The sequence below is a fragment of the Fulvimarina uroteuthidis genome (assembly GCF_034321785.1).
Classification (GTDB): Bacteria; Pseudomonadota; Alphaproteobacteria; order Rhizobiales; family Rhizobiaceae; genus Fulvimarina; species Fulvimarina uroteuthidis.
On sequence record NZ_JAXLPB010000001.1, the window covers coordinates 741,462 to 797,313 of the forward strand.

Annotated in this window: 53 protein-coding genes (1 of these 53 running past the window's edge); 30 read left to right on the top strand and 23 right to left on the bottom strand. The window is 65.8% G+C overall.

What is annotated here, in order from left to right:
* Positions 1 to 250: 250 nt before the first annotated feature.
* Both U0C82_RS03340 and U0C82_RS03345 read right to left on the bottom strand, forming a co-directional pair.
* Positions 251 to 1,387, bottom strand: a complete 1,137-nt coding sequence (locus U0C82_RS03340; RefSeq protein WP_322185630.1) for a ribonuclease T2 family protein — start codon at positions 1,385 to 1,387, stop codon at positions 251 to 253.
* A 193-nt stretch (positions 1,388 to 1,580) separates the two neighbouring features.
* Positions 1,581 to 2,378, bottom strand: coding sequence for an SDR family NAD(P)-dependent oxidoreductase (locus tag U0C82_RS03345; RefSeq protein WP_322185631.1), 798 nt, complete (start codon positions 2,376 to 2,378; stop codon positions 1,581 to 1,583).
* A gap of 118 nt (positions 2,379 to 2,496) precedes the next feature.
* Between U0C82_RS03345 and U0C82_RS03350 the strand changes: the two genes are divergently transcribed.
* The 4 genes from U0C82_RS03350 to U0C82_RS03365 all read left to right on the top strand — a co-directional run bounded on the left by U0C82_RS03350 (position 2,497) and on the right by U0C82_RS03365 (position 7,440).
* Positions 2,497 to 3,246: a 16S rRNA (uracil(1498)-N(3))-methyltransferase gene (locus U0C82_RS03350; RefSeq protein ID WP_322185632.1), complete on the top strand. Its 750-nt coding sequence runs from the start codon at positions 2,497 to 2,499 to the stop codon at positions 3,244 to 3,246.
* A gap of 125 nt (positions 3,247 to 3,371) precedes the next feature.
* A complete protein-coding gene (locus U0C82_RS03355) occupies positions 3,372 to 4,745 on the top strand; it encodes a glutamate--cysteine ligase (protein ID WP_322185633.1) in 1,374 nt (457 codons plus the stop codon).
* Positions 4,746 to 4,998: 253 nt separating this feature from the next.
* Entirely contained in the window at positions 4,999 to 5,979 is a 981-nt protein-coding gene (locus U0C82_RS03360; RefSeq protein WP_322185634.1) for a hypothetical protein, read from the top strand.
* Between the two features lie 144 nt (positions 5,980 to 6,123).
* Positions 6,124 to 7,440, top strand: coding sequence for a hemolysin family protein (locus U0C82_RS03365; protein ID WP_322185635.1), 1,317 nt, complete (start codon positions 6,124 to 6,126; stop codon positions 7,438 to 7,440).
* 147 nt (positions 7,441 to 7,587) lie between these two features.
* On the opposite strand, the gene U0C82_RS03370 is transcribed toward U0C82_RS03365, so the two are convergent.
* Entirely contained in the window at positions 7,588 to 7,863 is a 276-nt protein-coding gene (locus tag U0C82_RS03370; RefSeq protein ID WP_322185636.1) for a DUF1127 domain-containing protein, read from the bottom strand.
* A gap of 176 nt (positions 7,864 to 8,039) precedes the next feature.
* On the opposite strand from U0C82_RS03370, the gene U0C82_RS03375 reads away from it, so the two are divergent.
* Both U0C82_RS03375 and xseA read left to right on the top strand, forming a co-directional pair.
* On the top strand, positions 8,040 to 8,999 hold the full coding sequence (locus tag U0C82_RS03375) for a LysR family transcriptional regulator (protein ID WP_322185637.1): 960 nt from the start codon (positions 8,040 to 8,042) through the stop codon (positions 8,997 to 8,999).
* A 139-nt stretch (positions 9,000 to 9,138) separates the two neighbouring features.
* Positions 9,139 to 10,737, top strand: a complete 1,599-nt coding sequence (xseA, locus tag U0C82_RS03380) for an exodeoxyribonuclease VII large subunit (RefSeq protein WP_322185638.1) — start codon at positions 9,139 to 9,141, stop codon at positions 10,735 to 10,737.
* On the opposite strand, the gene miaA is transcribed toward xseA, so the two are convergent.
* Positions 10,723 to 11,580, bottom strand: a complete 858-nt coding sequence (gene miaA, locus U0C82_RS03385; RefSeq protein ID WP_322185639.1) for a tRNA (adenosine(37)-N6)-dimethylallyltransferase MiaA — start codon at positions 11,578 to 11,580, stop codon at positions 10,723 to 10,725. The genes xseA and miaA overlap by 15 nt on opposite strands.
* 84 nt (positions 11,581 to 11,664) lie before the next feature.
* Between miaA and serB the strand changes: the two genes are divergently transcribed.
* On the top strand, positions 11,665 to 12,555 hold the full coding sequence (serB, locus tag U0C82_RS03390; protein WP_322185640.1) for a phosphoserine phosphatase SerB: 891 nt from the start codon (positions 11,665 to 11,667) through the stop codon (positions 12,553 to 12,555).
* Here the strand turns inward: serB and U0C82_RS03395 are convergent.
* From U0C82_RS03395 to U0C82_RS03410, 4 genes are all read right to left on the bottom strand, one after another.
* Complete coding sequence (locus U0C82_RS03395; RefSeq protein WP_416186619.1) at positions 12,552 to 13,001, bottom strand: molybdenum cofactor biosynthesis protein MoaE; 450 nt, start codon at positions 12,999 to 13,001, stop codon at positions 12,552 to 12,554. The genes serB and U0C82_RS03395 overlap by 4 nt on opposite strands.
* A gap of 139 nt (positions 13,002 to 13,140) precedes the next feature.
* Positions 13,141 to 13,392 (bottom strand): molybdopterin converting factor subunit 1, encoded by a 252-nt coding sequence (moaD, locus tag U0C82_RS03400; protein ID WP_322185641.1) that lies wholly within the window; start codon positions 13,390 to 13,392, stop codon positions 13,141 to 13,143.
* A 46-nt stretch (positions 13,393 to 13,438) separates the two neighbouring features.
* Positions 13,439 to 13,840 (bottom strand): (R)-mandelonitrile lyase, encoded by a 402-nt coding sequence (locus U0C82_RS03405; RefSeq protein WP_322185642.1) that lies wholly within the window; start codon positions 13,838 to 13,840, stop codon positions 13,439 to 13,441.
* Between the two features lie 72 nt (positions 13,841 to 13,912).
* Positions 13,913 to 15,739, bottom strand: a complete 1,827-nt coding sequence (locus U0C82_RS03410; protein ID WP_322185643.1) for an aminopeptidase P family protein — start codon at positions 15,737 to 15,739, stop codon at positions 13,913 to 13,915.
* A 359-nt stretch (positions 15,740 to 16,098) separates the two neighbouring features.
* On the opposite strand from U0C82_RS03410, the gene U0C82_RS03415 reads away from it, so the two are divergent.
* Positions 16,099 to 16,302 carry a hypothetical protein gene (locus U0C82_RS03415; protein WP_322185644.1) on the top strand — a complete coding sequence of 68 codons (204 nt, stop codon included), beginning with the start codon at positions 16,099 to 16,101 and terminating at the stop codon, positions 16,300 to 16,302.
* A gap of 170 nt (positions 16,303 to 16,472) precedes the next feature.
* Here the strand turns inward: U0C82_RS03415 and U0C82_RS03420 are convergent, their stop codons facing one another.
* From U0C82_RS03420 to U0C82_RS03435, 4 genes are all read right to left on the bottom strand, one after another.
* Positions 16,473 to 17,342 carry a 50S ribosomal protein L11 methyltransferase gene (locus U0C82_RS03420; RefSeq protein ID WP_322185645.1) on the bottom strand — a complete coding sequence of 290 codons (870 nt, stop codon included), beginning with the start codon at positions 17,340 to 17,342 and terminating at the stop codon, positions 16,473 to 16,475.
* Positions 17,343 to 17,346: 4 nt separating this feature from the next.
* Positions 17,347 to 19,230, bottom strand: a complete 1,884-nt coding sequence (locus U0C82_RS03425) for a cation:proton antiporter (RefSeq protein ID WP_322185646.1) — start codon at positions 19,228 to 19,230, stop codon at positions 17,347 to 17,349.
* A gap of 166 nt (positions 19,231 to 19,396) precedes the next feature.
* Entirely contained in the window at positions 19,397 to 19,990 is a 594-nt protein-coding gene (locus U0C82_RS03430) for an SCO family protein (RefSeq protein WP_322185647.1), read from the bottom strand.
* A gap of 43 nt (positions 19,991 to 20,033) precedes the next feature.
* Positions 20,034 to 20,207: a hypothetical protein gene (locus tag U0C82_RS03435; RefSeq protein WP_322185648.1), complete on the bottom strand. Its 174-nt coding sequence runs from the start codon at positions 20,205 to 20,207 to the stop codon at positions 20,034 to 20,036.
* A gap of 89 nt (positions 20,208 to 20,296) precedes the next feature.
* On the opposite strand from U0C82_RS03435, the gene U0C82_RS03440 reads away from it, so the two are divergent.
* The gene (locus tag U0C82_RS03440) at positions 20,297 to 20,983 is read left to right on the top strand and encodes a DapH/DapD/GlmU-related protein (protein ID WP_322185649.1); all 687 of its coding nucleotides are present in this window, start codon (positions 20,297 to 20,299) and stop codon (positions 20,981 to 20,983) included.
* Here the strand turns inward: U0C82_RS03440 and U0C82_RS03445 are convergent.
* Positions 20,953 to 22,161, bottom strand: a complete 1,209-nt coding sequence (locus U0C82_RS03445; RefSeq protein ID WP_322185650.1) for an MFS transporter — start codon at positions 22,159 to 22,161, stop codon at positions 20,953 to 20,955. The genes U0C82_RS03440 and U0C82_RS03445 overlap by 31 nt on opposite strands.
* Before the next feature lie 191 nt (positions 22,162 to 22,352).
* Between U0C82_RS03445 and U0C82_RS03450 the strand changes: the two genes are divergently transcribed.
* The 7 genes from U0C82_RS03450 to U0C82_RS03480 all read left to right on the top strand — a co-directional run bounded on the left by U0C82_RS03450 (position 22,353) and on the right by U0C82_RS03480 (position 27,941).
* Positions 22,353 to 22,793, top strand: a complete 441-nt coding sequence (locus U0C82_RS03450; protein WP_322185651.1) for a GNAT family N-acetyltransferase — start codon at positions 22,353 to 22,355, stop codon at positions 22,791 to 22,793.
* A 94-nt stretch (positions 22,794 to 22,887) separates the two neighbouring features.
* Positions 22,888 to 23,700, top strand: coding sequence for a PhzF family phenazine biosynthesis protein (locus tag U0C82_RS03455; RefSeq protein WP_322185652.1), 813 nt, complete (start codon positions 22,888 to 22,890; stop codon positions 23,698 to 23,700).
* A 95-nt stretch (positions 23,701 to 23,795) separates the two neighbouring features.
* Positions 23,796 to 24,539, top strand: a complete 744-nt coding sequence (locus U0C82_RS03460; RefSeq protein WP_322185653.1) for a TSUP family transporter — start codon at positions 23,796 to 23,798, stop codon at positions 24,537 to 24,539.
* 112 nt (positions 24,540 to 24,651) lie between these two features.
* Positions 24,652 to 26,139 carry a cobyric acid synthase gene (locus U0C82_RS03465; protein WP_322185654.1) on the top strand — a complete coding sequence of 496 codons (1,488 nt, stop codon included), beginning with the start codon at positions 24,652 to 24,654 and terminating at the stop codon, positions 26,137 to 26,139.
* A gap of 184 nt (positions 26,140 to 26,323) precedes the next feature.
* Entirely contained in the window at positions 26,324 to 27,103 is a 780-nt protein-coding gene (locus U0C82_RS03470; RefSeq protein ID WP_322185655.1) for a heme ABC transporter permease, read from the top strand.
* A complete protein-coding gene (gene ccmD / locus U0C82_RS03475; RefSeq protein WP_322185656.1) occupies positions 27,100 to 27,294 on the top strand; it encodes a heme exporter protein CcmD in 195 nt (64 codons plus the stop codon). Before U0C82_RS03470 ends, ccmD begins: the two co-directional genes overlap by 4 nt.
* Positions 27,291 to 27,941 (top strand): DsbE family thiol:disulfide interchange protein, encoded by a 651-nt coding sequence (locus U0C82_RS03480; RefSeq protein WP_322185657.1) that lies wholly within the window; start codon positions 27,291 to 27,293, stop codon positions 27,939 to 27,941. Before ccmD ends, U0C82_RS03480 begins: the two co-directional genes overlap by 4 nt.
* Positions 27,942 to 27,975: 34 nt before the next feature.
* Here U0C82_RS03480 and purD read toward each other — a convergent pair whose 3' ends face one another.
* Complete coding sequence (purD, locus tag U0C82_RS03485) at positions 27,976 to 29,247, bottom strand: phosphoribosylamine--glycine ligase (RefSeq protein ID WP_322185970.1); 1,272 nt, start codon at positions 29,245 to 29,247, stop codon at positions 27,976 to 27,978.
* 180 nt (positions 29,248 to 29,427) lie between these two features.
* Here purD and ubiA point away from each other — a divergent pair, with 180 nt between their 5' ends.
* Positions 29,428 to 30,411 (top strand): 4-hydroxybenzoate octaprenyltransferase, encoded by a 984-nt coding sequence (gene ubiA / locus U0C82_RS03490; protein WP_322185658.1) that lies wholly within the window; start codon positions 29,428 to 29,430, stop codon positions 30,409 to 30,411.
* Positions 30,412 to 30,462: 51 nt separating this feature from the next.
* Here the strand turns inward: ubiA and U0C82_RS03495 are convergent, their stop codons facing one another.
* The 3 genes from U0C82_RS03495 to U0C82_RS03505 form a co-directional block, all read right to left on the bottom strand.
* Complete coding sequence (locus U0C82_RS03495) at positions 30,463 to 30,657, bottom strand: hypothetical protein (protein WP_322185659.1); 195 nt, start codon at positions 30,655 to 30,657, stop codon at positions 30,463 to 30,465.
* A 366-nt stretch (positions 30,658 to 31,023) separates the two neighbouring features.
* Positions 31,024 to 31,347 carry a DUF167 domain-containing protein gene (locus U0C82_RS03500; RefSeq protein ID WP_322185660.1) on the bottom strand — a complete coding sequence of 108 codons (324 nt, stop codon included), beginning with the start codon at positions 31,345 to 31,347 and terminating at the stop codon, positions 31,024 to 31,026.
* Positions 31,348 to 31,356: 9 nt separating this feature from the next.
* Entirely contained in the window at positions 31,357 to 31,659 is a 303-nt protein-coding gene (locus U0C82_RS03505) for a YggT family protein (protein WP_322185661.1), read from the bottom strand.
* A gap of 308 nt (positions 31,660 to 31,967) precedes the next feature.
* Between U0C82_RS03505 and rpsT the strand changes: the two genes are divergently transcribed.
* From rpsT to U0C82_RS03520, 3 genes are all read left to right on the top strand, one after another.
* Entirely contained in the window at positions 31,968 to 32,237 is a 270-nt protein-coding gene (gene rpsT, locus U0C82_RS03510) for a 30S ribosomal protein S20 (RefSeq protein WP_322185662.1), read from the top strand.
* Between the two features lie 268 nt (positions 32,238 to 32,505).
* Positions 32,506 to 33,351 (top strand): 3-mercaptopyruvate sulfurtransferase, encoded by an 846-nt coding sequence (gene sseA / locus U0C82_RS03515; RefSeq protein WP_322185663.1) that lies wholly within the window; start codon positions 32,506 to 32,508, stop codon positions 33,349 to 33,351.
* Positions 33,348 to 33,911 (top strand): GNAT family N-acetyltransferase, encoded by a 564-nt coding sequence (locus U0C82_RS03520; protein ID WP_322185664.1) that lies wholly within the window; start codon positions 33,348 to 33,350, stop codon positions 33,909 to 33,911. The genes sseA and U0C82_RS03520 overlap by 4 nt, the downstream gene beginning before the upstream one ends.
* An 86-nt stretch (positions 33,912 to 33,997) precedes the next feature.
* On the opposite strand, the gene ilvA is transcribed toward U0C82_RS03520, so the two are convergent.
* The 3 genes from ilvA to U0C82_RS03535 form a co-directional block, all read right to left on the bottom strand.
* Complete coding sequence (gene ilvA, locus U0C82_RS03525) at positions 33,998 to 35,257, bottom strand: threonine ammonia-lyase IlvA (RefSeq protein ID WP_322185665.1); 1,260 nt, start codon at positions 35,255 to 35,257, stop codon at positions 33,998 to 34,000.
* 536 nt (positions 35,258 to 35,793) lie between these two features.
* Positions 35,794 to 37,743 (bottom strand): molecular chaperone DnaK, encoded by a 1,950-nt coding sequence (dnaK, locus tag U0C82_RS03530; RefSeq protein ID WP_322185666.1) that lies wholly within the window; start codon positions 37,741 to 37,743, stop codon positions 35,794 to 35,796.
* Positions 37,744 to 37,971: 228 nt separating this feature from the next.
* Positions 37,972 to 39,423 (bottom strand): hypothetical protein, encoded by a 1,452-nt coding sequence (locus tag U0C82_RS03535; RefSeq protein WP_322185667.1) that lies wholly within the window; start codon positions 39,421 to 39,423, stop codon positions 37,972 to 37,974.
* A gap of 356 nt (positions 39,424 to 39,779) precedes the next feature.
* Between U0C82_RS03535 and U0C82_RS03540 the strand changes: the two genes are divergently transcribed.
* From U0C82_RS03540 to U0C82_RS03565, 6 genes are all read left to right on the top strand, one after another.
* Entirely contained in the window at positions 39,780 to 41,645 is a 1,866-nt protein-coding gene (locus U0C82_RS03540; protein ID WP_322185668.1) for a glycoside hydrolase family 15 protein, read from the top strand.
* Complete coding sequence (locus U0C82_RS03545; protein ID WP_322185669.1) at positions 41,632 to 42,447, top strand: SDR family oxidoreductase; 816 nt, start codon at positions 41,632 to 41,634, stop codon at positions 42,445 to 42,447. The genes U0C82_RS03540 and U0C82_RS03545 overlap by 14 nt, the downstream gene beginning before the upstream one ends.
* A 75-nt stretch (positions 42,448 to 42,522) precedes the next feature.
* Positions 42,523 to 43,317: an SDR family NAD(P)-dependent oxidoreductase gene (locus tag U0C82_RS03550; RefSeq protein ID WP_322185670.1), complete on the top strand. Its 795-nt coding sequence runs from the start codon at positions 42,523 to 42,525 to the stop codon at positions 43,315 to 43,317.
* Positions 43,318 to 43,352: 35 nt separating this feature from the next.
* Positions 43,353 to 44,537: a pyridoxal phosphate-dependent aminotransferase gene (locus U0C82_RS03555; protein ID WP_322185971.1), complete on the top strand. Its 1,185-nt coding sequence runs from the start codon at positions 43,353 to 43,355 to the stop codon at positions 44,535 to 44,537.
* A 194-nt stretch (positions 44,538 to 44,731) separates the two neighbouring features.
* On the top strand, positions 44,732 to 46,558 hold the full coding sequence (gene glmS, locus U0C82_RS03560; RefSeq protein ID WP_322185671.1) for a glutamine--fructose-6-phosphate transaminase (isomerizing): 1,827 nt from the start codon (positions 44,732 to 44,734) through the stop codon (positions 46,556 to 46,558).
* A gap of 279 nt (positions 46,559 to 46,837) precedes the next feature.
* Positions 46,838 to 48,007 carry a nucleotide sugar dehydrogenase gene (locus U0C82_RS03565; RefSeq protein WP_322185672.1) on the top strand — a complete coding sequence of 390 codons (1,170 nt, stop codon included), beginning with the start codon at positions 46,838 to 46,840 and terminating at the stop codon, positions 48,005 to 48,007.
* A gap of 197 nt (positions 48,008 to 48,204) precedes the next feature.
* Here U0C82_RS03565 and U0C82_RS03570 read toward each other — a convergent pair whose 3' ends face one another.
* The gene (locus U0C82_RS03570) at positions 48,205 to 49,038 is read right to left on the bottom strand and encodes a class I SAM-dependent methyltransferase (protein WP_322185673.1); all 834 of its coding nucleotides are present in this window, start codon (positions 49,036 to 49,038) and stop codon (positions 48,205 to 48,207) included.
* Positions 49,039 to 49,202: 164 nt separating this feature from the next.
* On the opposite strand from U0C82_RS03570, the gene gloB reads away from it, so the two are divergent.
* Positions 49,203 to 49,967 (top strand): hydroxyacylglutathione hydrolase, encoded by a 765-nt coding sequence (gloB, locus tag U0C82_RS03575; RefSeq protein WP_322185674.1) that lies wholly within the window; start codon positions 49,203 to 49,205, stop codon positions 49,965 to 49,967.
* Between the two features lie 91 nt (positions 49,968 to 50,058).
* Positions 50,059 to 50,511 (top strand): cupin domain-containing protein, encoded by a 453-nt coding sequence (locus tag U0C82_RS03580; protein ID WP_322185675.1) that lies wholly within the window; start codon positions 50,059 to 50,061, stop codon positions 50,509 to 50,511.
* 84 nt (positions 50,512 to 50,595) lie between these two features.
* On the opposite strand, the gene U0C82_RS03585 is transcribed toward U0C82_RS03580, so the two are convergent.
* Entirely contained in the window at positions 50,596 to 51,441 is an 846-nt protein-coding gene (locus tag U0C82_RS03585; RefSeq protein WP_322185676.1) for a quinoprotein dehydrogenase-associated SoxYZ-like carrier, read from the bottom strand.
* Between the two features lie 195 nt (positions 51,442 to 51,636).
* Positions 51,637 to 52,566, bottom strand: a complete 930-nt coding sequence (locus U0C82_RS03590) for a quinoprotein relay system zinc metallohydrolase 2 (protein ID WP_322185677.1) — start codon at positions 52,564 to 52,566, stop codon at positions 51,637 to 51,639.
* Positions 52,567 to 53,319: 753 nt separating this feature from the next.
* Here U0C82_RS03590 and U0C82_RS03595 point away from each other — a divergent pair.
* The gene (locus U0C82_RS03595; protein ID WP_322185678.1) at positions 53,320 to 55,221 is read left to right on the top strand and encodes a methanol/ethanol family PQQ-dependent dehydrogenase; all 1,902 of its coding nucleotides are present in this window, start codon (positions 53,320 to 53,322) and stop codon (positions 55,219 to 55,221) included.
* Between the two features lie 207 nt (positions 55,222 to 55,428).
* Positions 55,429 to 55,852 carry the 5' portion of a cytochrome c family protein gene (locus tag U0C82_RS03600; RefSeq protein ID WP_322185679.1) on the top strand. The gene runs 389 nt beyond the window's last position, so 424 of the gene's 813 nt are visible here — the first part of the coding sequence; the start codon lies at positions 55,429 to 55,431; its stop codon lies off the right edge, out of view.

A 55,852-nucleotide genomic window follows, 5' to 3' on the forward strand; every position in this document is an offset into this window, starting at 1 on the left:
ATCGAGCCATGCATCTATCGCATGGCTGATTCCGCAAAAACGGGCTACCACTGCACTGCAGCATCGATTATTTTGTAATCAGTCGGGTCGAGACGGTTACCTCCTCCCAATCTTATCGCACCGACTGTTTCCTCCCAAGGTTTCTCACGAAACCACCTAATTCAAAGCCGGGTCTTCGAACCCGGTTTTTTTTTGCCCATTGTCCGGCGGGTCGGCGCGCGAAGACGGTCGAACGCGGCTTGCCCGGGGTTCACTGGTCTCCACTTCGATCGACGACGCCGACGGGACAGCCGCGCGGAGCCGTCGACGCCGACAGAATCAGCGCGCCGAGATCGGTCGAGGGCGTGATCTCTCCCTTCAGATTGATCCGCAATTCGTTCACGATCCGGCGACCGTCGTCATCGTTGCAATCCACGAGAACCCGCTCGCCCGCACCCGGCCCGAACGCGTCGTCGAAGGCGCTTCGTATGGCGTCATTGGTGAGTTCCCGGCCACGACTGCTCCGGAACAGCCTGCCGACGGGCGAGGCATCGAGCTGTTCGACGAGCCGCAGCGAATCCGCGAAATATTCGTCCGCATCCGCGCCATAGCAGGTACCGTGCTTGATCCATTCATGGCTGTGGAGGTCGGCCGCCATGCCCGGCATGGCCCGTTGGAGCGCCCGCGCGGTCGCCGCGCCGATCTCGGGCTCCGGAAGATCCTCCCACCGGCCCGTTCTGTCCGTCTCGATGTCGCGGCGCGAAACACCGCAATAGGCATTGTCGCGCGGCTGCGGCCAGAGCCCGTGCAGCTTGAGCCCGTCGTCGAGGCCGCCGCCGCGGCAGTCGAGGCTTCGCGGACGCACCTCGCAGAACGCCGCATGCCAGCTTGCGGCAAGGACATAGGTGCCCGCCGGCGAGCGCGTCCTCGGAACGGCGTCGCGCCGAGGCGGCTTCGCCCCGCCGGAGGAAGACGCCAAGGCGTTCGCCAGCGCGTCGGCTCCGCGGGACGCGGGTGGCGCGGCACCACCGTCCGGCGTGGGCCTTGCCCCCGCCGCGGCGGCGCTTGCAAGTCCGCCGCAATCCATGGCGACCCACCGCTCCTGCGGACGCGCGCCCGGCACCCGCAACCGGTAATGGGTCGGGTTCGTGCCGTTGACGGCGATGATGGCGTAGGCCGACCCCGGCTTCGTCGAGAGATTGCCGGGATTGGTCCCGTTGCGGAACGACTGGAACAGCGGGCAGACAGCGCGCGCCACGAACCGCTCGTCCGGCACGTCCCGCCCGTCCGCGACCGAAGCGGACGGCGTGGCAAGCAGGAGAAAGCCGGCCAGAAGCGGGGCAATTCGAAACGGGAGCGGCAAGGGCAGCCTCCAGGGACGCAGGATGATCGCGGTTCGCGTGTCCACCGTTTTAGGGGCGCTCGCCAAGGCATTCAACGCGCCGCCACCCGCGCTGCGGCAGATGCTGCGACGGCTCGGGACACGAGACTGCCGAACACGAGATGGGCGGGCACGAAACGGGCGAACATGAAACGCGCGGACACGAAATGGGCGGCGCTCACCAGAACGCCGCCCCTTTTCGGTCGGATCGGTTTTCCGATCAGTTCTGGACGGCCTGCACCGAGCCGCCGTCGACGCGCATGTTCGCACCGTTGATGAAGGAGCCGCGCTCGGAGACGATCAGCGCGATCGCGGCCGCGACCTCGTCCACCCGGCCACGGCGCTTCAGGGCGATGCCGGGACGCTCTTCCTCAAGGAAGCTCTTCACCGCTTCGTCCACCGAGACGCCGCGCTCCTTCGCGCGCTTCTCCATCATGCCGTCGGTCATATCGGTCTCGATGAAGGCGGGCGATACGGTGTTGCAGAGAATGCCGTGCTCGGCTTCCTTGTAGGACAGATTCTTGACGAAGGCTGCGAGCGCGGCCTTGGCGGTGTTGTAGGTCGCCTCGTCCCAATAGGGCTGCACGGCGTTCTCGGACGTGATGCAGACGAAGCGGCCCCAGCCGTTCTCGCGCATCTTCGGGAAGGTGGCGCGGGCCACCTTGACCGCCGACATGAAATCGATCTCCCAGGCTTCCCGATAGTCTTCGTCCTCCATCTCGAGCGGATGGCCCTTGGCGCCGGTGATGCCGGCGGTGTGGACGACGATGTCGATCTTGCCGAACTTGGCGTAGGCTTCCTTCACCATCGCGTCGATCGCGCCCTGATCGGTGCAATCGGCCTTGAGGCAGATCGTTTCGGTGGGAAGGCTCTTTGCCTCTTGTTCGAGTTCGTCGATCGCGAGATCCGACAGGACCAGCTTCACGCCCTCGCCGGCGAGGATCCTGGCCGTCTCGAAGCCCATGCCGCCGGTTGCGCCGGTGATGAGCGCGACGCGATCGCGAATTTGTAAGTCCATCGGAGCCGTTCCTTCGTTTTGTCGATTGCAAATGCCCGATCGTCGGGCGATTGCGGTGACAACGGAACGGCCGGCTCTTAAGTTGCGGCGCAACAGGTCACGAACGGTGCGGCAAATCATGCCCGACTACGATTTCAAGAGCCCGCGGCTCTTCACGCAGGACCGCCTCGATGCCGGCGCCGTTCTGACGGCCGGCGAGGCGCAAACCAACTATCTCCTGAACGTGCTGCGCAAGGACGGGGGCGACGAGGTCCTTCTCTTCAACGGCGTCGACGGCGAATGGCGCGCGACCCTGCGAAAGGCCTCGAAGAAGAAGCTCGAATTCGTAGCCGGCGAGCGGATTCGCGAGCAAACGCCGCCCTGCGATCTCGTCTATTGTTTCGCACCGCTCAAGGTCGGGCGCCTCGACTATATGGTGCAGAAGGCTGTGGAGATGGGCGCCGGCGTTCTCCAGCCGGTGCTGACCGATCACACCCAGACGCACCGGTTGCGCACCGACAAGATGCGCGCCAACGCGGTGGAGGCCGCTGAGCAGTGCGGCATTCTGACGATCCCCGAATGCCGCGAGCCGTTGAAGTTCGGCGCGTTCCTGTCCGGCTGGAATGCGGACACGCCCCTCGTCTTCTGCGACGAGCGGATGGAGCAGGGCACGCCGGTGGCGGCGCTGGAAGCCCTCGGCCCGGGACAGAAGGGCCTGCTCATCGGCCCGGAAGGCGGCTTTTCGCCGAGCGAACGGGCGGCGCTGCAGGAGGCTCCGTTCGCCACCGCGATCTCGCTCGGCCCCCGCATCCTGCGCGCCGATACGGCAGCGGTCGCGGCGCTGGCCCTTCTGCAAGCCGTCGTGGGCGACTGGAAACAGGAGTTTTAATTTCTTAGTCCTATGAACGGCGCGTCTCTTGACGGGCGGCTTGCAGCATTGCCTGACGGGTACAGATTTTCTCGCGGGCAGAATCGGATGCACCCGATGCTCGCCACGCATAGGAGGGGACGATCATGGCCCGCGATACGAGCGATGCAACGCCGATCCGATCGATCGACGATCTGGCGGATTATCTGAGAGACGGCGAAAAGCCCGAAGAGCGGTTCCGCATCGGCACCGAACACGAGAAGTTCGGTTATTATCTCGAGGATCTCTCGCCCGTTCCCTACGGCGGCGAGCGCGGCATCGCCAAGCTTCTCGAAAGCCTGAAGGCGCTTTCGGGCTGGGAAGCGATCATGGACGACGGCCGGATCATCGGCCTGTTCAACGACGAGGAAGGCGGCGCGATCTCGCTGGAGCCGGGCGGCCAGTTCGAACTTTCCGGCGCGCCCCTCAAGACGATCCACGAAACCTGCCGCGAATCGAACCGGCATCTGGCCGACGTCCGCTCGATCGCCAAGGAACTCGGCATCGGCTTTCTGGGCATCGGTTCCTCGCCGACATGGACGCTCGCCGAGACCCCGATCATGCCGAAGTCGCGCTACGAGATCATGCGCGCCTACATGCCCGATGTCGGCACGCGCGGGCTGGACATGATGCTGCGCACGACGACGATCCAGGTCAATCTCGACTTCCGCGACGAAGCCGACATGCGCCGCAAGATGCAGATCGGCATGAAGCTGCAGCCGGTCGCCTCGGCTCTGTTCGCCAACTCGCCCTTTACCGAGGGCAAGCCGAACGGCCTCGTCTCGTGGCGCTCGCAGGTCTGGCACGATGTCGACAACAACCGCTCGGGGCTTCTTCCCTTCGTCTTCAACGACGATTTCGGCTATCGCGACTATGTCGAATGGGCGCTCGACGTGCCGATGTATTTCGTCTCGCGCGGCGGCCACTACCATTGCACGACGGACGTCACCTTTCGCCAGTTCCTGGACGGGGCGCTCAAGGGCCGGTTCGAGGACGCCGAGCCGAATATGGGCGACTGGACGAACCATCTCTCGACGCTGTTTCCCGACGTGCGCCTGAAGCGCTTCATCGAGATGCGCGGGGCCGACGGCGGTCCGTGGCGGCGCATCTGCGCGCTTCCCGCCTTCTGGGTCGGCCTCCTCTATTCCGACGCCGCGATCGACAAGGTGGACGCACTGACCCGAGACTTCACGTTCGCCGAAGTCGCCGACATGCGCCAGCGCGTTCCGGAGGAAGGGTTCCGCACGCCGTTCCGCGACGGAACCGTTCTCGACATTGCGCGCGAATGCCTGAAGATTTCCCGCGAGGGCCTGATCCAACGGGCGAACGTCAACGACGAAGGCAATGACGAGAGCTTCTTCCTCGCGCCGCTGGAAGAGGTCGTGGCGCGCGGCACCACGTCGGCCGAAGAGCTGGTGCGGCTCTACGAGGACCAGTGGGACCGTTCGATGGAGCGTGTCTTCAAGAATCTGGCCTATTGACCGGAACGATCGCCCGACAAAAGACCGTCTGCAACGCAACGCAGGAACGTCCGCGCGACGCCGCATCGCCCGGACGCTTCGCGACACGGCGCCCGGGGCGCTGCCCTCACCCTCCCCGCGCCGGCCGCAGGGGCCGGCCCGCCGTCGTTTTGCCGTGGCGGGGGCTTGCCTTGGGACCGGTTCGGCCCTCTTTGTCATAATGACGACGATATGACCGGATGGCTTGGTTGGCGCCGCGCGGGAGAGCGAGACAATGACCGATTTTTTCGACTGGCTGACGACATCGGATTCCGGTCTTGCGGCCGATCGCCTGGCGAACGCCTACAATCTCAGCCCCAGCGAATTGCGTGACACGACGCAGGCGCTCGCCCCCGCCTTCTCGCTCGCCCTGATGCGCGCCATGTCCAACCCGATGACGGCGTCGAACCTGTCGCAGCAGTTCGCGCCCTTCTTCGGCTCCAGCGAGGCGACATCGCGCAAGGCGGCCGAGAAGGAGCAGGTTCGGGCGATGACCGAAAGCCTGTTCGGGTCCAAGGCGCTCGTCGACGCGATTTCCCGTCAGGTCTCCTCCGTCACCGGCACGGCGCCCGATACGGTGGAGCCACTGATGCGCAATCTCACCCTGATGGCCATGCAGACGATGATGCAGATGGTCGGCGCAAGCTTTGCGCGAAGCATGCGCGACGGCGACTTCACCCAGCAGGACGTGCCGGCGAACGTTGCCGATCTCATGCGCCGCAGTGCCAACGCGCTGGAAGCGTTTTCCCGCTCGCCCGACGAGGGGCGCGCCCGCAACACCGACCTGTTCGGCATGAACAACATCTTCTCCGATGCCTTCCGCGGGCCGCTTCCATGGCTGCCGCCCATGCCGGTCATGTCCCCCAAGAACGCGATCAAGCCGAAGGATGAGGAGCGCAGCAAGGCACCATCCTCGACGACGGGCAGCGATCTGCCGCCGACGCCGTTCTTCGCGATCTTCGAGGGCTTTTCGCGCGGGCTGCAGAAGGCTGCGGAGAGCGGCGGCGAACAGGGCGCGTCCGAGGGGGCGACGACGGCCGCGACGGACGGAAAACCGGCCCCGATCAAGGCAGATGCCCCGCCGCTTTCGCCCGATCCATCCAGCTTCGGCCGCCTCATGGAGGCGAGCGCCGACATGCAGGCCGATTATCTGAAGCGGATCACGGCGCTCTTCGATGCCAATCCACGAAAGGACGAGGAAAACGGAAAAAGCTGATCCGGCACATATCCATGCGCCCTGCTGCAACGAACCTGACATGCGCGGCGTTGTCTTGAGCCTCGATCCCTTGCGCCCTTCCTGTCTCCTTCGACTTCGCCAGACCGTCCACCCGCCCAGCCATTTCCTCCCAGGTCGCTTGCCTTGTTGATTTTCAATGCCCTGATCGTCTTCGGACTGATCCTTCTCAACGGCTTCTTCGCCATGTCGGAGCTGGCGGTCGTCTCATCCAAGCGGTCGCGACTCGAGCAGCGGGCCAAGAAGCGCAAGAGCGGCGCGAACGCGGCCCTGAAGCTGGCGGAAAATCCGACCACGTTCCTGTCGACGGTCCAGATCGGCATCACCCTCGTCGGAATCTTCGCCGGTGCCTATGGCGGATCGGTCTTTGCCGAACCGCTGGCCGAGATCCTCCGCCAGGTGCCCATCCTGCGCGCGATCGCCTACGATCTCGCTTTCGTCCTCGTCGTCGTGGTCATCACTTATCTGTCGCTGATTTTCGGCGAACTCGCGCCCAAGCGCATGGCGCTGGCAAGGCCCGAAGCCGTCGCCTCCTTCGTCGCGCCGTTCATGCGCATGATGTCCAAGATCGGCAAACCGGTCGTCTGGCTCCTCGAATTCTCCACCCGCGTCGTCACCGCGCCCTTCGTCAACGATGACGACCGGGAGGACGAGGTGACCGAGGAGGATGTCCGCTCGATGATCAAGGAGGGTACCCAGCTCGGCGTCTTCAAGGAGAAGGAGCGCGAGATGCTGGAGGGCGTGATCCGGATCGCCGACCGCAACGTGCGCTCCATCATGATCCCCCGCCGCGAGGTCGATTGGCTGAGCATCCACGACACCGAGGACGAGACGTTCGAGGAGATCCTGAGGGCCGGCCATTCCCGCTTCCCGGTTCTCGACAATGACGAGGATACGATCGTCGGCATCGTCCAGACCAAGGACCTGTTCGCGCTGCAGCGGCGCGAGGGAGGCTTCGACCTTGCGGTCGCGATGCGAAAGCCGCTCTACGTCAACGAGGCGATGCCGATTCTCAAGCTTCTCGAGGCGTTCCGGGATGCCAACCTGCACATCGCCGTGGTGCTCAACGAATATGGCTCCTTCGAGGGGATCGCGACGCCGCAGGATATTCTGACCGCGATCGCCGGCTCGCTGCCCGAGGGCCCCGAAGACGCCGTGTCGGCCTTCATGCGGCAGGACGGCTCCTGGCTCGTCGATGGCGCGATGCCTGTCCACAGCTTCGCCGCCAAGGCCAAGACGATCGAATTTCCCGAAGATCGCGACTACGAGACCGTCGCGGGTTTCGCGCTCGAACAGATCGGCCATATTCCAGGCGTCGGGGAGATCTTCGAATGGGAGGGCTATACCGTCGAGATCGTCGATCTCGACGGCCATCGCATCGACAAGCTGCTCTTCACCCAAAAGCCGGTGGAAGAGGACGGCGAGGACAGCGGCGAGGATTGATCACCCGGGCATCGCTCCGGCGGCCGCGTCGGGTCTGCCCTGTGCGACATGGCCGATACGGAGATGGCCGGACGGCATGGGTGGTCCATCCGGCCTTCCGTCATTCCGGCGGCACAGCGCTTTCTTCGATCGGAACGGCGCCGGCCCTCACCGGCCCTTCGACCGGTAGATGTTCTCGGCCGACTTCACCGCCAGAAGATAGGTCGGATCGCAGCGCCAGTCGCGATTGAGCGCGTCGTGGACGTCGTCGCGTTTCAGGCCGATATCGTTCAGGAGATAGTCGGGGAGATCGGCCAGCCGGCGGGCCGCCCGGCGATTGACGATGGTGAGCGCGATGGCGCGAACGGCCGCTGTGAACAGGCGCGCGGCATCGCCGATACGCGTGGTGAACTCACCGGTCGAGGTCTTCTGGATTATCGCCATGGCTTCATCTCCTTCTCGAAAGCCGCTGCGCCGCCGGGAAAAGAGAAGCGCCGCGACCGCGATGGCCGAGCGCTTCCAAGTTTTTTCCTGACGCAACAGGAGATAGCGGTTGCCAGTTGATCGATCCAACGAATGTTCGTAATCTCTGCCATCGATTTTCCTGATGGAGCCACCCGATGACCTCTCCCGTCGATCTGGAACAGTTGCGGACCTTCGTCGCCATCGTCGACGCGGGCAGCTTCACCAAGGCGGCGGAAGACGTCTTCAAGACCCAGTCGGCGGTCTCGATGCAGATGCGCCGGCTTGAAGACCGGCTGGGACGCAAGCTGTTCGAGCGCAACGGCCGCACGATCGAGATGACCGAGAGCGGACAGCGCCTGTTGAGCTATGCGCGCCGGATGCTGACGCTCAGCCAGGAGACCCTGTCGGCCTTCGACGAGAACGCGATGCAGGGTGCGGTCCGCATCGGCCTGCCGGACGATTACGCCGAGCGTTTCCTGCCGGAGATCCTGGCGCGGTTCGCCCGCTCCAACCCCCTCGTCGAACTGTCCATCGCCTGCGAGCCCTCGTCCAATCTGGCCGAGGCGATCTCGAAGGGCCGGCTCGACCTCGCGCTCGTCTCCGACTGCGGAACCGACGGAGCGAAGATCGACGTGATGCGTCACGAACCCCTGCATTTTGTGAGTTCGAGCGCCCACGACGTGCACCTTGGCGAGACCGTCCCGCTGGCCGTCGGCCGCATCGACTGCAAGTGGCGCCGCGACGGCATCGCCGCCCTCGAAAATTGCGGCCGCGCCTACAATGTGCTGTTCAGTTCCTGGTCGGCGCAGATTCTGATCTCGGCGGTTCTGTCCGGTCTGGCGGTGGGCGTCCTGCCCGAGTGCGCCCTGCGGCCCGGCATGCGGGTTCTGGGCGAACGGGACGGCTTTCCCCGGCTTCACCACACCGAAATCGGCGTCCTGCGATCGCCCGGCGCGTCGGGCGCGATCGTGACGGCCCTCGTCGAGCACATCCGCGAAAGCCTGGCCAATCTCGCACCGGCCAATACGCCGCGGATCAGGCCCCACCAGCTTCCCGAAACCCGGTTGATCCGCTCCCAGCGCCGCAGGCCGGGCGCGATCGCAGCCGGCTGGTAATGCCGCGCCCTTCCTTCACGGAATGCGATGCATCGCAACGCCGCGCCGTGCCCAGGGCCGCATGCGGATCGGTGGACGATGAGGCCCGATCGCGGCATCGCGCATTGCTCAACCGGGCGGCGACGGCGATACTCGCTCCATGAGCCTCATCGACAACGAACCCGTCTCCAACGTCGCCGAATTCAGCGTCTCGGAGCTGTCCAACTCCCTGAAGAAGACGGTGGAGGACGCGTTCGGCCATGTGCGCGTGCGCGGCGAGGTGTCGGGCTATCGCGGTCCGCATTCGTCCGGCCACGCCTATTTTTCGCTGAAGGACGAGAAGGCGCGAATCGATGCGGTGATCTGGCGCACCAGCTTCTCCAAGCTCGCCTTCAAGCCGCAGGAGGGCCTCGAGATCATCGCGACGGGGCGGCTGACCACCTATCCCGGCTCCTCGAAATACCAGATCGTGATCGAGGACGTGAAGCCGGCGGGCGCGGGCGCCCTGATGGCGCTTCTCGACGATCGCCGCCGCAAGTTCGAGGCCGAGGGCCTGTTCGCGCCCGAGCGCAAGAAACCCCTGCCGTTCCTCCCCGGAGTCATCGGCGTCGTCACCTCGCCCACGGGCGCGGTCATCAAGGACATTCGCCATCGCATCACCGACCGGTTTCCCGTCCACGTCCTGGTCTGGCCGGTCAAGGTCCAGGGCGAAGGATCGGGCGATGCCGTGGCTGCCGCCATCACGGGTTTCAACGCCATCGATCCCGGCGGGAAGATCCCGCGTCCCGACGTCATCATCGTGGCGCGCGGCGGCGGAAGCCTCGAAGATTTGTGGGGCTTCAACGACGAGGCCGTGGTCCGCGCGGCGGCCGATTCGCGCATTCCGCTGATTTCGGCGGTCGGCCACGAAACCGACTGGACGTTGATCGACCATGTCGCCGATCGCCGGGCCCCGACTCCGACGGGCGCGGCCGAGATCGCCGTTCCCGTTCGGGCCGAGCTCATGGCGGATCTGGCGGCCTTCCACGCGCGCCAGCAAAGCGCCATCTCGCGCCGTCTCGACCATGATCGCCGACAGGTCGCGCAGACCGCGCGCGCCCTGCCCTCGCCCGACATGCTGCTCGCCTTGCCGCGGCGGCGGCTCGACGACGCATCCTCGGGCCTTGATTCGCAATTCCTTCTCACGGTCTCGCATCAGCGCCAGACCTTCGGCGCCATGGCATCGCGGCTTTCGCTGGGCACGCTGGAAGCGGCCGTTCGCGACAAGCGTTCGGGCCTGCGCCATACGGCGCTCGAGGCCGAGCAGGCCGTTGTCGGCCGCCTGTCGCGGCTTCGCCAGCATTTCCAGGGCCTGACGGCCAATCTCCAGCCGATCGGACTGAAGGCCCGGAGCGATGCCGCCCGATTCAAGCTCGACGCCCTGTCGGAACGCTTCGACCGGACCGAGAGCCGCATCACGATGGAGCGGCGCGACAGGGTGAGCCAGGTCTGGCGCGTCGCCTCCAGCCTCGGTCCGCAGAAGGTGCTCGAACGCGGTTATGCGATCCTGCGCGGCGAGAACGACGAGCCGATCACCGATCCGGCCGCGCTGCCTGCCGGAACCGTGTTCGTGGCGGAATTTTCGGGCAAACGCCGCGTCGGCGCGCTCTCGACCGGTCCGACCTCCGGCGACGGCCTTACGCCAAAGCCGAAGCGGCGGCGCCGCAAGACCGCCGACGAAGAGGCGTCACGCGTTCAGGGCAGCCTATTCGAAGGCTGACCGGCTTTCCTCGAAAGCCGAATCCGCGTCGGCGTGGCGCGTCCAGTGCCCGTCGAACTGGTGCCGAAACCAGGTATCCTGGCGCTTGGCATATTGCCGTGTGCGGATGATCGCGCGCTCGCGGGCGCCATCGAGCGTCGCCTCGCCGGAAAGAACGGCCGACAATTCGTCGAAGCCGATCGCCTTTTCCACAAAACCCGCGCCGTCCGGTCGCCGCGCCAGATAGTCCTGGACCTCGTCCATCGCTCCGGTGGCGAGCATCGCGTCGAACCGCCGGGCGATCCGTTCGCGGAGGATCGGCCGTTCCGGGGTGAGGACGATCTTGAGCGCCCGGTCGGGATCGAGAAGGCCTTCGCCGCGCCCCCGCTGGAGCCGACTCAGCGGCGTGCCCGACGCCTCCGCGATCTCCAGCGCCCGCACGATGCGTTGCCCGTCCTTCGGCTTCAGGCGTTCCGCCATCGCCGGATCGACGCGGGCAAGTTCGGCGTGCATCGCCTCGGGGCCCGCCTCGGCCAGGAGCGCGCGCCACTTCTGCCGGACGGCGTCCGGCACGGGCGGCATCGCGTCGAGAAGGCCGAGGAGCGCCTTGAAATAAAGGCCGGTGCCGCCGCAGAAGATCGGACGGAGCCCCTGCTGGCGGCAGGACGCGAGGATCGCGCCGGCCATGCGCACATAGGACCCGGCCGACACCGGATCGCCCGCCTCGAGCACGCCGTAAAGCGCATGGGGCACGCTCATCTCGTCGGCGAGCGAGGGCCGCGCGGTCAGCGTCGGCAGGTCGCGGTAGACCTGAAGCGAATCCGCATTGATCACCATGCCCTTTGCCGAAAGGGCCAGGTCCATCGCGAGCTTCGACTTGCCGCTCGCGGTCGGCCCGGCTATCAGGACGGCCTCTGGATTGCCTCTGGTCAGGATAGCTGCTCCCTCATGTTCGTCGTCACCCTGATCGCCCCGCCGCTCTCTTCCGGTCTCGATGCGGGCCTGAAGGCCCGGATCGGCGACGTTCTCGGCCATGTGTTTCGCGAAGACAAGCTGCACGAGACCCATGCGAGCGACCTGATGCTCGACCGCGAGCCGTTGCCCGGCGCCTGGGAAGCCGCCCGCGAACTTGCCGACCGGGGCGGGATCGACGCGGTTCTCCAGCGTACGGGCGAGCGCCGCAAGTCGATCCTGATCGCCGACATGGATTCCACCATGATCGATCAGGAATGCATCGACGAGCTGGCCGCCGAGATCGGCGCGAAGGACGCGGTGTCGAAGATCACCGCGCGCGCCATGAACGGCGAGATCGAGTTCGAATCCGCACTGCGCGAGCGTGTGGCTTTGCTGCAAGGCTTGTCCGAGACGGTGATCGGGACCGTGATTTCGCAGCGGATCACGCTCTCGAAGGGCGGCGCGCAGCTGGTCGCGACCATGCGCGCGAACGGTGCCTATACCGCGCTCGTCTCGGGCGGGTTCACCGCCTTCACCGGCGTGATCGCCGAAAGGCTCGGTTTCGACGAGAACCGCGCCAACGTGCTCTTGATCGAGAACGGGATGCTGACGGGAAAGGTGGCCGAACCGATCCTTGGCTCGGATGCAAAGGTCGCGGCGCTGATCGATATTGCGGGAATGCGCGGCGTCGACATGCGCGATGCCCTCGCCGTCGGCGACGGCGCCAACGATCTCGGCATGATCGCGCTCGCCGGGGCCGGGGTCGCGCTGCACGCCAAGCCGTCCGTCGCACAGCGAGCGGAGCACCGCATTTCCCACGGCGATCTCACCGCGCTTCTCTACATGCAGGGCTACCGGGCGGACGAATTCTCGGACGTGTCCTAGCGCTTCTGCCACCGGCCTTGCGAGGCCTCGTCGGTCGCCCGCGATTCGACCCAGCCGCCGACGCTGCCATCCTTCAGATGTTCGCGCTTCCAGAACGGCGCCTTCGTCTTCATGAAATCCATGATGAAGGAGGCCGCCTCGAAAGCCGCGCCGCGATGCTTCGATGCACAGGCCACGAAGACGATCTCCTCGCCGGGCAGGATCGTGCCGAAGCGATGCGCCGCGCGCACGCCGAAGAGCGGCCAGCGCTCCAGCGCCTCCTCGGCGATCCTTGCGATCTGCTGCTGCGCCATGCCGGGATAATGTTCGAGTTCCAGCGCGGAAAGCCGGCCCTCCTCGTCACGGCAGAAGCCGGAAAAGGTCACCAAGGCCCCGGCGTCGCCCGCCCCCGACATCGCCATGGTTTCCGCGGCGATGTCGATGCGCTCGGCCGACACCGTCACCACCACGTTCGGCCGCGCCTGCGCCGTTGCGGCCGCTGGCGCCCCTTTCGTCGCCGCGTCCGGTCCGTGGCTGCGATCGTACATGGTCGCTGCCATGTCGCGGTGGATGTCGGTCGGCTGCAGCGTGTCGTCGGCCATCGGGTCAGCCCCCCGTCATCGGCGGGAACAGCGCGATCTCCTTCGCGCCCGCCAGCGTTTCGCGGTGACCGACATGCTCCTGATCGATCGCGACGCGGATGATCTCCGGCACCTGGAGCGCGCTTTCGTAGTTCTCGCCGCGCCCCTTCAACCAGATCAGGAGATCGTCCACCGTGACGACACCGGCCGGCAGGTCGACCTCCTCGTCGGACACGCCGATGCGCTCGCGTACCCAGGCAAAATAGCTCAGTTTCATGATCGTCGTGCCTTGATCGGTTGAAGGAAGGGAGACGCGCCGAGGCTCAGCCGCGTCCCTCATACTGGTCGTCGCTCACCTTTTCGAGCCATTCGACATGGTTGCCGTCCTTTCGCTCGTGGATCGCGATATGCGTCATCATGCTGTCCCGCGAAGCGCCATGCCAGTGCTTTTCGCCCGGCGCGAACATCACGACATCGCCGACGCCGACCGTTTCGATATCGCCGCATTCGCGCTGGACGAGGCCGGTGCCCTCGACGATATAAAGCGTCTGGCCGAGCGGATGAGTGTGCCAGGCGGTGCGCGCACCGGGCTGGAAGGTGACCCGAACGGCCGCGGTGCGGGCCGGATCCGGCGCCTCGAACAAGCGCTCCGCCGTCACGTCACCGGTGAAATAGTCCGATGAGGCCGTTTCCGATGTGCGTTCCGCACGCCGCCGAATATCCATCGTCCGTTTCTCCCCAGATCGATCGCACGTCTTGAACATCCGTGCCGTCGTAAATCACATGGATCAGTCCGCTCAAGAAGCGAGCGGCCGGGTCGCCTCCGCGAGCCATGCCGCCTCGTCCACGTCCAGCATGGGGGTGAGCGCCCCCCGGACCTGCGCGTGATAGGCATCGAGCCAGGTGATTTCCTCGGCCGTCATCAGGCCCGGATCGATCAGGCGCCGATCGATCGGACAGAGCGTCAGGGTCTCGAAGCCCATCATCGAAGTTTCGCCGCCTTCGATGTCGCTCTCCCGGGTTACCAGAACGAGGTTCTCGATGCGAATGCCGTACGCGCCCTCCTTGTAGTAGCCGGGTTCGTTGGACACGATCATGCCGGGCTCGAACGCCGTCATGCCGCGCCGCGACAGCGTCTGCGGCCCCTCGTGCACCGCCAGAAACGCGCCGACCCCGTGGCCCGTGCCATGGGCGTAGTCGACGCCGGCCTTCCACAGGGCGATACGGGCGAGAACGTCGAGATCGACGCCGCGCGTTCCCTTCGGAAAGCGCGCCAGCGAGATCCCGATCATGCCCTTCAGAACGCGGGTGAACATGGCGCGCATGTCGGCGACCGGCTCGCCGATCGCGATGGTGCGGGTGATGTCGGTCGTGCCGTCCCGGTACTGACCGCCCGAATCGAGAAGGAACAGTTCGCCGTCGCAAAGGGTGCGGTTCGAGGCGCGGTTCACCCGGTAATGCACGATCGCCCCATGCGGACCCGCGCCGGCAATCGTGTCGAACGAGATGTCCTGCAGCGCCTCGCCGTCGGCCTCCCCGAACCGGATGCGGCTTTGCTCCAGCGCCTCAGCCACTTCGATCTCGCTGACCGAGCCGGGCGCCTGCCGGTCCAGCCAGGCCAGGCACGCCACCATCGCGGCGCCGTCGCGCTTGTGGGCGGCGCGGCTTCCGGCGATCTCCGCTTCGTTCTTGCGGGCGCGTGGCAGGCGAACCGGATCGTCCATGGCCATGACGGTGCCGCCGGCTTCGCGGACGATCTCCTCGATCGCGGCCACGGCGAGATCCTTGTCGAGCCCGGTCTTCGCACCGGCCGCGAGCGCGCGCAGCCCTTGGGTGAAATCCTCGTAAGGCGCGATGCGCGCGACCGCCTCGAGCGCCGCCTTGACCTCGTCGCCGAGCTTTCGCGGATCGACGAACAGCACCGCCTCGCCGGTTTTCGAGACCGTGGCGAAGGACAGGACGAGCGGCGTATGCGCGACGTCGTTGCCCCGGATATTGAAGAGCCAGGAGACCGAGGCGGGGTCGGTGAGAACTGTCAGGTCGCATCCCGCCGCCTCGACCGCCCTCGCGATCTCGGCGATCTTGTCCGCGGCTTGCCGTCCGGCAAATTCGATCGGCTGCAGGCGCACCGCCGGGGCGGAGGCAGTCGGGCGGTCGGTCCAGGCGAGATCGATCGGATTGTCGGCAAGCATCACGAGTTTGCCGCCCCGGGCCTCGAGAGCATCCTTCAGGCGCTTGACGCCCGAGATCGTGACGAGCCACGGATCGATGCCGATGGTGAGCCCCTTGCCATGCTCGCTGAGATAGTCGCCAAGCGACGTCTCGACGGAGGAGACCGGATCGAACACGGCAATATCGATCTGCTCGCGCAACTGGATCGTATAACGGCCGTCCGACAGGACGGCGGCCTTGTGCGGGAGGACGACGGCCGTGCCGGCCGAGCCGGTGAAGGCGCTCAGCCATTCGAGCCGCGCCTCGCTTTCGGGAATATATTCGTTCTGATGACGATCGGCGCGCGGGATCACCATGCCGTCGATGTCGAACGCCTTCAGCCGCTCCCGAAGGTCCGCGACGCGGCTTGCACTCGTGGAGGAATCGCTGACGTCGTCGAAGTTCTGAAACATGAAACGGCCTTTCGATCGATAAAATGCTCTGTCGCCGCGTCTTTACAGCGCCGGCGCGGCGCGAAACAGGGGCACCTCACTGTCCGACCCGGAGGATCGGCCCGAAAACCGGAATCGACTTGCGGAAAGCCGATGCCCGAAACCGGAGCGTCGGCGAGAGCGCGAGGTGCCGGAGACGGGCATGAAACCGCGATCACATCCTGCTTACCCAAGTCTTAACGCGACCCCATGCTGCATTGCAGCAGACGGAAGGGAGCTATGCGTCCGGCCGCCTGCCTGAACCGGATCGATCGGACCATATTGGTTGCAGGGAGACAGACAGACGCGCCAGTCGCACGACCATAAAGGGGACTACAGACATGGCAACGAACAATTACACGGATCTGTCCATGCGCAAGGTTTCGCCCCCCAAGGGCATCTTCCGCAACGCGCTCGACAGGATGATCGAGGCACGCGAACGCCAGGCCCGGGCCTATGTTCGTCAGAACCTCTCGGTCTATGGCCGCGACTTCGACGAAATGGTCCGCAGCGCACCACACGATGTGGCCGCACCGAGGCGCTAAACCGCTTCTCGGCACCAAATCTCAAGAAAGCCCGTGCTGGACGCCAGCGCGGGCTTCTTGCTGTCCGGAGTGCGAAACCCGCGGATGCGATCCCTGAGGCCTCGCTCGGACGGCGGCGCCGATCGCCGGGTCTTCTCGAGGACGAGATCGCAATCCTTCCCGCAGCTGTCTCACCGCTCCAACAGCAGCGTCACCCATTCGCCCATCGTCAGCGTCTTGACGTGACGCAACCCTTCGGCATCGAAGGCGTCGAGGACGCCGGCGCCTTGATCGACCAGGATCCCCGACAGGATGACGCGGCCGCTCTCGCTCAGATGGGCCGCGAAGTCCGGGGCCATCTCCTTCAAGGGTCCGGCAAGGACGTTGGCGATGATCAGGTCGAACGGCCCGCGCTCGGCAATCGTCGGGGAATCGAATCCGGTCACCTCGATCACCTCGACCCGGTCCGAAACCCCGTTCGCCGAAGCGTTCTCCCGGGCGACGGCGACAGCCACCGGATCGATATCGGTGGCGAGCACGTCGATCGCGCCGAACTTCGCGGCGCCGATGGCGAGCACCGCACTGCCGGTGCCGAGGTCGAGCGTGGCACGCGGCGTCCGGCGCAGCAGCTCTTCCTCGATCATCATCAGGCATCCTGCCGTCGTGCCGTGATGGCCCGTGCCGAACGCCATCCCCGCCTCGATCTCGATGGAGATGTCGTCGGCGTCGACCTTGCCGCGATCATGGCCGCCGTGAACCAGGAAGCGCCCCGCACGCACGGGTTTCAGGCCGGCCAGCACCTCGGCCATCCAGTCCTTGTCGGGCAGCATCTCGCATCCGACCTCGCCGAGCGGAACCCCGGTCACCTCGGCGAATTCGCCGGCCCGGTCGGCGCCCCCGTCCGCGACGTCGAGATAGGCGCAGGCCTCGTAGATCTGACGCGCCTCGTCGATCTCGGTCAATCCGAGCGGCGCGCCCTCGTCCTCGAACGCCGTCTCGAGTGCCTGATACCAAAGCTCGGCCTCGGCCTTCGGCCCGTGTGCGAAATAGCGTACCTGCATGAGTTCAAGCCTTGTTCGTCACGGTTTCGATGGTCTTGCGGGCGCGCTCCTCGCGCTTGATCCTGTCGGTCGTGGTCGCTTTCTCGATCTTCTCCTTGTCGCGCGCCAGGCGCGGCGGCACGAAGGAGATGATGCGGTCGCCGACGACGGGATCGCTGACGCCCTCGACCGTGGCGAAGAGGATGGCGCCGGACGGCTTGATCCAGAGCAGCATCTGGGTCTCGGGCGGGCGCGCCTCGCGGAAATCCTCGAAGTCGAACTCCTCGGTCAGCCGGGTCGACTGGAAGACCCAGCCCTGCTCGATCATCTCGTTCAGCTCGTTATAGGTCTTGCCCGGCTGGAACAGCGGAAGCCCGCCGATGGTGAAGTTCATCGACCGGCGATCGGAGCCGCCGTTGCGACCGATCTGGAACACGTCGGACCGGCCGAGTTCGGGCGCGAAGTCGGTCGTGATCAGCGCATTGTAGGCATCGTTGTCAGTCGCCGCGATGAGCTGGTCGAAGCGGGCGAGATTGAGATTGTGATGGGCCGATTCCGACAGGATCTCCCCGTACCAAGTCTCGACCTCCGAATAGCGCGCATCGGAAATATGCGACCAGTTGCCGTCGGCGATCAACACCGGCACCTCGTCGCTCTTCAGGCGCTTGGCCAGATCGATGGTGAAGGGCGAGGCGCCGACCAGGAGAATGCCCGGACGAACCGCGTTCCGCAGCTTGAGGATCCTGGACAGCGGCCCGAGCGTGAAGCCGTGCAGGAAAATCGTCACCGCCACCACGGCGAAGGTGTAGGCGATCATCTCCTGGCCGTCGGCGACGCCCATGTTCGACAGGGTCTGACCGAACAGGCCCGCGACGGCGACCGCGACGATGCCGCGCGGCGCGATCCAGCCGACGAAGAGCCGTTCGCGCCAGTCGAGCCCGGCACCGATGGTCGATAGACCGATGGCGATCGGCCTGATGACGACGAGGATCACGATGATGAACCAGAGCGCCTCCCAATGGAGACTGAGGATCGTCTCCCGGCTGAGCGAGGCGGTCAGAGCGATGAACAGGCCCGACACGAGGAGGATCGTGATCGTCTCCTTGAAGCGGCGCAGTTCGTTGAGGGAAGAGATCTTCGCGTTCGCCATGGTGATGCCCATGACGGTGACGGTGAGCAGTCCGGCTTCCTCGAGAATGAGGTTCGTCATCGCGTTCATGCCGACGACGGCCGCGAACAGGATCGGCGCCTTCAGATATTCCGGCGAATGTCCGCGGGTGAACAGCCAGCCGAGCGCGCGGCCCGCGAGAATGCCGCCGCCGATGGCGATGGTCAGGGCGAAGACGAGATTGAAGACGAGGTTTTCAGCGTCGTGATTGCCGTGGAGGACGAGATAGGCCTCGAACGAGATCACGGCGAAGAGCGCGCCGAGGGGATCGTTGACGATCGCCTCCCAGCGCAGGATCGAAGCCGGCCGGGTCTTCAGCTTGGCGTTGCGCAGCAGCGGCATGATGACCGTCGGCCCGGTGACGACCAAGAGCGCGCCGAGCACGATGGCGGTCGGCCAGCTGAGGCCGCCGACATAGTGGGCGGCGAGAGCTGTGGGAAACCAGACGAGCGGGCCGGAGAGGAGAACGATGCGCCGGACGGCCTGCGAGGTCTCCTTGATCTCGCGGAAATTGAGCGTCAGCCCGCCTTCGAACAGGATGATCGCGACCGCTGTGGACACGAGCGGCGTGTAGAGTTCGCCGAAGTCGACACTCGGGTTCATCACGCCGAGGACCGGGCCGAACAGCAGGCCGACGGCAAGCAGCAGGACGATCGCCGGAAGCTGGAACCGCCACGCGATCCACTGCGCCGCGATGCCGGCAAACCCGATCAACGCGATTTGAAAGGCGAGATCGCTCATAGATGTCCGTTCCGAGTCATGAAGGGATGGGCAGACCGTACCGGACCGGGACGGATGCCAGGATCCGTGAACCTAGCCCAGAAACGCCGGCCGGGAAGCCCATTGTGCGACGCAGTGAAGCGCCGGCACAATCTTTCGAAGGGTTCACGCGAAGGCTCGCGGGCGTCTAGACGCCCGACAGGCGCTCGAGCTTGGCTTTCGCCGTGGCCGGATCCTCGCCGTAGCCGAGCGTGCCCTGAAGCCGGCCCTCCGCGTCGATGAGAAAGGTCGTCGCGGTATGGTTCATGTTGTAGTTCTCGCTGTCGTCCGCCTTCTCGGCGTAGACGCCCCAACCCTTCAACATGTCCGCAACCTGGTCGGGCTCGCCGGTCAGGGCCAGCGCGTCCTCGCTCAAGGCACCGACATAATCCTTGAGGATCTGCGGCGTATCGCGGGTCGGATCGACGGTGACGAAGACGATCCGGAACGGCTCGGCGCCCGAAGCCTCGATTTCCTCCTGGAAACCGGCCAGTTCGTAGAGCGTCGTCGGGCAGACCTCGGGGCAATGGGTGAAGCCGAAGAACACGGCGGACGGTCGCCCGCGCAACGCCGCTTCCGTCACCGCCTCGCCGTTCTGGTCGACGAGCCGGAACGGCGCGCCATAGGGCTCGTCGCTGGCGAACGCGCGCGGGTCCGTCCCCTGCATCGACCAGAAGATCGCGGCGGTCGCCCCAGCCAAGAGGGCGGCAGCCACCCAGAGCGCAATTCGAAATGCTTTCATGTCGTCAAAGTCCCACATCGTTCCGTTCGCGCGCCGGGCTCCGTCAGAAGCACAGCGCCCAGCCATCGGCCACTGCCTGACGGAAAATCGTCTCGCCGTAAATGATCCAGCCGAGAACCGCCCCGAACGAAATTCCGCCGACGACGACGAGGATCGCGGCCAGGAGCAGTCCCTGGCGAACGTTCGATGGAGTTGCGGTTTGCGTTGAGTTCGGCATGCGACGAGTATACCGCAAAGCGCAGCCTTCTCCACCCGCCTGCCCGCTTCCTTCGCGCCCGATCCCACCCGACCGACGAAATCGACGCAATGCCGGATTACGATCCCGAAAACGACCCGTCCCATCTCGCGCTTCGCTTTCGCGACGGCCGGCCGAAGATCCACCAGAGCGCCTCCACGAAAGGCTGCCGGATCGGCGAGCATGTGGAGATCGCCGCGCGCGTGACGCTGCGCGACGTCGCCGTCGGCGCCTTCTCCTATTTCGAGACCGGGGGAGAAGCCGCCTATGCGACGATCGGCAAGTTCTGCTCGATCGCCCCCAATGTGCGGATCAACGCGCTCGCCCACCCGCTGGACCGGGTCACCACCCACAAGATCGCCTACCGGCCCAACGAATATTTTCGCTGGCGCCCGGTCGACCACGCGTTCATCGACGCGCGCCGGGCGGCGTCTGTGACCATCGGCAACGATGTCTGGATCGGCCAGAACGCGGTGATCATGCCGGGCGTCACGGTGGGCGACGGCGCGGTGATCGGCGCGAACGCCGTCGTCACGAAGGATGTCGCGCCCTACACGATCGTCACAGGTGTCCCCGCACGCCCGCTTCGCCCGCGGTTCGACCCCGCGACCGCCGCCCGCCTTGCGGCGCTCGCCTGGTGGGACTGGCCCCGCGAAACCCTGTTCGACGCCGTGCCCGACATGGCCGAACTCACGATCGAGGCCTTTCTCGACAAGTGGGAAGCGCTTCAGCCCTCGCGCTCGACCAGCAGGAAATAGGCCAGAGCCGACGCCGGCAGTCCTGCGCCGACGAGGCAGACCGCCGTCCAGCCGAAGGTTTCGAGAAGCGGGCTCGCCAGCGCCGAGCCGATCGCGCCGCCGAGGAAGAAGGTCGTCATGTAGACCGCGTTCAGGCGGTTCCGGATCGATTCGTCGAGCTGGTAGATCTCGCGCTGTCCCAGGACGAGATTGGCCTGGACGCCGAGATCGATGACGATGCCGGCGAGCAGCAGCGGCCAGAAGGTCGTCTGACCGAACCAGGCAAGCACGAAGGCTGCGATGGCCAGACAGATCGCGACCATGGTGCCGACATGGGTGTGGCCACGATCGGCGAGGCGGCCCGCGACGGGCGCGGCGACGACCCCGAAGACCCCGGCCAGGGTGAACAGCGCGACCTCGCCCGGCGAGAAGGCGAAGGGTTCGCGGAAGAGGATCACCGGGGCCGCCGTCCAGAACATGGAAAAGGACGCGAACATCGCCGCATGGTAGAGCCCGCGCCGGCGCAGCACCGGCTCGCTCACGAAAAGATGGCCGAGGGAGCCGATGAGTTCGCGGTAGCCCTTGCCGGTCCTCGGCTGGCGGGACGGGATGATGAAGTATCCGGTCGCGAGAATCAGCGCGACGACGAGGCCCGACACCCCGAAGACCCCGCGCCAGCCGACATGTTCGGCAAGGAAGCTGGCGACGGGCCGCGCAAGCAGAATGCCGCCGAGAAGCCCGGTCATCACGTTGCCGACGATTTCGCCCCGCTTGTGGGCCGGCGCGAGGCTGGCGGCCAGCGGCACGATCATCTGCGCGCCGACGGAGGTGATTCCGACGAGGAGCGTCATGGAGAACAGCGCGAACAGCCCCGGCAGCAGGGCGAGCCCGGCGAGGCTGAAGAGGTTCAGCACCATGGTCGCGAGAATCAGCTTCCGGTTCTCGAAGATGTCGCCGAGCGGCACGAGGAGGATGAGCCCGATGGCGTAGCCGGCCTGCGCGGCGGTGACGATGAGGCTTTCCAGCGATACGGCAAGCCCGGTGTCCCGGCCGATCAGCGCGACGAGCGGCTGGGCATAATAGAGATTGGCGGCGAGCGCCCCGCAGGCGAACGCGAACAGGATGGTGAGGACGGTGCCGATGCCCTTGGGTTCGGAGGCAAGGGTCGAACCCGTTTCTGCGTCGCTGGTCGCGGTCATGACATGCACCGGTTTCAAAGGATCGTCGGGAAGCGCCGAGGGCCGGAGCGGACGATCGGCGCGCTTGAACATGGCTGCCGTGGCGTTCGGCCGGAGACACCATGTCGCGACGTAACGCCGGACGGGTTGGCGGGCAAGGCCGGCGCCGGATAGAACATGGGCGACGACAACGGCCTGATGGACCCGACCTCATGACATGCGAAATCCGCCCTCTCGCGCCCCTGGACAAGGACCAATGGCGCGCGTCGTGGACGAATTATCTCGGTTTCTACGAAACATCGGTCGAGGACGAGGTCTACGAGACGAGCTTTGCGCGCATGATGTCCGGGGAACGCGGCGAATTTCGCGGCCTCGTGGCGGTCCGGGACGGCCGGCTCGTCGGTCTTGCCCATTATCTTTTCCACCGCCACGGCTGGCGGATCGCGGACGCCTGCTATCTGCAGGATCTGTGGGTCGAACCGGACCAGCGCGGGGCGGGAATCGCGCGCGCCCTGATCGAAGCGGTCTATGCGGCCGCCGACGCGCATGGTTGCGCAAAGATCTACTGGATGACGCAGGAGACCAACGCGGTCGCACGGTGCCTCTACGACCGGATCGGCGTTCGGACGGGGTTCATCGAATACCGGCGCTGATCGCCCGGGCGAATGGGACGATCACGCAAAATGATTGGCGTTTGCCGCCGGCTTCGGGCTTGCCTTGCCGGGACCAACGATCGAGGACGATGCCATGCCGACCCTCCCCATCTATCAGGTCGACGCCTTCACGCGCACGCTCTTTGCCGGCAATCCGGCGGCCGTCGTGCCGCTGGACGACTGGCTGGCTGACGCGGTGATGCTGACCATTGCGGCGGAGAACAATCTCGCCGAGACCGCCTTCTTCGTCGCGCAAGGCGAGAACCGCTGGGGTCTTCGCTGGTTCACGCCGGAGATCGAGGTGCCGCTGTGCGGGCACGCGACGCTCGCAACCGCCTTCGTCCTTTGCGAATGCCTTGGTGTGAAAGCGGAGAGGCTGACATTCGCAACGCGCGAATCGGGCGAACTGACCGTGACCCGCGAGCGCGACGGCCGGTTCGTGATGCGCCTGCCGATCCGCAGGCCAGAGCCGGCCGGGGCCTTCGCCGACCTGTCGGACGCCCTCGGAAAAGCGCCGAGCGAGGTGCACTTTGCCGACGTCGCCGGCGATGCAAGCTATCTCGCGGTCTTCGACACGGAAGCCGATGTTCGCGCCCTCGACCCCGATCTGCGCGCGGTCGCGGCTCTCGATGCCCGCAACGTGGTGGTGACGGCGAAAGGCGGCGATGTCGATTTCGTCAGCCGCATGTTCGCGCCGGCCGCCGGCATCGACGAGGACCCGGTCACGGGCTCGGCGCACTGCATGCTGGCCCCGTTCTGGGGCGAGCGCCTGGGCAAGAGCGTGCTGAGCGCGAGACAGGTCTCGAAGCGGGGCGGCGACCTTTGGTGCGAGATCGACGGGGAGACGATCGTGGTGTCCGGCCATGGCGTCCTGTATCTCGAAGGCCGCATTCACGTTCCGGCATGAGGGACGCATGACGACGGCTTGCGCGCCGGCCCCGCCTCTGCCAACGGGGACGGCACGATCAGCGGTCCGAAAAGCCCCAGTTCAGGTTCGATCCCATGCCCGTCGATATTCTTCTCCTTCTCGTCGCGGCCGCCTTCGTCGCCGGCTATATCGATGCGGTCGCCGGCGGCGGCGGCCTCATCACCATTCCGGCGCTGCTCCTGTCGGGCATGGACCCGCTGACGGTGCTCGGCACCAACAAGGTCCAGGGCATGTTCGGCTCGGGCTCGGCCACCCTCGCCTATGCGGCCAAAGGCCATGTCGACCTGAAGAGCCAATGGCCGGCGGCACTCGCCTCGGGCGTCGGGGCCGCCGGCGGCGCGCTCCTCGCCTTCGTGGTGCCGACCCAGATTCTCGAGACCCTTCTGCCCTTCCTTCTCGTCGCGGTCGCGATCTTCTTCGCCGTCCGCCCCGGCCTCGGCGATCTCGACCGGGAACGGCGGGTGTCGCCGGCCTTCTTCGTCGGTTTCGCCGTGCCCCTGATCGGCGCCTATGACGGCCTGTTCGGACCGGGCACCGGCTCGTTCTTCATGATCGCCTTCGTGACGCTTGCCGGCTACGGCGTCCTCAAGGCAACGGCCCACACCAAGCTCCTGAACTTCTCGTCCAATATCGGATCGCTGATCGTCTTCGTCTTCGGCGGTGCGGTGATGTGGAGCGTCGGGCTGTCGATGGGCGTCGCCCAGTTCCTGGGCGCGAGGCTGGGCGCCGCGACGGCCATGCGCTTCGGCTCCAGGCTCATCCGGCCCCTCCTCGTCGTCACCTGTCTCGCGCTGGCCGCCAAGCTGCTCATCGGCTAGCGCATCGTGGGTCTGTTCAGACGCGCGATGCTCCAGCCATCTCTTTGATTTCAAACATCGGCATTCCGAAACCCCCTCCAATCCTCGGCCCGATGCTCTAGGCAGGAGCTCCATGACGAAGCGCACACCCGCCATCATGCTGCAGGGCACCGGCTCGGATGTCGGCAAGTCCGTTCTGGTGGCGGGGCTGTGCCGGCTGTTCACCCGGCGCGGACTGACCGTCCGCCCGTTCAAGCCGCAGAACATGTCGAACAATGCGGCCGTCGCGCGCATTCCCGGCACCGCCGAATTCGGCGAGATCGGGCGCGCGCAATGGGTGCAGGCGCTGGCCTGCGGGACGCCGGCGACGGTGCTGATGAACCCGGTTCTTCTCAAACCGCAATCGGAGACCGGAAGCCAGATCGTCCTCAACGGCAAGATGGCCGGAGCTGCGAAGGGCCGCGACTACCAAGCGCTCAAGGGCCGATTTCTCGGCGCCGTGCTGTCGAGCTTCGAGACCTTGGGACGGGATGCCGATCTCGTCATCGTCGAGGGCGCGGGCTCGCCCGCCGAGATCAATCTGCGCGCCAACGATATCGCGAACATGGGCTTTGCCGTGGCCGCGAAGGTGCCGGTCGTGCTCGTCGGCGATATCGATCGGGGCGGCGTCATCGCCTCCCTCGTCGGCACGCACGCGATCCTGGATCCTCGGGACCGGGCGACGATCGCCGGCTATCTGATCAACAAGTTCCGCGGCGACGTGATCCTGTTCGACGACGGGCTGCGCGCGATCGAAGGGTTCACCGGTTGGCGATGCTTCGGCGTCATTCCCCATATCGACGCGGCGAACCGGCTGCCGGCGGAGGATTCCGTCGCGCTCGAACGGCGCGGCCGGAGGAACGTGAAGACCGGCGCCATCACCATCGCCGTGCCGCGTCTTGGCCGGATCGCCAATTTCGACGATTGCGATCCGCTCGCCCACGAGGCTGGCGTCGATCTCGTGTTCGTGGCCCCGGGCGATCCGCTGCCGGCGGATGCCGATCTCGTGCTGATCCCCGGCTCGAAATCGACCATCGCCGATCTCGACGCCTTCCGCGCCAACGGGTGGGACGTCGATCTCGCCGCCCATGTGGCGAGAGGCGGCCATGTCGTCGGGCTTTGCGGCGGCTACCAGATGCTGGGGCAACGCGTTTTCGATCCGCACGGGATCGAGGGGGACAGGCGGGACTGCGAGGGCCTGAAGCTTCTCGACGTCGAGACCGTGCTCGCCAAGGACAAGACCGTGCGCGAGAACCTTGCGACCGATCTTTCCGGCGGACCGCTCGAGGGCTACGAGATCCATCTCGGCGCGACGCGCGGGCGCGATTGCGAGCGTCCGGTCTGCCTCGTCGGCGGCGTGCCGGAGGGCGCGACGAGCGCCGACGGCCGGGTGTTCGGCACCTATCTGCACGGCATCTTCGCCAATGACGGGTTTCGCCGCGACCTCCTGGCTCGCCTCGGGCTCGCCCCGACCGGCCAGAGCTACCGCGAGGGCGTCGCGGCCGCGCTCGACGAACTGGCCGATCATATCGAGCGGAGCATCGACTGCGACAGCCTGCTGGACATCGCCCGTCGCCGCTGACGCCAAACCGCCTCGGTCCCGGCCGGCGTTCCGTGTCGGCGGCGACCGGAGCCGGCGGGCCACCCGAACGAGCGAACATCGAGGTGTCACGCGCCGAGCCTCATCGCGAACAGTTCAACCCCAAACACCGTTGCCGCAGGCTTTTGGATTTGCAGGCGTTTGAGGGACGGGCTAAATATCCTGCATGAGCAACACAGCCACAGGGCGGCCCGGCCGCTTCGCCATCCTCGCCAATCCGACCCGCTTCCTGGAGCTGTCGGGGAAGATCCAGCCCTGGCTCTATGCCGTGGCCGGCCTTTCGATCCTCGCGGCCCTCGTGATGGGCTTCCTCGCGCCGGAGGATTACCAGCAGGGTGCGACCGTGCGCATCATGTTCATCCACGTGCCGTTCGCCTGGCTCTGCATGATGATCTGGAGCGTGATGGCGCTGTCGGCCCTCGGCACCCTGGTCTGGCGCCATCCGCTGGCCGATGTCTCGATCAAGGCCGCAGCGCCGATCGGCGCGGTGTTCACGGTGCTGGCGCTCCTCACCGGATCGATCTGGGGACGGCCGATGTGGGGCACATGGTGGGTGTGGGACGCAAGGCTCACCTCGGTGTTCGTCCTCCTCATCATGTATCTCGGCCTGATCGCGCTCACCCGCGCCCTGGACGAACCGGGCAAGGCCGCCAAGCCGGCCGCGATCCTCGTCCTCGTCGGCTGGATCAACATTCCGATCATCAAGTTCTCGGTCGACTGGTGGAACACGCTGCATCAGCCGGCGAGCGTGATGCGGGTCGAGGGGCCGGCCATGCCCGCCGAATTCCTGACGCCGCTGCTCATTTCGGCGATCGGTTTCACCCTCCTGTTCTTCGCGCTGCACCTCACGGCCATGCGCACCGAAATCCTGCGCCGCCGCGTCGAGGCGCTGACGAGGCTCGCGGCCCGCAAGGCCGAGCGCCAGAGCGCCGAGGTGCCCGCATGAGCGGCGACTATACCGGGTTCATTCTGGCCGCCTACGGCTTCTCCGCGCTGTTCATTCTCCTCCTGATGGTCTGGATCGTCGTCGATGCGAGGGCGCAGGCGCGCGCGCTCAAGGACCTCGAAGCGCGCGGCATCCGCCGCCGTTCGGCCCCGCAACCCGCCAACCTGCCCGAAGGGGCGCAAAGCCGATGAGCGATCCCGAGAACCGAAAGACGCCGACGCCGCGCAAGCCGTTCTCCATCAGGCGCGGCATCCTCGTGGCCCTGCCGCTCATCCTGTTCGCGGGCCTTGCGGGGCTCTTCTTCGATGCGCTCTACCAGAACCAGCTGGGCCGCGACATCACCGAGATCCCCTCCGTGCTGATCGACAAGCCCGCGCCGAAGACCGTGCTGCCGGCGCTGGACGGGGTGGCGACGGCCGACGGCCGGCCCATGCCCGGCCTCGATCTGACGACGCCGCCGACGAAACCGATGCTGGTCAACGTCTTCGCCTCCTGGTGCGGGCCCTGCCGTCAGGAGCATCCCTTCCTGATGGAATTGTCCCATGACGAGCGCCTCGACATCGTGGCGATCAACTACAAGGACCAGCCGGCCAATGCGCGCGGCTTCCTGGAATCGCTCGGCAATCCCTACGACGCCATCGGCGTCGACCAGAAGGGCTCGGCCACCATCGATTGGGGCGTCTACGGCGTTCCCGAAAGCTTCCTCGTCTCCCCGGACGGACGCATCGTCTTCAAGCAGACGGGCCCCCTGTCGGAGGAAGCCTTCCGCACGGAACTGCTCCCGGCGCTGGAGAACCTTCTCGACGGGCAAGACACACCGGATTCGCCGACGAGTTGAGCGGAGGTCCAGGACGCGCAAGCGGGAGAGCTGCCTACCCCTCCTCGCGCATGATCGCCTTGTGGCCGATGTCGGAGCGCCAGAAGCCGTTGTCCCATTCGACGCCGGCCAGGAGATCGTAGGCGTTGCGGGCGGCCGCGTGGACCGTGTCGCCGAGCGCCGTCACGTTGAGAACGCGCCCGCCCGTGGCGGTCAGGCGGTCGCCGTCCCTTGCGGTTCCGGCGTGAAAGATCATCGTCTCGTCGCCCGTCTCCGGCAGGCTCGCGATCACGGTGCCCTTCTCGTAGGCGCCGGGATAGCCGTTCGAGGCCATGACGATCGTCAGCGCCCGCGCGCTCGACCATTCGGGGGTGACGCCCGAAAGGTCGCCCTTCGCGGCCGCCAGAAGGATCGGCAGGAGATCGGACTTCAGCCGCATCATCAGGACCTGGCATTCCGGATCGCCGAAGCGGACATTGTATTCGATCAGCTGCGGCCCGGCATCCGTCAGCATCAGGCCGGCATAGAGAACGCCCTTGAACGGCGCGCCCTGATTCGCCATCCCCCGCATCGTCGGCTCGATGATCTCGCGCATGACGCGGGCGATCTGCGCCTCGCTGAGGCCGATCGCAGGGGAATAGGCACCCATGCCGCCGGTGTTCGGACCCCGGTCGCCGTCGAACGCCCGCTTGTGGTCCTGGGCGGTCCCGAACAGGAGCGCGCGGTGTCCGTCGCAGATGCAGAAGAGGCTCGCCTCCTCGCCTTCCAGGAATTCCTCGATCACGAGTTCGGCTCCGGCGCCGCCGAACTCCCCGTCGAAGCAGGCATCGATGGCGGCGTTGGCCTCGGCGCGCGTCTCGGCGATGGTCACGCCCTTGCCGGCGGCCAGGCCGTCGGCCTTGATGACGATCGGCCCCGGCCGGTCCGCGATCGCCGCCCGGGCATCCGGCGCATTGTTGAAGCGCTGGTAGCGCGCGGTCGGAATATCGTTGAGCGAACACAGATCCTTGGTGAAGCCCTTCGAGCCCTCGAGGCGCGCGGCGGACGCCGAAGGGCCGAAGACGGCGAACCCTTCGGCTTCCAGCCGATCGGCAAGCCCTGACACCAGCGGCACTTCCGGGCCGACGACGACAAGACCGATGCCCTTGTCCCGGCAGAACGCCGCCACCGCATCCTGATCGCCGGCATCAAGATCGGCGAGGCGGGCAAATTGGCCGATGCCGGGGTTTCCGGGTGCCGCGTACAGCGTTCCCAATTGCGGAGACTGCGCGAGCTTCCAGGCCAGCGCGTGCTCGCGTCCGCCCGATCCGATGAGAAGGATGTCGATCGCCATTCAATGCTCCATGGGTCGGGAGTGAACGCTCCCGGTCGTTGTCTCCGCGATACGAAGCCAGGCGCTTGCGGGTCAAGCCACAGGGGCGAGACGGGCCGTCCGGTGACGGGTTTTTCACGAAGCGGCAGAGGAAAAAGCTTGACTGGCGTCGTTCGAACACGCTTTTTCCAAGCCATGTCGAATCGCGATCAAATCCTCGCATCAGAAGCAGACCGCGTTTCGGATGCACCGTCGCAGAACTGGGTCTATCGCTATCTGCCGCAAACCCTGTGGCCCTATGCGCAGCTTGCGCGCTGGGACAGGCCGATCGGCTGGCAGCTTCTGATGTGGCCCTGCTGGTGGTCCGCCGCGATGGCGCCGCTGGCAGCCCCCACGACGGCGGTCCACACCGGGCTGCCGAGCTTCTGGCACCTGTTCCTGTTTCTCGTCGGGGCCATTGCCATGCGCGGGGCCGGCTGCACCTACAACGATCTCGTCGACGAGACCATCGACGCCTCGGTGGCGCGCACCCGCTCGCGCCCACTGCCGTCGGGCCGCGTCAGCCGGCGCGACGCCAAGCTCTTCATGGTGGCGCAGGCGCTCACCGGCTTCGTGGTTCTCATCCAGTTCAACGCCTTCGCGATTGCCCTCGGCATCGCCTCGCTCGGCACGGTGGCGATCTATCCGTTCCTGAAACGGGTGACGAACTGGCCGCAGCTCGGGCTGGGGCTCGCCTTTTCCTGGGGCGCGCTCATGGGATGGGCCTGCTTCTGGGGCAGCCTGTCGATCGCGCCGGTGCTTCTCTATGTCGGCTCGATCCTCTGGGTGATCGGCTACGACACGATCTACGCCCATCAGGACAAGGAGGACGACGCGCTGGTCGGCGTGCGTTCCACGGCCCAGCTTTTCGGGGAAAAGACACGCGAGGCGATCATCCTCCTTTACGGCGGCGCGATCGCTTTGTTCTTCCTCGCATTTCTCGCGACGGGCAGCAGCACGAGCTGGCCGGCCTATGCGGGCCTTGCCGTCGGAGCCATCCAGATGGGCTGGCAGATCCGGAACCTCGATATCGACGACCCGTCCGAATGCCTGCGGCTGTTCAAGTCGAACAGCGCCTTCGGGTGGATCATCTTCTTCGGCCTGGTCTTTTCCGCGCTCTGGTCGATCAGCGCGGCGTAAGGACCGCCGCGCGCGCCAGCAACGCAGGCGCTCGGGCACCCGCCATGGCCATCACGCTTCGGACATCTCCACCGGCGCGCACCGATAGCGCCGGAGCGACCATTTGGGCCGGCCCTTCATATGTTCGAGGGCGGCGACCTGGCCGAACATGGCGCATTGCACGAGCGTGCCCTGGAAGGACACGTTCTCGCGGTGGCATTCGCCGGGCTCGGACTTGAGGCAGAGGAAAAGGGTCATGGCGATCATGGCGAAACCTCGTTCGCGTTGATGACAATCGCCGATCGACCTCCCGCTTGGATCGACGGGTCCGGTCGCCTTCCTTCCCTGGCAGGCCGGATCCTCTCATCAGATTAAGACATCGCGCCCACCACACAATCCCAAATTTTAGGCATGCATATCATTTGTGCAATTGAATGCGGCAGCGCCGCAGAAGCGGTTGGGAAGCGTCAGGCTCGTCTGACGGTCGGATGCCGGAAAGCGCCGGAACGCGTAAGGCCCGCCGCCTTCGAGACCCGGCAAAGCGCCCCGAAAACATGGTCCGGCCCGTTCGCCCGCAGACTTGGATCTGGCACGGACCCGACGAAGGCACCCATGCCAGTTGACGCGCGGCGATCAGGACGGCGACTTACCGAGCCTGTCAGCCACGCCCGCAAGCGCCGCGTGCTCGCCCTCGATCAACACCGTCTTCGAACGGTTCGCATGCCCTGCCACGACGCTCACCGAGGTTTTCGCGACGCCGAACACCTTGGCGACGAGCTTCACGAGCGCTGCGTTCGCACGTCCCTCCTCGGGCACCGCGCGCAGCTTCAGCTGGAGCCGCAAGCGGCCCGCGCCGTCCTCCGATACGCCGCCCACGCGGTCGAGGGATGCCTTCGGCGTCACCCTCACGAACAGCTTCATTCCGCCCTCGACAGGCTGCAGAAAGGGTTCGGGCACGCCGGCGGATCAGATGCCCGCCCGCTGGACCGCCGGATAGAGATAGATGTAGATGACCTGCTGCAGGAAGAAGATGCCGAGCAGCACGACGAGCGGCGACAGATCGATTCCGCCGAGATCCGGCATCACGCGGCGCACGCGCCGGAACACCGGTTCGGTCGCCCTGTAGAGAAACTGCCCGATGGAATCGACGAATTGGTTGCCGGCATTGACGATATTGAAGGCGTAGAGCCAGGAGAGGATGGCCGAGGCGATGATGATCCACCAATAGATGTTGAGAGCGAGCATCAGGACATTGAGAACGGCGAGCATGGCGGGCGACTTTTCCTCTCGATTGATCCGAGTGTCCATGTAGCCACGACGGGCCGCCCCTGCAAACGAAAGGCAACTTGTCCGGGACAATTCGCCCGAAACGGCCGCTCCTTCGATTGCGACGGCACAGAAGCGTTCGCATGCTTGACGCATGAGCCCGTCGCGACTATACGAGCCCCAAGACCTTCAGCGCCTCCAGGGGCGCTTTTTCGTCTTTGGTCCGGGTGCGACGTCAAAATCTCATCGGTCGTATAAGACGAATTCAACGAATCTGACGACGTTCAGTTTAGACAAGAGAGAGACGCCCGATGGCCAACACTCCTTCGGCCAAGAAGGCGGCGCGCAAGATCGCCCGCCGCACCGAAATCAACACTGCCCGCCGTTCGCGCGTTCGCACGTTCCTGCGCCGCGTCGAAGAGGCCCTCGCATCCGGCGACAAGGCCGCCGCGCGTGAAGCCTTCAAGCAGGCCGAGCCCGAAATGATGCGCGCATCCTCGAAGGGCGTGTTCCACAAGAACACCGCCTCGCGCAAGATTTCCCGGCTGGCACAGCGCGTCGGCAAGCTCGCCGACGCGTAAGGCCCGGCGCCTGACATTGGCGGACGGGTTTCGCTCCGGCGTCCCGACGCCGGATGAATGCCAGACCGGATGAATGCCAGAATTGAGTGCCAGAGAAGGCTCGGGTCGAACCGGGCCTTTTGGCGTTTGCGCGGTCCGCCTTCTGCCTTTCCCGCATATCGACTGAAACCGACCCTTTGCGTCCGGATGGCGCGCAGGACGGCACGATCACGCTTTCGCGTCCTCTTGTCCCTTGCCGAACCGGGGCTGGTCTTCCAATCTTGAGTTCATGAGCCAGAACCCTTTCCTCATCTCACCCGGCGCCCTGGCCGAGATCATCGGTCGGACCGGCCTCTCCATCGTGGACGCCTCCTGGTATCTGCCGGCCCAGGGACGACACGCGAAAGCCGAGTTCGAGGCCGGCCATGTCCCCGGCGCGGTGTTCTTCGACCAGGACGACATCGTCGATCCGGGCGCATCCCTGCCGCATACGCTGCCCCCGCCGGATGTCTTCGCCGACAAGGTCGGGGCGCTCGGCCTCTGCGAGACCGACACCCTCGTCGTCTATGACGGCATGGGCCTGTTCTCGGCGCCGCGCGTCTGGTGGATGCTGCGCACCTTCGGCGCCCGGGACGTGCGCATTCTGGATGGCGGCTACCCGGCCTGGATCGAAGGCGGCCACCCGGTCGAGACCGGGCCCATGGCACCGACGCCGCGCAGCTTCACGCCCACCTTCGACAGGGAGGCGGTCGCGGGGCTGGAAGACATGCGCGAATTCGTGGCGAACGGCGAGCGAACGATCGTCGATGCCCGGCCATCGGACCGGTTTTCCGGGTCCGTCCCCGAACCCCGCCCGGGCGTACGCTCGGGCCACATGCCGGGTTCGGCCAATCTGCCGTTCCTTCAGCTTCAGGAAAACGGCCGCCTGAAGTCCGAAAGCGATTTGCGCGCGCTGATGGAGGCCGCCGGCGTGAAGCCGGATGCGCCGGCCGTGACGAGCTGCGGCTCGGGGGTGACGGCGGCCGTCATCAATCTCGCCTTCGAAACCCTCGGCAACCGCGACGTGAAGCTCTACGACGGATCGTGGAGCGAATGGGGCGCGGCATCGGATACGGACGTGGAGAGCGGACGATGATGGTTCGTGTCGAGCTTCTCACGACACGGGTCACGAGCCTGGAAATGACGCTGGAGACGTACGGGACGCGGGAGCCGGTGCCCGCGAAGGGCCAGGATATGCGGGTGTTCGAGGTGCCGCGCATCCCGTTGATGCGCTATCGCGAGCTGTACAGCGCGGTGGGCGCCGCCCACCACTGGACCTCGCGCCTCGTCTCCGACAAGTCTCTAGCCGACGAGATCCACAGCCCGCGCACGCGGATCTATCTCAGCCAGATCGAACACGAGACCGTGGGCTGGTTCGAGATCGAAATCAAGCGGAACGTCCGCCAGGCCCGGATCGTGCATTTCGGGATTCTCGGGCCCTTTCGTGGAAAAGGCCTCGCGGGCCCGCTCCTCGAAGCTGCCATCGCGGCCGGCTTCGACGAGAAGCCGGAACGCCTGACGATCGAGACGAACACGCTCGATCACCCCGCCGCCTTCGCGCTCTACCGCAAGCACGGCTTCACCTCATACGCCACGCGCGAGGTGAAGACGCCCACCTATGATTCGTTCCTGAAGGCGCAGCTGGCGGCCGACTGAGCCCCTAACGCGCCCGACACGCGGGCGACGCGAATGCAGGCGGCGGGCGAGGACCGCCGTCATGCAAGGGCTGTCCCTTCAATGCGTCAGATCAGGAGATCGGCGACGATTGGATCGTTGGTGATGTCCTGATAGCGGATGCCGCCGGCATCGAACTTGGCGAGCAGGGTGTCGAAGTTCGCGCGATCCTTCGTCTCGACACCGAGCAGGATCGAGCCGAAATCGCGCGCCGATTTCTTCAGATATTCGAAACGCGAAATATCGTCGTCCGGCCCCATCTGGTTGAGGAAGTCCTTGAGGGCGCCCGGACGCTGGGCCAGCCGCAGGATGAAATATTTCTTCAGCCCCTCGAAGCGCAGCGCCCTCTCCTTCACGTCGGGCAGCCGCTCGAAGTCGAAATTGCCGCCGGAGACGATCGCCACCACCGTCTTGCCGGCAAGCTCCGTACCGAAGCCTTTCAGCGCATCGATGGTCAGGGCGCCCGCAGGCTCCAGCACGATGCCCTCGACGTTCAGCATTTCCAGCATGGTGCCGCACAGCCGGCCCTCGGGCGCGAGATGGACGACATTGCCGTCGAAGCGCTTGAGGATGTCGAACGGGATCCGCCCGATTTCGGCGACCGACGCGCCGTCGACGAAACCGTCGATCTTCTCCATCCTGGCGAGGACACCGCCTTCGAGGCTGGTCTTGAGGCTGGGCGCACCCAGCGGCTCGACGAAGCGAAGGTCGCTCGGCGCGCCTTCGGTGCCGTGAAAATAACGCGTCATGCCCGAGGCCAGCCCGCCGCCGCCGACCGGCATCACCACGATGTCGGCCCTTTCCGGTCCGAGCTGGCTCAGGATTTCCTGGGCAACGCTCGCCTGCCCCTCGACGATATCGACATGGTCGAACGGCGGGACGAGTTCGGCGCCCTCGCGCTCGGCATGGGCCTTGGCCGCCTTGTAGGAATCGTCGAAGAAATCGCCGACCAGCTCGATCTCGATCGCCTCGCCGCCGAAGGTTCGCGTCTTGGCGATCTTCTGCTGCGGCGTCGTCACCGGCATGAAGATGCGGCCCTTCACGCCGAAATGCCGGCAGGCGAAGGCGAACCCCTGGGCATGGTTGCCGGCCGACGCGCAGCAGAACTTCGCCCCATTGCCGCCGTTCGCCATGCGCTTGCGCATGAAGTTGAAGGCACCGCGGATCTTGTAGGAGCGGACCGGCGTCAGGTCCTCGCGCTTCAGAAAGATGCGGGCATCGTACTTGGCCGACAGATGCTCGTTGAGCTGCAGCGGGGTCTCGGGAAAGAGGCCGCGAAGCGCGGTCAGGGCTTCGGCAACGCCGGCGGTGAATTCGGTATCGGTCATCACAGGGTCTTTTGCGGGCTGACGGACGGGGCGCGAGGCGCGGCGATCGGCTGGGATCGCCTTGGGCGCTGCGGTTCCGCCTGTCGCGGGACGATGGGAAAGCAAACGGGTTCGGCGGCGATGGATGCGTCGTCGCATCTCGCAAGGGGCCGGCCGGTCGTGATCGCGGGAAAGGGCTGGCGTCCTCTCAGGACGCCCGCCGCCGGGCGATGACGCCGGCGCCGATAATCGGGAGCGCGGTCCGGTCGATCGATCGTATGGTCAACATTCGTCACGCTCCCTCATTCGCATCGCGCTGATATCTCGCGCCCGTCATGGGCGATCCGGCGTCCATTGTAAAGCCGGACGGCTGACGCGCGCGTTCTAGAGCGCCGGAAGATCGCCGCAGGATCGGATCGTCTGGGTTCGGGAGGCGCGTCGTCCGGAAGCTGCCGGACGCCTGATCATGCGAGGACGGCTAACCCTTCACCCCGCATCAAAAAACCCCGGCGGTTGCCCGCCGGGGTGCTTCATTCAGATTCGAACGCTTGGAAGACTTACGCGCTCTTGCGCTTGTCGTCGTCGCTGTCGTTGACCTCTTCGTAGTCCGCATCGACGACATCGTCGTTCGAAGCGCCCTTGGCATCCTTGGCCGCATCGGCCGCGGCGGCCGCTTCGCTGGATGCGTCGTCGGACTGGGCCGCCTCGTACATCGCCTGACCGAGCTTCATCGAAGCCTGGGCGAGGGTGTCGCTCTTGGCCTTGATCGTCTCGGCGTCGGCGCCGTCCTTCTCGAGTTCGGCCTTCAGCGCGTCGATCGCCGAACGGATCTCGTCGCGATCGTCCTCGGAGACCTTGTCGCCATACTCCTCGAGGGACTTCTCGGCCGAATGCGCCAGAGCCTCGCCCTGATTCTTGGCTTCGACCGTCGCGCGACGCTTCTTGTCCTCCTCGGCATTGGCCTCGGCGTCCTTCACCATCTGCTCGATATCGGCGTCCGACAGACCACCGGAGGCCTGGATCGTGATCCGCTGCTCCTTGTTGGTGCCCTTGTCCTTGGCCGATACGTTGACGATGCCGTTGGCGTCGATGTCGAAGGTGACCTCGATCTGCGGCACGCCCCGCGGCGCCGGCGGCAGGCCCTCGAGGTTGAACCGGCCGAGCGACTTGTTGTCGACCGCCATTTCGCGCTCACCCTGGAAGACCTGGATGGTCACGGCGTTCTGGTTGTCCTCGGCCGTCGAGAAGGTCTGGGACTTCTTGGTCGGGATCGTCGTGTTGCGATCGATGAGACGGGTGAACACGCCGCCCAGCGTCTCGATGCCGAGCGACAGCGGGGTCACGTCGAGGAGCAGCACGTCCTTGACGTCGCCCTGGAGAACGCCGGCCTGGATGGCGGCGCCCATGGCCACGACCTCATCCGGGTTCACGCCCTTGTGCGGCTCCTTGCCGAAGAAGGATTTCACCGTCTCCTGCACCTTCGGCATGCGTGTCATGCCGCCGACGAGAACGACCTCGTCGATCTCGCTCGCCGACATGGACGCATCCTTGAGGGCCGCCTTCATCGGGCCGACCGTACGCTGGACGAGATCGTCGACGAGGCTTTCGAACTTCGAGCGCGACAGCTTCATGGTCATGTGCTTGGGACCGGACTGGTCCGCCGTGATGAACGGCAGGTTGATCTCAGTCTGGGACGCGGAGGACAGCTCGATCTTGGCCTTCTCGGCCGCTTCCTTCAGGCGCTGCAAGGCCAGCTTGTCGCCCTTGAGGTCGATGCCCTGGTCCTTCTTGAACTCGGACGCGAAGTAGTCGACGAGACGCATGTCGAAGTCTTCGCCGCCGAGGAAGGTGTCGCCATTGGTCGACTTCACCTCGAACACGCCGTCGCCGATCTCGAGGATCGACACGTCGAACGTGCCACCGCCCAGATCGTAGACCGCGATGGTCTTGCCCTCGGTCTTGTCGAGGCCATAGGCGAGCGCTGCCGCGGTCGGCTCGTTGATGATGCGCAGGACTTCAAGACCCGCGATCTTGCCGGCGTCCTTGGTCGCCTGGCGCTGGGCGTCGTTGAAGTAGGCGGGAACCGTGATGACGGCCTTCTCGACCTTTTCGCCGAGATAGGCCTCGGCGGTTTCCTTCATCTTCTGCAGGATCATCGCCGAGATCTGCGAGGGCGAATATTTCTCCCCGTCGGCCTGGACCCAGGCATCGCCATTGTCGCCCTTGACGATCGCGTAAGGAACGAGATTCTTGTCCTTCGCAACGGTCGGGTCCTCGTAGCGACGACCGATCAACCGCTTGACGGCGAACATCGTGTTTTCGGGGTTGGTGACCGCCTGGCGCTTGGCCGGCTGGCCCACGAGGCGTTCCCCATCGTCCGTGAACGCCACCATGGAAGGCGTCGTGCGGGCGCCTTCGGCGTTCTCGATCACCTTGGGGGTCTTGCCGTCCATGACGGAAACGCAGGAATTGGTGGTCCCGAGATCGATACCGATGACCTTCGCCATGTTCCAAATTCTCCTTCTTAAGCGAGCCGTCCAGCGACCCTCGTGCGAGGCGTTCTAGAGGACAGCCCCTGTCAATTCTTGGGATGTCAGAGGCCGTTGAAGTACGAGTGCCGCCCGGCCAGTTCGGCGTTGAGGCGTATATATGAAGCGGAATTTCGGCTCGCAAGGCGCGTCACTCGCGAAAGCGTGAGCCTTGCGAAATTAGCGCGGGGCCACCGTTTCGCGGATCTAGCCCATCGACGTCAGGCGCAGGCCGTAGACGAGAAGATCGGTGCCTTCGCCGATCGAGGGGTCGATCGCGATCTCGCCGGCCTCCCCTTCCACCGCGGTCAGGTCGATGACGAAGACGAAGGGCGCGCTGACCTGCTGAACCGTGAAGCGCTGGCGACCGCAGCGGCTTTCGCCCTCGAAGAGGCAGCGCACGGTGAAGGTCCGCTCGGCGCCGTCGATCGACCCGACGGTGAGTTCGGCCTGCACCTGACGGCCGGACAGGCGCGACATGACACCCCGGCCGACGAGAAAGCCGATCTCGCCGCCATCGTCGCCCTGCGGAGCGGAGATGCGCACGGCATCCGCGCCGTTGGGGGCCGTTTCGCTCGTCACGCGGCCGCCGTTCGGCGTCGAGATCTGGTCGATCTCGCGTCCGGAGAAGATCGAGATCCAGTTCCGGCCGTCGCCGGGATCCTCGCCGCCCGCCTCGCCCTCGGCGGCGCTACGCGGCGCCTCGTTGGACGCGGTGGAGACGAGGAAGGGCACCAGCAGATAGGCGGCGGCCGCCAGCAGAAACAGGAACAGCAGGCCGATGATCGCCGAAACGAGAAAGCCGCCGCGCTTCTTCCGCGCCTTCCGCTCGCCACTTTTCGCTCCCGGGCGCCAGTCGTCGAAGCCTTGGCGTGAACGTGGATTGTCCGCCCCCTCGCCCCCACGGTCGCCGGTGTAGAGCGGCCCGCTGGCCGTGACGACGCTGTCCGGATCGTCCGCCGCTCGCCCGGACGGCTCCTGCTGCGGCGTCACCCGGCCGAGATCGAGCCCCTGCTCGAAGGGTTCGTCGCCGGCCGCATCCACGCGCGGCGGCGGCGCGAACGCACGCGGCGCACGGTTTCGAGGCCCGTCGCCGTCCCGATCCTGCCGCCCATCCTCGGCTAAGGCCTGCGGACCGGCGCCCCAGGCAGGGGCGTCGGCCTCGCCGAGAACCGGCTCGGGCACCCGCTTGTCGCCGGCCGGTTCCCGGGTCTGGGCGTCGAGCACCGGCACGCCGACGACGGGGCCCGTTCGGGACCCGGGAAGACCCATTTCGGGCACGGCGGCCGGTGCAGCTTCGACGCCTGCCGGGCCATCCGCCGGCGAACCCGTTCCGCCGTCCTGGCGCAGGTCCGCGGGAAAATCGCCGTCATGTTGCCCGTGCAGCGATATCGGCGCGCCATCGCCCTCGGTCCCGCCCGGGGAAACGGCCCGGTCCTTGTTCGACGCGGACCCCGGACCATAATCGGCCTCGACGGCGGCGATCGCATCCTCGAACTCGCGGCGCTTGGCGACCGCCACGGCCTCGTCGTCCGTTGCCGCCAGCACGCGTTCGATCGCCCGTTCCGCTGCCGCATAGACGCCTTGACGAAAGTGCGGGCTCTCGAAATCGCCGGCTTCGAGGGCACGCCGGATACTGTTTTCGATCGCGCTCGCCAAACCCCAAACCCCTTCACCGACCAAAGACCGCTTCGATCGATGATCCCGACGGGCTCCGAGCCCTCTTCTCGCACCTGCAAGCTTAGGCAAGCTCGCCCATCGGTGCAATCACGGGCCGTCGCCTGTCCCCGGCGCCGGATGCCGGTCCGCGCGCCAATCCTCTCAATTGTGCGTGCGCGGGGGCCGTGCAAGGTCCACGCGCACGCCAGCACCCAAAAGAGGTGAACATGCCGTCGCATCGCCGTCCTGCACGGGACGCGCTTGTTTCACGCGCGATACGTCGCACATGCCCCGGCAACCGCAAGCCCTAGCTGGACGCTTCGCAGCATCCAAACCGTCGAGAACAGTGAGATATCATGCCCGCACCCGCCGCAAAGGACATCCAGCACGCCATTTCGAGACATGGCGTCATCGGCGACATGAGAACGCTGGCGCTCGTTGCCGACGACGGGACGATCACCTTTTTCTGCCATCCCGAGATCGATTCGCCCTCGGTCTTCGCCTCGATCCTCGACGATGAAAAGGGCGGCTCCTTCACGTTCGCGGCCGAAGCCAGGAGCCGTCAGGCCAACACCAAGCAGATGTATCTGCCCGACACCAACATCCTGATCACTCGCTTTCTCGACGAGGGCGGCATCGGCGAGGTTTGCGACTTCATGCCGATCGACGGCACGGGTCGCATCGTTCGGCGCGCCAAGGCGATCACCGCCAGCGTCGATTTCGCGTTCGACATGACGCCGCGTCCCGATTACGGGCGGACCAAGCCGCAGCTGACGGCGATCGAGGGCGGGTTCTCGATCGGATGGGAGGGGGCGGAGAGCCCGATTTCGGTCTACACCTCCTTTCCGGTGACCATCGCGGACGATCGCGTCACCGCCCGCATCGGCCTGGAGGAGGACGAGGATGCCTACGTCGTCCTCTGCCCGGGCCGGGCCGGGGCGCCGAAGATCGACGATGCCTATGTCAGGCGCACCTTCCGGGAAACCCGCGACTACTGGCACAAATGGGTCAATCGCGGGAACTATCCCTCGTTCTGGCGCGAACTCGTCGTGCGATCCGCTCTCACCCTCAAGCTGCTGACGTCCGCGCAGCACGGGTCGATCGCGGCCGCCGCGACGTTCGGCCTGCCGGAAGTGCCGGGCGGCGAACGCAACTGGGACTATCGCTACTGCTGGGTGCGGGACGCCGCCTTCACCCTCTACAGCCTGTCCCGCCTCGGCTATTACGACGAGGCCGAGACCTTCATCCACTTTTTGATGGAGCGGGCGGTCGAGGACGGGGCGCAGGGCCTCCAGATCATGTACGGCATGGATGGCAGATCCGAACTCGGCGAGGTCGCCCTCGATCATCTGTCCGGCTACGCCGGCTCGCGGCCCGTGCGGATCGGCAATGGCGCGTTCGACCAGCTCCAGCTCGACATCTACGGCGAGTTCATGGATGCGGTCTACATTTCCACCAAGGCGCGCGGCAAGCCGGCCTATTCGGTCTGGATCAAGCTCGCCCGCATGACCGACTGGGTTTGCGAGAACTGGCGGCGCAAGGACAAGGGCATATGGGAAAGCCGGGGCGAGCCGCAGGAATATCTGTCCTCGCGGCTGATGTGCTGGGTGGCACTCGACCGGGCGCTGCGCATGGCGCTGGAGCAGTCCCTGCCGGCCAATATCGAGGAGTGGCGCCGCGAGCGCGACACGATCCAGAAGACCCTTCTGGAGGAGTTCTGGAACCCGGAGATCGGCGCGTTCACCCAGTTCAAGGGCTCCACGACGCTCGATGCCGTCGTCCTCCTGATGCCGCTCGTCAAGTTCATCAACCCGCGCGATCCCATGTGGACGTCGACGCTGAAGGCGGTGAAGCGCGAGCTCGTCCACGACTGCCTCGTCTACCGCTACAAGAACGGCGCGGAGAACGATGACGGGCTCGACGGCGAGGAAGGCGCCTTCACGATCTGCTCCTTCTGGTATGTGGAGGCGCTGGCGCGCACGGGCTACGTCGCCGAAGCCCGGCTGCTGTTCGAAAAGCTGCACACCTATGCCAACCATCTGGGGCTCTATTCGGAGGAATTGTCGTCCGCCGGCGACCATCTGGGCAATTTCCCCCAGGCCCTGACGCATCTCTCCCTGATATCGGCCGCCATCTGGCTCGACCGGGCCCTCAACGGCGACAGTCAGGATCCGCATTATTTCGAATTCAACATGCTGGAGGATCCCGATGGCATATTTTGATCTGTTCTCCCTCAAGGGCCAGTCGGCCATCGTCACCGGTGCCTCCTCGGGCATCGGAGCGGCCGCGGCGCGAACCCTGGCCGAGGCCGGCGCACGGGTGGTGGTCAACTATCGCAGCAGCGAGGCGGACGCCCGCGCGCTGTGCGACACCATCGAGGAGCAGGGCGGCACGGCCATCGCCATCGGCGCCGACGTCTCGAAGGAAGAGGATGTGATCGGCCTCTTCGACGCGGCCGAGGACGCGCTCGGCCCCGTCGACATCGTCTTCTCCAATGCCGGGCTGCAGGCCGACGCGGCGATCGGCGAGATGAGCTTCGAGGACTGGAACAAGGCGATCTCCGTCAATCTCGGCGGCGGCTTCCTCGTCGGACGCGAAGCGATCAGGCGCTTTCGACGCAAGGGCCTGCGCGAGGAGATTTCACCGGCGCTCGGCAAGCTGATCTTCGATTCCTCCGTCCACCAGCGCATTCCCTGGGCGTTTCACGCCAATTACGCCGCCTCCAAGGGCGGCCTGAAGCTTCTGATGGAATCGCTCGCGCAGGAGACCGCGTCCGAAAAGATCCGCGTCAACGCGGTCGCGCCGGGCGCGATCGCGACCGCGATCAACGAGGCCGAACGCGACGACGAAGCCGGGCGAAACGCCATGCTCGACCTCATCCCGTACGGCCGGATCGGCGAGCCGGACGATATCGGCCGGGTGGTCGCCTGGCTGGCGTCCGACGCCTCCGACTACGTCACCGGCCAGACGATCTTCGTCGATGGCGGCATGACGCTCTATCCGGGCTTCAAGGGGAACGGTTGAGGCTTTCGCGCGAGAGGTTTAAAGCCGTCCGCCAGGGGCGTTGCCGAAGGCCGCGCCGGATGAGGAGATTGGACCATGGCTCTTGATGGACGCGTTGCGATCGTCACCGGCGGCGCGACGGGAATAGGCTACGCGATCGCCCGGCGTTTTCTGCACGATGGCGCGAAGGTCGTCATCGCCGATATCAACGAGCGGGCCGGCGCTGAGGCCGCGCGGGACCTATCGGAGTTCGGCGAAGCGCGTTTCGTGCACGCCAACGTCGCCGAGAAGCTCGACGTCCACAATCTCCTCGCCTCGGCTCTCGATGCCTTCAGCGACGTCGACATCCTCGTCAACAATGCCGGCATCGTCCACAAGGCGGGCTTCCTCGATCTCGACGTCGCCGATTTCCAGCGCGTCCTGGACATCAATCTGAAGGGCGCGTTCCTGTGCGGCCAGGCGGTCGCCCAGCACATGGTCGAGAAGATCAGGCAGGGCGGCAGCGCCGGCACCATCATCAACATGTCCTCGGTCAACGCCGAGTTCGCGCTCGCCGATCAGGTCGGCTACTCGGTGTCGAAGGGCGGGCTGAAACAGCTCACCAAGGTCATGGCGCTCGCGCTCGCGCCCTACGGCATCCGCGTCAACGCGATCGGCCCCGGCTCGATCATGACCGAGCTCCTCCACGCCGTCGCCAACGATCCCGCGGCGCGGAACACGATCCTGTCGCGCACCCCCCTCGGGCGTATCGGCGAGCCCAAGGAAATCGCATCCATCGCCGCATTCCTTGCCTCCGACGATGCGAGCTATATGACGGGTCAGACGGTCTACGCCGATGGCGGACGCCTTGCCCTCAACTACGTGGTGCCGGTCAGGAACGACGAGGACTGATCGGCCGAACGCCTTCACTCATGAAAGCCTCCCACATGCTGCAGACCATTTCCGCCTTCGACCGAATCGGCGAGGAGAACGCGTTCGCCGTGCTCGCGCGGGCAACCAGGCTTTCGAGCGAGGGCAAGGACGTCGTCAATCTCGGCATCGGGCAGCCGGACTTCCTGACCCCGCCGCATATCGTGGAAGCGGCCATCAAGGCGCTGCGGGACGGGCATCATGGCTACACGCCGGCAAACGGGCTCCTGGCCTGCCGCGAGGCCGTCGCCCGGCGCACGTTCACGGTGACCGGCGCCGAGATCTCGCCCGAAAGCGTGATGATCATGCCCGGCGGCAAGCCGACAATGTTCGCCGCGATCCTGCTGTTCGGCGAACCGGGCGCGGAGATCCTCTATCCCGATCCCGGTTTTCCGATCTATCGCTCGATGATCGAATTCACCGGCGCAACGCCCGTTCCCGTACCGATGCGCGAGGAGAACGGCTTTGCGTTCTCGGCCGAGGAAACCCTTTCCCTCCTGACCGACAGGACGCGGCTTCTCATCCTGAACTCGCCGGCGAACCCCACGGGAGGCGTGACGCCGAAGGCCGAGATCGACAAGCTCGTCGCGGGCCTGGCGGAGTTTCCGGACGTCGCGATCATGTCCGACGAGATCTACGACGTCATGACCTATGACGGGGCGACGAACGTCTCGCTGCTGTCCTATCCGGAGATCCGCGACCGGCTCATCGTCCTCAACGGCTGGTCGAAGACCTGGGCGATGACGGGCTGGCGCATGGGCTGGTCGATCTGGCCGGACGGGCTGATCGGCAAGGTGCGCAAGCTCGCCGTCAATTGCTGGTCCTGCGTCAACGCGCCGAGCCAGTTCGCCGGCATCGCCGCGATCGACGGGCCGCAGACGGATGTCAAGCGGATGATGGAGGCCTTCGACCGCCGCCGCAGGCTGGTCGTCGAGCGGGCCAATGCGCTGCCCGGCGTGACCTGTACGGTGCCGAAGGGCGCGTTCTACGCGTTCCCGAACATCGTCGACACTGGCTGGAAGGCGAAGAAGCTCGCCTCGGCTCTTCTCGACCGATCCCATGTCGCGATGGTCGGCGGGCCCGATTTCGGCATTCTGGGCGAAGGCTATATCCGCATCTCCTACGCCAATTCGGAAGTGAACATCGCCCGGGCCATGGACCGCGTGGCAACGTTCCTCGAGGAGAACCAGCCCGAGACCTGAGCGGGCTCGCGCCCGCGTCCCCCGCCTTGCGATCGAGGCGGTCGGCCGCCCGCCCGCCCGGCCGCTTGTAAGATCGGGTCATTCTTTGTGACGTGCGGTTTCGAACCGGTGCGCTATGAAGGCGAAACCCATGGCGCGCCCGTCCCTTCCGGGTCCGCGCGTCGAAGCAGTCCAGCCAGGAAGCGAGTATCGCCATGTGCGGCATCATCGGCATCGTCAGTTCCAGGCCCGTCGCCGAACGGTTGATCGACAGTCTGAAGCGGCTCGAATATCGGGGCTACGATTCGGCGGGAATCGCCACGATCGAGGACGGCGTGCTGTCGCGTCTTCGCGCCGAGGGCAAGCTGGTCAATCTGGTGGACAAGCTCGACCGCAACCCGCGCATCGGCACCATCGGCATCGGCCACACCCGCTGGGCGACCCATGGCCAGCCGACCGAGGCGAACGCCCATCCGCACCAGACCGGCCGACTGTCGCTCGTCCACAACGGCATCATCGAGAACTATCGCGACCTGCGGGAAGAGCTCGAAGCCGGTGGCGCGGTCTTCGAAAGCCAGACCGACACCGAGACCGTCGCCCATCTCGTCACCGCCCAGATGGCGCTCGGCCTTGCGCCGAAGGAGGCCGTCCAGAACGCGCTCGCAAGGCTCGAAGGCGCGTTCTCGCTGGCCTTCCTGTTCGAGGGCGAGGACGATCTCCTGATCGCCGCACGGCGGGGCTCGCCGCTGGTCGTGGGGGACGGCGAGGGCGAGATGTTCCTCGGCTCGGACGCCATCGCCCTGTCGCCGTTCACGGACCGGGTGCGCTATCTCGAAGAGGGCGATCTCGCCGTCCTCACGCGCGAACGGATCGCGATCTTCGACGCGCACGGCAAGCCCGTCGACCGGCCCGTCAAGCGCTCGTCCGGCAAGCCGCTCTACGTGGACAAGGGCAACCACCGCCACTTCATGCTGAAGGAGATCTACGAGCAGCCCGAAGTCGTCGGCCACACGCTGGGCGCCTTTGTCGATCTGACCACCGGCAGGACCCGGCTTCCGGCATCGGCGTCGATCGATTTTTCCACGGTCGGTCGCATGGCCCTGTCGGCCTGCGGAACCGGCTATTATGCCGCCCTCGTCGGGCGGTACTATTTCGAGCGCTATGCGCGGATCGCCTGCGATCTCGATGTCGCGTCCGAGTTCCGCTACCGCGAAAGTCCGCTGGACGACGTCGATCTCGCCCTCTTCGTCTCGCAATCGGGCGAGACCGCCGATACGCTTGCCTCGCTGCGCCATGCCAAGGCCGAGGGCGTCGACACGGCGGCGATCGTCAATGTCGACGAATCGACGATCGCCCGCGAGGCGGCGCACGTGCTTCCCACCCTCGCCGGCCCCGAGATCGGCGTCGCCTCGACCAAGGCCTTCACGTGCCAGTTGATGGCGCTCGCCGCGCTCGCCATAAGGGCGGGCGTCGCGAAGGGCCGGATCTCGCCGGCGCAGGAGCTCGAACTCACGCGGACGCTTCAGGAAGCGCCACGCCTCGTCAACGAAGCGATCAAGCTGGAAAGCCAGATCGAACAGCTCGCCCGCGAGATGGCGACCAAGAGCCACGCCTTGTTCCTCGGCCGCGGCTTTTCCTTCCCGCTCGCCATGGAGGGCGCGCTGAAGCTGAAGGAGATCAGCTATATCCACGCCGAGGGCTACGCCGCGGGCGAGCTGAAGCATGGTCCCATCGCGCTGATCGACGACACCATGCCGGTGGTCGTCATCGCTCCGCACGACCGAAGCTTCGAGAAGACCGCCTCGAACGTCCAGGAAGTCGCGGCCCGCGGCGGCAAGATCATCCTCCTCACCGACGCAAGGGGGGCGGCCGCCCGGATCGTCGACGAGGCCTACACGATCGTCCTTCCCGAGATGCCGGAGATCCTGACCCCGATCGTCTACGCGATCCCGCTGCAGCTTCTGGCCTACCATACCGCCGTCCAGATGGGCACCGACGTCGATCAGCCGCGAAATCTGGCGAAATCCGTCACCGTCGAGTGAACCGTCATCCGATTGTTGAAACCGGCCGGTAACGCTTCGCCGTACCGCCGGATCCGGCGGGTCCCGGATCGATTCGGATCGTGGGGTGGCGCGCCTGCGTCGGGGAGCGAGAAGGACCGGGAGTCGGTTGCGCTTGCCGGCCAGGCTTCACCCCGTACCCCCGACCGAAGAACCGGACCCCCTGCCCGCGACCGACCGGCGCGAACGTGATGGGACCGACTGCATCGGGCGAGGCGACCTCTCCGCATGCCGCCGGGACGGGCCTCGCAGGGACGGACGATGAAGATTGCAGTTGCCGGGCTCGGCTATGTCGGGCTCTCGAACTCCGCCCTCCTCGCGCAGCACAACCGGGTCGTCGCGGTCGATCTCCTGCCGGAGCGGGTGGAGATGGTGAACCGGGGGGTCTCGCCGATCATCGACGATCATCTCCAGGACTTCCTGAACACGCAGGCCCTCGACCTGCAGGCGACGACGGACCCGGCCGAGGCCTTCGAGGGCGCCGACTTCGTCGTCATCGCGACGCCGACCAATTACGATCCGCGATCGAACGCCTTCGATACGCGTTCGATCGAGGCGGTGATCGGCGAGGTGCTGGATCGTGCGCCGCAGGCCGTGATGGTCATCAAATCCACCGTGCCGGTCGGCTACACCGCCGGCATTCGCCGGCGAACCGGGTGCGAGAACGTGATCTTCTCGCCCGAGTTCCTGCGCGAGGGCAAGGCGCTCTACGACAATCTCCACCCCTCGCGCATCGTCGTCGGCGAACGCTCCGAGCGAGGGCGCCAGTTCGCCGGGCTGCTGCTCGAGGGCGCCCGAAAGGACGGTATCGACGTTCTCTTGACCGATTCGACGGAAGCTGAGGCGATCAAGCTGTTTGCCAACACCTATCTCGCCATGCGCGTCGCCTTCTTCAACGAACTCGACAGCTACGCCCTCTCGCACGGCCTCGACACCCGCCAGATCATCGCGGGCGTCGCGCTCGATCCGCGGATCGGCGATCACTACAACAACCCGTCCTTCGGCTATGGCGGCTACTGCCTGCCCAAGGACACCAAGCAGCTGCATTCGAACTTTTCCGACGTGCCGCAGAACCTTATCCGGGCGATCATCGATTCCAACTCGACGCGCAAGGACTTCATCGCGGGGCAGATCCTCGACATGGGCCCGAAGCGCGTCGGGGTCTACCGGCTGGTGATGAAGGCCGAATCGGACAATTATCGCGCATCCAGCATTCAGGGCATCATGAAGCGGATCAAGGCGAAGGGGATCGAGGTGGTTGTCTACGAACCCATTCTGGCGGGAGAGAGCGACTTCTTCAATTCGCGGATCGAAACCGATCTCGACCGCTTCAAGGCCGACTGCGACGTCATCGTCGCCAACCGCATGGTGGGCGAACTGTCCGACGTCGCGGCCAAGGTCTACACGCGCGACCTGTTCGGCACCAACTGAGCCGGCCGCCGATCGAGGCGGCGAGGCTTCCGCCAGGCCGGCCGTTCGGGGGCGGAAAAGGCCGTCCGCCCTGCGTGCCGGGCCACGGCGCGCATCTAGAGCATGATGCCGAAAAGTTGCATGACTTTTCGGACAACATCATGCGGAAAAACAAATACTGAGAGCGAAATGTCGATTCAGACTTATCGCATTTCGCTCTAGGCTTTCGTCGCCCCGCCAAGGGTCGCTCCGGACGCGTCGACCGCCGCGCCGGCCGCGTCCTCACGCCGTGCGATACGCGCGCCGGCGCCCGCCCCGGCCGGGACGAGCACGGGCTTGCTGACGCGCTTGCGCACCTTTTCCCGGGAGGTGACCGGCACGCCGCGATAGAGTTGCTTGACCGCCTCGACGATGACGACACCCGCGAACACCGGCCAGGCCCTGCGCCCGAACCGCTCGATCGGGCCCGTCGCCGTCAGCAGCGAACGCTTGCGAAAGGGCGGAAAGAACAGGGCCTCGGAAAAGGTCGAGGGCGTGAACATCGATCCGCGCAGCAGCCGCTGCAACTGTCCGCGCGACCAGGGCCGGCCGGAGCCGAAGGGCGTATGCTCGAACCGCGCCCAGACGCCGCGCCGGTTCGGCGCGACGATGACCACGCGTCCGCCGGGCGCAAGAACCCGCCAGATCTCGTCCATGAAAGCTTCCGGGCTTTCGGCGAATTCGAGCGCGTGGGCGACGAGGATGCGGTCGATCGAGGCGTCGCCGAGCGGCAGGCTTTCAAGCCCCACCAGCGCGGTCTGGGATGCGGCGCCATGCGGCCAGCAGGCGGCCCCTTGCGTCGCCGGCATGAAGGCGAGCGCCCGCTCGGCATCCCCGCCGAACCGGTCGAGAAAGGGCGAGCCGTAACCGATCGCGACGAGACGCTCCTCGGAAATCGGCGTCCAGATCGACGTCAGGGCAGCGCAGACGGCGCGGCTTGCCTGCAGCCCGAGCGCGCTGTGGTAGAAATCGCGCAGGTCGATGATATCGGCGTTCGTGGTCAGACCGCTCACCTTGTGGAACAACGCTCGAGGGCGAGGTCCGAGTATAGGCATCGGCCCGCCGGCTTCGCAATCGGGCCGGTGGCATTGCCTGGGGATCGCGCAGCGCCTTGGCGGCGGCGATCGAGCCCTTATGTGACGTCTCAAGCATGACTCCAGCCGAGGAACCCCGCCCCATGTCCGAGATCGAGATCCGCCAGTTCGGGTGCCGAAGCGACAATTTCGGCGTGCTCGTCCACATGGGCGAAACCACGATCGCCATCGACGCGCCCGAGGAACGGCCGATTGTCGATACTCTCCAGGCCGAAGGCTGGACGCTGACCCATGTTCTGACGACCCATCACCACCAGGACCATGTCGAGGCGAACGAGGCGCTGAAGGCCCGCTTCGGCGCCCGCATCATCGGACCGAAGGACGAGGCGGCGAAAATCCCCGGCATCGACGAGACGGTCGAAGGCGGCCGGACGCTCGACATCGGCGGCATCGAGGTCCAGGTCATCGCAACGCCCGGCCATACCCTCGGCGAGGTCTCCTATTATCTTCCCGGCGCCCCTGCCCTGTTCGCCGCGGACGCCCTGTTCTCGCTTGGCTGCGGTCGCCTCTTCGAGGGCGACCCCGCCATGATGTGGGCCTCGCTTCAACGCCTGCGCGCCCTGCCCGACGAGACCATGCTCTACTGCGGACACGAATATACCGCGACGAATGTGCGCTTCGCGCTCGATCTCGATCCCGCAAATCTTCTCATTCACGAGCGGGCGAGCGAGGTGGAACATCTGCGCACCGCCGGCAAGCCGACCCTTCCGATCGCGCTCGGCAAGGAGAAGAAGACCAACCCCTTCCTGCGCGTCGACGAACCCGCATTCCAGAAGGCGGTCGGCATGGAGGGTGCCGACCCGGTCGAGGTATTCGCCCATGCCCGGAAGATACGCGACGGCTACTGAACCGAGAGCATCGCGCACGAGCCCTGATCACAAGGTGAATCATGCGGATCGCAAGGGTCGGCGGCGTCCGCCGAGGGAAGGAGGAACGTCCATGAACCCCGAGGTCCGGCAGATCATCGACACGCTCGGACTGGATCGACACCCGGAGGGCGGCTGGTTCAGGGAAACCTTCCGCGACACGGAGGTGGACGGGACGGGACGCGCCCGATCGACGGCGATCTGCTATCTGCTTGAGGCCGGCGAAACGTCCGAATGGCACCGCGTGACGGACGCCGCGGAAGCCTGGCACTATTATCGCGGCGCGCCGCTCGTCATCACCGTGTCGCCGGACGGCCACGACGCGTCCGCGCATCATCTCGGGCCGGACCTTCTGCGGAACCAGCGGCCGCAATTCGTCGTGCCGGCGAACTGGTGGCAGACCGCGACGAGCCTCGGCGCCTATACGCTCGTCGGATGCACGGTCGCGCCCGGCTTCACCTTCGACAGTTTCGAGATGGCGCCGGACAACTGGCGTCCGACCCCGCGCAAGAGCTCGGGCCGTTAGGCTCCGGCGAGTTCCCCCGCCGACGAGAGAAAGGGCGCTCAAGCGCCCCTTCCCAGATCCATGCTTACGGCAAGTTCCGATTGCTCAGGCGGGCGTGACCGGGAATGTCTCCTCGAAGACGTTGCCGTTCGTATCCGTCGCCTTCACTTCGAACGGCTTTTCGGTCTCGCCCGCATAGTTGAACCGGAAATTCGGATCTTCGGAGATCGAGATGCCGCCCGTCATGGTGAAGAGCGTCTCGCCGCCGCGCGACACCGCGATCTCGTCCACGAAGTGCGCCGGAATGTACAGAAGCGTCACCTGGTCCTTCTGGAGACCGGAATTGTTCGGGTGGCGAATCTGCAGCTGGGCCTCGCGCGTCGTGGACGAGCCCTCGGCCTTGCCGAACGAGCGCAGCTTCATCTTGCCCATCTCGCGGGCGGCCAGTTCGGGATCCTTCGCCGCCGGGGCCGCGCAGCCGCCGGCCGCCTTCACGAATGTCTGGGTAACGTAGAGATTGCCCTCGGCATCTTCGGCGACCACGTGAACGTCCGTATAGGCATTGACCCGCACGCGGGTCGTCAGCTCGGTGAGCCCCGCCCCTTCGGCAATGTCGAATGTCGCCGCCACCGGCGACGGATTCTCGTCGATCACGAGCGTGACCTTGCGAATGTCCTTGGCCGGATCGAGGCTGATCGTCATCGGGACGACCGCCGGGTCGGCCGCGCGGCTCGGCGCGTCGAGCGAGACCGCATCGGTACCGGCGATCAGCTCCTTGTCACCGAAGAGATCGCCCTTCAGATCGCTCCAAGCGGAATCGGCCGCGGCGGCCGCGGCCTCGGGCGTTTGCGTGTCGCTCTCGGCAAGGCCCGCCCGGGGCAGCGCGACCAGCGCGCTCGCCAGCAGCGTTGCAAGGGTGGTGTTGACGATGAGACGTCGCCTGAATGCCATGATATGTTCCTCCGCTGACGATCCGGACGACGGCCGCGCGCGCCTTTTCGGCGTTCCTGTCGCGGAATGTCATGTCTGATCCATTCAACCGAATGTGCCCCAAGCATTCCCCGGCGACAAGATCCCGCCGATCATTCCGGCGTTACCGTCCGCGCGGCGGCGACGACGCACGCGGGGACGGCCATGGGGCGGTTCTTACTCCCATTCGAGTTCCGCGAAGGCCGCCGTCGCGTTGCGCCGCCGAAACGCGTCGGCGAGCGCGAACGCTTCCGCTTCCGTGCGTGCCGCGCTCTCCGCCGTTTCCTGCAAACCGTCCCCGTTCGCGATCGCCGAACGCACGTCGCCGGCCAGTCGCTCCAGATAACCGGTCTGCGGCGCCATCGCGTCCGGCCACCTCGCATCCAGCGGACCGTGGCCGGGCACGACGTGCGCAGCCTCTATGGCCATGAGGTCGGCCGTTTGCTCCAGCCAGCCGGCAAGGCTCCCGTCGAGCACCGGGAGATGGTCCAGAAAGACCAGGTCGCCGGTGAACAGGGTCTGCGTCCGGGTGTCGAAGACGGTCAGATCATTGTCGGTATGGGCCGTCTTCCAGGCCGTCAGCACGATCTTCCGGTTGCCGAGATCGACGATGCGAGGAGCAAGGACCGCAACGCCCTCGTCCGGGCCGACAATGTCGAGACGGTCGATCTCGGCGATCCCGAGCTGTTCGGCCATGGACATCCGGTAGGATTCGGCCCGCGCCGCGATGGCGGCCCCGAGCCGTTCGTGCCCGAGGATCGTCGCCCCTTCCGCCGCAAACACCTGGTTGCCGAAGATGTGATCGGGGTGCATGTGAGTATTGATCACGAAGCGGATCGGCTTGTCGGTGATCCGACGGATCGCTGCAAGCGCGCGTTCCGCCACGGCGACGCTCCCGCCCGTATCGATCACGGCGACAGCCTCGTCGCCGACGATGAAGCCGCTGTTGGAGATGTCGCCCTGATTGTCGGGACTGGTTTCCTCCACCAGCCCCTGATGGGCATAGACCCCGTCGGCAATCTCCACGAAGAACGGACGCGTCGGCCTCTCCTCCGCGCGGGACGGGGCGCCGAGCACGGCGGAGAAGGCAAGAAACGCCAGGATCATCGCCGGCACGCCGCAGCAGAACCGCACCGAATCACGCAATAAAATTTTGGTAACCATGAACATGTGGGGCGAAATGGTCCCGTGGAGGCTCCAGACAAGTCATCTTGATTGACCTTTCAAGAAAAGGCCGGACGAAATGCTGCGTCGTTTTGCCCGATGAAACCACGTCTTCGCACTTGCGAAAGCGAACGTCTCGCCGCTCGACTTTGCCCGGCGTCCACACGTTTCCAGGGCCCCAGTGTGCGAACATCTTTTCCGGGCAAAGTCCTTGATCGCTTAGGACAGGCAGCTTCCGGCGCGCGCGTGAGCGGTGCGTCGCACGGGACGTGGTCACACGCCACACGGGGCCCCGCGGAACCACCTGTTCATAAATATCTCGTGATAGAACGTAAGTGTTCGGCAGCAGAAGGACTGTCGGACGGGCGCCAACACTGGATCGCACGCCCGTTAATGCTGCACTGCACAAGGAAAAAGTCCTCGTTGCCGCTTGCATGGATGAATTTCCGCATCTAGCATCTGTCTCATGGTTTCCGGCTTCAAAGATCGCAGCGTGTTGGGAGCACAGCGATTTTTCGAAGGCCACGGTAGGGCAATGATCAACGGTGCCCACCAAGACCCCTATTGGCGGTCGTGACACGCTGCCGGAAACCGTCCCCACTCATAGCCGGCTTCGGCTGATTCGAACCTGTCGGGCTTTTCCGAGAGGGTCAATGCGCCTGTATCCGGCACTCGGTTCCTTTGGGAGGACACTCGATGCTAAAAACATTTACCAAGGCCGCACTGGCTTCCAGCTTGCTTCTGGCGGGCGGCGGCTATGCTGCTGCAAACGACGCGCTGAAGGAAGCCGCAAGCAACCCCGCTCAGTGGGTCATGCCAACGGGCAACTACGCGAACCAGCGTTATTCCGAACTCGACGCCATCAACAAGGACAATGTCGGCGACATGGTTCCGGCGTGGACCTTCTCGACCGGCGTTCTTCGCGGCCACGAGGGCAACCCGCTTGTCGTCGGCGACACGATGTACGTCCACACGCCGTTCCCGAACATCGTCTATGCACTCGACCTGACGCAGGACGGCCGGATCAAGTGGCGCTACGAGCCCAAGCAGGACCCGAACGTCATCCCGGTGATGTGCTGTGATACCGTCAACCGCGGCGTCGCCTACGCGCCGGCTTCCGATGGCGGCAAGGCGATGGTCATTCTCCATCAGGCCGACACCACCGTCGTGGCGCTCGACGCCGAGACCGGTGAGCAGATCTGGAGCGTCCAGAACGGTGACCCGTCCAAGGGCGAGACCGGTACGGCCGCTCCGATGGTCGCCAACGACAAGGTCTATATCGGTATTTCCGGTGGCGAGTTCGGTGTTCGCGGTTCGCTGACCGCCTATAACCTGTCGGACGGCAAGCAGGCATGGCGCGCCTATTCGACCGGTCCAGACGATGAGATGCTCTTCGATCCCGAGAAGACCACGGCCCTCGGCAAGCCTGTCGGCGCCGACTCCTCGCTGAACTCCTGGGAAGGTGATCAGTGGCAGATCGGTGGCGGCACGACCTGGGGCTGGTTCGCGTTCGATCCCGAGCTGAACCTCGTCTATTACGGCACGGGCAACCCGTCGACCTGGAACCCTTCGCAGCGTCCGGGCGACAACAAGTGGTCGATGACCATCATGGCGCGTGATGCCGACAGCGGCATGGCCAAGTGGGTCTATCAGATGACCCCGCACGACGAGTGGGACTTCGACGGCGTCAACGAGATGATCCTTGCCGACATCCCGGTCGACGGCCAGGAGCGCAAGGCTCTCGTGCACTTCGATCGTAACGGCTTCGCCTACACGCTGGACCGCGAGACCGGCGAACTGCTCGTCGCCGAGAAGTTCGATCCGGCCGTCAACTGGGCGACGGAAGTCGTCATGGACAAGGAGTCCGATCAGTACGGGCGTCCGCAGGTCGTCGCCGAATACTCCACGGAGCAGAACGGCGAAGACGTGAACACCACCGGCATCTGCCCGGCGGCGCTCGGCACGAAGGACCAGCAGCCTGCGGCGTTCTCGCCGAAGACCGGCCTGTTCTACGTCCCGACCAACCACGTCTGCATGGACTACGAGCCGTTCCGCGTCGCCTACACGGCCGGTCAGCCCTATGTCGGTGCAACGCTCTCGATGTATCCGGCTCCGGACAGCCACGGCGGCATGGGCAACTTCATTGCCTGGGACGCTGGCAAGGGCGAGATCGTCTGGTCGCTGCCTGAGCAGTTCTCGGTCTGGTCCGGCGCGCTCGCAACCGCTGGCGACGTCGTCTTCTACGGCACGCTCGAAGGTTACCTGAAGGCGGTCGACGCTCAGACGGGCGACGAGCTCTACAGCTTCAAGACCCCGTCGGGCATCATCGGCAACGTGATGACCTACGAGACCGACGGCAAGCAGATGGTCGGCATCCTGTCGGGCATCGGCGGCTGGGCCGGCATCGGCCTCGCAGCCGGCCTCACCGATCCGAACGCCGGTCTCGGCGCCGTCGGCGGCTACGCGGCCCTGTCGAACTACACCGCACTCGGCGGCCAGCTGACGGTCTTCACCGTTCCTGACCAGACCGCGTCGGCGTCCTCGACCGATGCTGCGGCCACGCCGGCAGCAGCCGAAGGCGAGCAGCCCGCCAACTAAGGCCCGAACGACACCATCCGGCCTCGATGCAGATCGAGGCCGGAATTCGTTCGCAGACCCTGGAGCGGCCGCGCTCGAAAGTGCGCGGCCTTTCCGTCCCTTCCGGGACGCGAAGCTGGCTGACCTTCGACCCGATCAGCCCAACGAATTCAACTGACGAACTCAGATCGATCGCGGCTCATGTTTCGCGTAAAAGTCGAGGAAACGATGAAGAACACTATGATTGCAGGACTGGCCGGAGCCTTGCTCTTGTCGACCGCCGGCTTCGCCTACGCGGCGCAGGGCACGACCGTCGTCCCTGCCGGCCAGCAGAGCCCGCAGACTGAAGTCGCCCAGGCCGAGACCCCGGCAGAGGCGCCTGCCGCCGCCGACGAGGCGCCCGCCGCGTCCGAAGCACCGGCCGCAAGCACCGGAACATCCGGCCAGGAAAGCGCGCCCGCAGGCGACGACGCGTCCAGTGCCGCGGCCGCGCCTGCCGAAGGCGGTGGTGCATCCGTCGCCGGCGTTTCGAACCCTGAGCCGGATGCCAATCCATCGGCCGATACGAAGGCCGAATCCAACACGGTCGCGACGATCAAGCCGGCCGATGCCGCCGAAGATCCAGGTCTGGCGCTCGATTCGGCCGAAAAGC

Bases quoted from the DNA above. Each gene is read 5' to 3' on its own strand.
- U0C82_RS03450 (WP_322185651.1), top strand. From the start codon at position 22,353: ATGACATGCGAAATCCGCCCTCTCGCGCCCCTGGACAAGGACCAATGG.
- U0C82_RS03370 (WP_322185636.1), bottom strand. From the start codon at position 7,863: ATGGCGATAATCCAGAAGACCTCGACCGGTGAGTTCACCACGCGTATC.
- ilvA (WP_322185665.1), bottom strand. From the start codon at position 35,257: ATGACCGATACCGAATTCACCGCCGGCGTTGCCGAAGCCCTGACCGCG.
- U0C82_RS03445 (WP_322185650.1), bottom strand. From the start codon at position 22,161: ATGACCGCGACCAGCGACGCAGAAACGGGTTCGACCCTTGCCTCCGAA.
- U0C82_RS03355 (WP_322185633.1), top strand. From the start codon at position 3,372: ATGGCCCGCGATACGAGCGATGCAACGCCGATCCGATCGATCGACGAT.
- U0C82_RS03550 (WP_322185670.1), top strand. From the start codon at position 42,523: ATGGCTCTTGATGGACGCGTTGCGATCGTCACCGGCGGCGCGACGGGA.
- U0C82_RS03350 (WP_322185632.1), top strand. From the start codon at position 2,497: ATGCCCGACTACGATTTCAAGAGCCCGCGGCTCTTCACGCAGGACCGC.
- xseA (WP_322185638.1), top strand. From the start codon at position 9,139: ATGAGCCTCATCGACAACGAACCCGTCTCCAACGTCGCCGAATTCAGC.
- U0C82_RS03590 (WP_322185677.1), bottom strand. From the start codon at position 52,566: ATGATCCTGGCGTTTCTTGCCTTCTCCGCCGTGCTCGGCGCCCCGTCC.
- U0C82_RS03440 (WP_322185649.1), top strand. From the start codon at position 20,297: ATGCCGGATTACGATCCCGAAAACGACCCGTCCCATCTCGCGCTTCGC.
- U0C82_RS03425 (WP_322185646.1), bottom strand. From the start codon at position 19,230: ATGAGCGATCTCGCCTTTCAAATCGCGTTGATCGGGTTTGCCGGCATC.
- U0C82_RS03415 (WP_322185644.1), top strand. From the start codon at position 16,099: ATGGCAACGAACAATTACACGGATCTGTCCATGCGCAAGGTTTCGCCC.
- serB (WP_322185640.1), top strand. From the start codon at position 11,665: ATGTTCGTCGTCACCCTGATCGCCCCGCCGCTCTCTTCCGGTCTCGAT.
- rpsT (WP_322185662.1), top strand. From the start codon at position 31,968: ATGGCCAACACTCCTTCGGCCAAGAAGGCGGCGCGCAAGATCGCCCGC.
- U0C82_RS03455 (WP_322185652.1), top strand. From the start codon at position 22,888: ATGCCGACCCTCCCCATCTATCAGGTCGACGCCTTCACGCGCACGCTC.
- glmS (WP_322185671.1), top strand. From the start codon at position 44,732: ATGTGCGGCATCATCGGCATCGTCAGTTCCAGGCCCGTCGCCGAACGG.
- U0C82_RS03420 (WP_322185645.1), bottom strand. From the start codon at position 17,342: ATGCAGGTACGCTATTTCGCACACGGGCCGAAGGCCGAGGCCGAGCTT.
- ubiA (WP_322185658.1), top strand. From the start codon at position 29,428: ATGTCGAATCGCGATCAAATCCTCGCATCAGAAGCAGACCGCGTTTCG.
- U0C82_RS03480 (WP_322185657.1), top strand. From the start codon at position 27,291: ATGAGCGATCCCGAGAACCGAAAGACGCCGACGCCGCGCAAGCCGTTC.
- U0C82_RS03345 (WP_322185631.1), bottom strand. From the start codon at position 2,378: ATGGACTTACAAATTCGCGATCGCGTCGCGCTCATCACCGGCGCAACC.
- U0C82_RS03435 (WP_322185648.1), bottom strand. From the start codon at position 20,207: ATGCCGAACTCAACGCAAACCGCAACTCCATCGAACGTTCGCCAGGGA.
- U0C82_RS03565 (WP_322185672.1), top strand. From the start codon at position 46,838: ATGAAGATTGCAGTTGCCGGGCTCGGCTATGTCGGGCTCTCGAACTCC.
- U0C82_RS03470 (WP_322185655.1), top strand. From the start codon at position 26,324: ATGAGCAACACAGCCACAGGGCGGCCCGGCCGCTTCGCCATCCTCGCC.
- moaD (WP_322185641.1), bottom strand. From the start codon at position 13,392: ATGAAACTGAGCTATTTTGCCTGGGTACGCGAGCGCATCGGCGTGTCC.
- U0C82_RS03495 (WP_322185659.1), bottom strand. From the start codon at position 30,657: ATGATCGCCATGACCCTTTTCCTCTGCCTCAAGTCCGAGCCCGGCGAA.
- U0C82_RS03555 (WP_322185971.1), top strand. From the start codon at position 43,353: ATGCTGCAGACCATTTCCGCCTTCGACCGAATCGGCGAGGAGAACGCG.
- U0C82_RS03460 (WP_322185653.1), top strand. From the start codon at position 23,796: ATGCCCGTCGATATTCTTCTCCTTCTCGTCGCGGCCGCCTTCGTCGCC.
- U0C82_RS03465 (WP_322185654.1), top strand. From the start codon at position 24,652: ATGACGAAGCGCACACCCGCCATCATGCTGCAGGGCACCGGCTCGGAT.
- U0C82_RS03410 (WP_322185643.1), bottom strand. From the start codon at position 15,739: ATGTTTCAGAACTTCGACGACGTCAGCGATTCCTCCACGAGTGCAAGC.
- sseA (WP_322185663.1), top strand. From the start codon at position 32,506: ATGAGCCAGAACCCTTTCCTCATCTCACCCGGCGCCCTGGCCGAGATC.
- U0C82_RS03585 (WP_322185676.1), bottom strand. From the start codon at position 51,441: ATGGCATTCAGGCGACGTCTCATCGTCAACACCACCCTTGCAACGCTG.
- U0C82_RS03545 (WP_322185669.1), top strand. From the start codon at position 41,632: ATGGCATATTTTGATCTGTTCTCCCTCAAGGGCCAGTCGGCCATCGTC.
- U0C82_RS03505 (WP_322185661.1), bottom strand. From the start codon at position 31,659: ATGCTCGCCGTTCTCAATGTCCTGATGCTCGCTCTCAACATCTATTGG.
- U0C82_RS03540 (WP_322185668.1), top strand. From the start codon at position 39,780: ATGCCCGCACCCGCCGCAAAGGACATCCAGCACGCCATTTCGAGACAT.
- miaA (WP_322185639.1), bottom strand. From the start codon at position 11,580: ATGGACCTGGCCCTTTCGGCAAAGGGCATGGTGATCAATGCGGATTCG.
- ccmD (WP_322185656.1), top strand. From the start codon at position 27,100: ATGAGCGGCGACTATACCGGGTTCATTCTGGCCGCCTACGGCTTCTCC.
- gloB (WP_322185674.1), top strand. From the start codon at position 49,203: ATGTCCGAGATCGAGATCCGCCAGTTCGGGTGCCGAAGCGACAATTTC.
- U0C82_RS03405 (WP_322185642.1), bottom strand. From the start codon at position 13,840: ATGGATATTCGGCGGCGTGCGGAACGCACATCGGAAACGGCCTCATCG.
- U0C82_RS03360 (WP_322185634.1), top strand. From the start codon at position 4,999: ATGACCGATTTTTTCGACTGGCTGACGACATCGGATTCCGGTCTTGCG.
- U0C82_RS03430 (WP_322185647.1), bottom strand. From the start codon at position 19,990: ATGAAAGCATTTCGAATTGCGCTCTGGGTGGCTGCCGCCCTCTTGGCT.
- U0C82_RS03520 (WP_322185664.1), top strand. From the start codon at position 33,348: ATGATGGTTCGTGTCGAGCTTCTCACGACACGGGTCACGAGCCTGGAA.
- U0C82_RS03580 (WP_322185675.1), top strand. From the start codon at position 50,059: ATGAACCCCGAGGTCCGGCAGATCATCGACACGCTCGGACTGGATCGA.
- U0C82_RS03375 (WP_322185637.1), top strand. From the start codon at position 8,040: ATGACCTCTCCCGTCGATCTGGAACAGTTGCGGACCTTCGTCGCCATC.
- dnaK (WP_322185666.1), bottom strand. From the start codon at position 37,743: ATGGCGAAGGTCATCGGTATCGATCTCGGGACCACCAATTCCTGCGTT.
- U0C82_RS03595 (WP_322185678.1), top strand. From the start codon at position 53,320: ATGCTAAAAACATTTACCAAGGCCGCACTGGCTTCCAGCTTGCTTCTG.